Raw genomic sequence first — 55488 nt, forward strand, 5'->3', positions numbered from 1 at the left:
CCTCACCGTCAGCGACCTTGTCCGCTCACGCGCCTTCTATGAAGTCGTGCTCGGCTTTCTCGGCTACCGGCGCTCTGCCGATCATGACAATGGTAGCGACTGGGACCGCGTCGGGGAGCCTTTCCACTCGATCGGAATCCTGAAGGCCCGCGACGAGGGGGCGATGCGAACGCACGACCGCACTTCGCCCGGTCTCCATCACCTCGCCTGGACAAGCGACAGCCGCGAGGATGTCGACAGGCTGCACGCTTTGTTGATCGAGCTCGGGGCAACGATCCTTGACGCGCCTGCCGACTATCCGCGCTATGGCCCCGAATATTACGCCATATTCTTTGCTGATCCCGACGGGATGAAACTGGAATATGTCTGTGGCGCGACGGCGAACGCGCCATGAACGAGACGCTGCTCGATGCCCTGCAATATTATGGCGCGGCGGCGGCGACACTTGCTGCGCTGATGGTGTCGCTGAACCGCGGCGAGCGCTGGAATGGCTGGGCGTTCGTTATTTTCGTGACGAGCAGCCTTGCGCTGATTGCGTGGGGTTTCCTGCAGTCCGACAGCGAAGGCATCGGCTGGCAGAATGTCGCGTTGCTGGGGATCAATCTGGTTGGCGTCTATAGCCATCTGATCCGCAAGAAACCCGCGAGTTCCGCGGACGAAGGCGGGGCAAAATAATTGCCCCGCCCCGCCGTTTCATCATCCCCAGACGCGAACGCGCTTGTCGGGCGCGAGGTAGAGCTTGTCACCTTCCTTGACGTCGAACGCCTTGTACCAGGCGTCGAGGTTGCGGACAGTGAGCGCGCGGTAGTTTCCGGGCGCATGGCCATCGGTCGCGACGCGCTGGCGCAGCGCTTCGTCGCGCATCTTGGTCGCCCAGGTCTGCGCATAGGCGATGAAGAAGCGCTGGTCACCGGTGAAGCCGTCGATCACCGGGGCTTCCTTGCCCTTCAGCGAGGCGCGATAGGCATCATAAGAGGCCTGCAACCCCGCGACGTCGGCGATATTCTCACCCAGCGTCAGCTTGCCGTTCACGGCGAGGTCGGGGAACGGCTTGTACGTGTCGTACTGGGCCGCCAGCGCGGCGCCGGCTTCGTCGAACTTCTTCAGATCGGCGGCCGTCCACCAGTTGCGCAGCGCGCCAGTGGAATCGAACGCCGCGCCATTGTTGTCGAAGCTGTGGCTGATCTCGTGCCCGATGACCGCACCGATCGCACCGAAATTATAGGCGGGATCGGCCTTGGCGTTGAAGAAAGGCACCTGCAGGATCGCGGCGGGGAAGTTCAGCGCGTTCTGGACCGGCAGGTTGACGGCGTTGACCGTCTGCGGAACCATCCACCATTCCTTCTTGTCCATCGGCTTGCCGATCTTGGCGAGTTGATGAGCATATTCGGCTTGCTCGCCCGCGACGGTATTAGCGTAGGCGTTGGCAGCGCTGACCGTGTAGCTGCCATAGTCACGCCACGTGTCGGGATAGCCGACGCCGACGGCGATCGTCTCGACCTTCTTGATCGCTTCCTTCTTGGTTTCGGGGGCCATCCAGTCGATCGTCTCGACGCGCTTGGCGAAGGCCGCCTTGATGCCGGTGACCATGTCACCGACTTCGGCCTTGGCCGACGCCGGGAAATATTTGTCGGCGTAAACGCGGCCGACCGAGTCCCCGAGGTAGATATTCAGCGCGTCGAGCGCGCGCTTGTCGCGGCTGCGCTGCTGCGGTGTGCCCGAAAGCGTCGTGCCGTAAAACGCGAAATGCGCGTTATCGAGCGCGGTCGGCAGCACGTCGCTGTGGGTGTTGATCTGATGGAACGCCAGCCAGTCTTTCCACGCATCGAGCGGCTGCGACGCCACCAGCGCCGACAGGCCGGTGATCGCGCCCGCATGATAGGCGCCGAACTTCGCCGCACCATCGAGCTTCGCGGCGCCGAAGAAGGCGCTCCAGTCCATTCCGGGCGCCTTCTTCGCGAAGTCGTCCTTCGTCCACACGCCCGCCGACTGGGCGAAATCCTCGCTCTGTTCGCGGGTAAGATGCGCCTTGGCGATCTGGACTTCCAGATCATAGATGCGCTTCGCCTTGGTCGCGGCGTCGGCGATGCCCGCAGCGGTCAGCAGCTTGGCGATATAAGCCTGATAGGCGGTGCGAATGCTCGCCATCTTCGGATCGGCCGAAAGATAATATTCGCGCTCGGGAAGTCCGAGACCGCCCTGAAGCATATAGGGGATCACCTCGCCCGGCGTCGCCAGCCCTTGGGTCACGAAGATGCCGAACAGATTTTCGGTGTTATAGTCGGTCGCGTTCAGCGGATCGACGTCGGCGCGAACCTGCTCGCCCAAAACCTTCGACAGCGCCGTCTTGTCGGTGATCGCATCAAAGCGTGCGAGGTCGGCCGCGACGGGCTTGAGCCCCGCGGCATCGATAGCCTTGGTGTCGGTATAGGCCTTGTAGAAGGCGGCGATGCGGCCTTCGTCGGTGTCGGGCTTGGCGTCGCCCTTGACGATCGCATCGACCAGTTCGCGGGTGCGCTTCTCGGTTTCGAGGAACGCCGTGTAGAAGGCGCCGGTCGACGAGCGGTCGGCGGGAATTTCGGTGGCCTTCTGCCAGCTGCCGTTCGCATAGGCGTAGAAATCGTCGCCGGGCTTCACGGCCGTATCCATCGCGGCCTTGCTGATGCCCAGCTCGGTGCCGACAGTGTAGGTCGCTTCCTTGTCGGCGCTGGTGCAGGCGACGGGGCCAGCGACGATCGCGGCGGTGGACAGAAGGATCGCGTAGATAGGGTTCTTCATGGATCAAAGGCCTCGCTGACTTCGGGATGGCGAATGAATAGGCCCCTGCCCATCTGGTTTCAATGCCAACCAGTTTCTTCGTCGGGCGGCGCTTTCCCTTCGACGAACGACTCGTTAGTTCCGCGCATGAACAGAAGGAATTTCGTCATGCGTGCCCGTTTTCAAGCCTTTAACAACAACCCCATGCGCCGGGAGATTCGCGCATGAGCGGCGACACTCCCCGCCCCGACCGCCAGCGCGGTTTTCTGGGTTTCGTCGAGCGCGCGGGCAATCTGTTGCCCGACCCGACGATCATCTTCATCTATCTGATCGTCGTGCTGATGCTCGTCTCGGCGCTTGGCGAGGCGATGGGCTGGTCGGCGTCGCTATCTTATCCCGGCGAAAAAGCGCCCGAGCATGCCGAGCTTGCCAATGGCGTACTGACCTATCGCGCGTCGAACCTCTTTTCCGAAGAGAATATCGCACGGCTGTTCACCGAAATGCCGCGAACGTTCGCGAGCTTCGCGCCGCTTGGTCTGGTGCTGACGATCATGATGGGCGCCGCGGTCGCCGAACGGTCGGGGCTGTTCTCGGCACTGATCCGCGGTTCGCTGCGCAACGCGCGCAAGTCGCTGCTGACCCCGATCGTCGCGATCATCGGCATGGTGTCGCACCATGCGTCGGACGCGGCCTATGTCGTCTTCATCCCGCTCGCGGCGATCACCTTCGCGATCGTCGGGCGGCACCCGCTTGCGGGTCTCGCCGCCGCCTTCGCCGCAGTGTCGGGCGGTTATGCCGGCAATGTGATGCCGGGGCAGATCGACGTGCTGCTGTTCGGCTTTACGCAGGAAGCGGCGCGGATCGTCGAGCCGGGCTGGACGATGAACCCGCTGGGCAACTGGTATTTCATCCTCGGGATTGTGATCCTGTTCACCCCGATCATCTGGTTTGTCACCGACCGCATCGTCGAACCGCGGCTGGGCACCTGGAACGGCATCGTCGATGCCGAACTTCGCGCCGACCTCGACAAGGCCGAGCTGACTCCGGACGAACGCAAGGGGCTGCGCCGCGCGGGGCTGACCGCGCTGTTAATCGTCGCTGCCTTCGCCGCGCTGGCGCTGTGGCCAGGCTATACGCCTTTCATCAACGAAGAGGCCGAGGGGACGGCGCGACTGCAGCCGCTTTATGCGTCGCTGATTGCGGGCTTCTTCCTGCTCTTCCTCCTCACCGGCACCGCCTTTGGCCGTGCGGCAGGGACGATCAAATCGGCCGCCGACGTGATGGACATGATGCAGCATGGGGTGCGGACGATGGCGCCCTATCTGGTCTTCGTCTTCTTCGCCGCGCATTTCGTAGCGATGTTCAACTGGTCGCGGATCGGCCCGATCATCGCGATCAACGGCGCCGAGGCACTCGCCGAAATGGCGCTGCCGCCCGCGCTGCTGCTTGTCAGCGTGCTGTTGCTATCGTCCTTCCTCGATCTGTTCATCGGGTCGGCGTCGGCGAAGTGGAGCGCGCTCTCGCCCGTCGTTGTGCCGATGTTCATGCTGCTTGGCATCAGCCCCGAAATGACCACCGCCGCCTATCGCATGGGCGACAGCTACACCAATATCATGACCCCGCTGATGAGCTATTTCCCGCTGATCCTCGCGTTCAGTCAACGGTGGGATCGCTCGATGGGGGTCGGCTCGCTGCTTGCGCTCATGTTGCCCTATGCGCTCTGTTTCATGGCGATGGGGATCGCGATGACGGTCGCGTGGGTCGGTTTCGACCTGCCGCTCGGGCCTGGCGCTCAAGTTCACTATACCATCCCTGTGGAGACAAAATAATGTCCGCTCCGGTCCTGCCGACCCAGTATAATCCTGAAGATCCGGCGTCGCATGTGCGCGTCACGCATAATCGTGCGCTCAAAGACGCGCTGTGGGCGAAGGTCGCCGAAGCGGCGCTCGGCGGCAATGAAAAGTCGCGCGAGCGGCACACCAGCCGCGGCAAATTGCTCCCGCGCGAGCGCGTCGAGCGGCTGCTCGACCCCGGTTCGCCTTTCCTCGAGATCGGCCAGCTGGCCGCGAATGATCTCTATGGCGGTGAAATTCCGGGCGCGGGGCTGATCTGCGGGATCGGGCAGGTGTCGGGGCGCCAGTGCATGATCGTGTGCAACGATGCGACGGTGAAGGGCGGCACTTACTATCCGATGACGGTGAAGAAGCATCTTCGCGCGCAGGAGATTGCGCTGGAAAACCGCCTGCCGTGCATCTACCTCGTCGACAGCGGCGGCGCGAACCTGCCGCATCAGGATCAGGTGTTTCCCGACCGCGACCATTTCGGCCGCATCTTCTTCAATCAGGCGAATATGTCGGCGCGGCGCATTCCGCAGATCGCCTGCGTGATGGGAAGCTGCACCGCAGGCGGCGCCTATGTCCCCGCGATGAGCGACGAGACGGTGATCGTGCGCAGTCAGGGCACGATCTTCCTGGCCGGGCCGCCGCTGGTGAAGGCCGCGACGGGCGAGGAAATCAGCGCCGAGGATCTGGGCGGCGGCGACCTGCACGCGAAGAAGTCGGGCGTCGTCGATCACCTTGCGGAGAATGACGAGCATGCGCTGACGATCGTGCGCGATATCGTCAGCCATCTGGGTGCCGACACGGGGTTCGAGGTCGCGTTGAAAGACCCGCGCCCACCCAAATATGCTGGCGAGGAATTGTACGGCGTCATCCCCGACGACGTTCGCGCGCCCTACGACGTCCACGAAGTGATCGCGCGCATCGTCGACGGCAGCGAGTTTCACGAGTTCAAGGCCAACTACGGCAGCACGCTCGTCTGCGGCTTCGCGCATATCTGGGGCATCCCGGTCGCGATCCTCGCGAACAATGGCGTGTTGTTCAGCGAGAGTGCGGTCAAGGGCGCGCATTTCATCGAACTGGCGCAGCAGCGCCGTATCCCCCTGCTCTTCCTTCAGAATATCTCGGGCTTCATGGTTGGCGGAAAATATGAGGCCGAAGGCATCGCCAAGCATGGCGCGAAGCTGGTGACTGCAGTCGCGACCGCGACGGTGCCGAAAATCACGGTACTGATCGGCGGCAGCTTTGGCGCGGGCAACTACGGCATGTGCGGGCGGGCCTATAGCCCCCGCTTCCTCTTCACCTGGCCCAATGCGCGGATCAGCGTGATGGGCGGCGAACAGGCCGCATCGGTGCTCGCCACCGTCCACCGCGACGCCGACAAATGGACGCCCGAGGAGGCCGAAGCCTTCAAGGCGCCGATCCGCCAGAAATATGAGGATGAGGGCAATCCCTATCACGCCACCGCGCGCCTGTGGGACGATGGCATCATCGACCCCGCACAGACCCGCGACGTGTTGGGGCTCGCCTTTTCCGCAACGCTGAACGCCCCGATCGAAGATCGCGGCTTCGGCGTGTTCAGGATGTGATGACGATGTTTCGTTTCTGGAAATCGGTGCTTCCCGCCCTGCTGTCAGGATATCTGGGCGCTGTGCCGCTTGCGGCTCACGCCGCTCCGGCGCCCGCGTTCACGCCGGCCAAGCTAACCATCGTTACGACCGACGGGCTCAGTCGGGAAACTGACGTGCGCAGCGTGCAGCAGCTCAAAAAGGCCATTCGGCCCTGCTTGGGCAGGGTTCAGTGCGAAGAGATCAGCGTCGAAACCTGCGATCGATGCTTTATGACGGCCGAAGCCGTCCTTGGCGGATATCTCATCCAGTCGCGGTCGGGGCCACCCGGACCGCTCTATGATCTGATCGACGACAGGTCCGGGCGACAAAACACCGCGACGTTCAGCTTGAAAGATCTCACGACCATTTTTGTCGATTATCTGACCGACCGAAAAACTATTCCGCTGGCCTGGCGCGACACCGGACAGATTTGAAAGGCGCATTCCATGATCAACTCTCTCCTCATCGCCAATCGCGGCGAAATCGCCTGCCGTATCATCCGCACTGCGCGCGAGATGGGTATCCGTACCGTCGCGGTTTATTCGGACGCCGACGCCACGGCGCTGCACGTCCAGCAAGCCGACGAGGCGGTGCATATCGGCCCGTCGCCGGCGCGTGAATCCTATCTGATCGGTGACAAGATCATCGCCGCCGCCAAGGCGACCGGGGCAGAGGCGATCCATCCGGGTTACGGCTTCCTCTCCGAGAACGCCGAGTTCGCGCAGGCCGTGATTGATGCGGGCCTCGTGTGGGTCGGGCCCAAGCCCTCCTCGATCACCGCAATGGGGCTGAAGGATGCCGCGAAGAAGCTGATGACCGATGCGGGCGTTCCCGTGACGCCCGGCTATATGGGCGAAAATCAGGACCCCGCCTTCCTCGCCGAACGGGCGGGCGAAATCGGTTATCCGGTGCTGATCAAGGCGGTCGCTGGCGGCGGCGGCAAAGGGATGCGCAAGGTCGATGCAGCAGGCGATTTCATCGATGCGCTCGCGTCGTGCCAGCGTGAGGCCGCGGCGTCGTTCGGCAACGATCATGTGTTGATCGAAAAATATATCCTGACCCCGCGCCATATCGAGGTGCAGGTGTTCGGCGACACCCATGGCAATGTCGTGCATCTGTTCGAACGCGATTGCTCGCTGCAACGCCGCCACCAGAAGGTGATCGAGGAAGCCCCTGCCCCCGGCATGGACGAGGTGACGCGCGAGGCGCTTTGCGCCGCCGCAGTGCGCGCCGCACAGGCGGTCGACTATGTCGGCGCCGGCACGATCGAGTTTATCGCCGACGCCAGTGAGGGCCTGCGCGCCGATCGCATCTGGTTCATGGAGATGAACACGCGGCTTCAGGTCGAGCATCCGGTGACCGAGGAAATCACGGGGGTCGATCTGGTCGAATGGCAGCTGCGCGTCGCATCGGGTGAACCGTTGCCGCTGGCACAGGATGAGCTCGGCATCGACGGCTGGGCGATGGAAGCGCGGCTTTATGCCGAAGATCCCGCCAAGGGCTTCCTGCCGAGCATCGGCACGCTCGAACTGTTCCAGCTGTCCGAAGCCGACGGCGGGCGGATCGACACCGGCGTCTATGAAGGCGGCGCGGTTTCGCCCTTTTACGACCCGATGATCGCCAAGCTGATTGCCTATGGCACAGATCGCGAAGAGGCGCGGTTGACGCTGTCCGAAATGCTGGAAGATAGCGCTGTCTGGCCGGTGAAGACCAATTCGGCCTTCCTGATCAACGCGCTGGAGCATCCCGATTTCGTCGCGGGGACCGTCGACACCGGGCTGATCGGCCGCGATGGCGACGCGATGACCGCCGAACCGATGCCGTCGGCGCAGGCGCTGACCAATGCCGCGATGGCGCTGGTTCCGCGGTCGTTGCAGGCGGGTTTCCGCCTCAACGCCCCCGATGTTCGTAGCGCGCCCTTCCTGCTCGACGGCAAGCGCGTCGAGGTCGATTTGCACGGTCCCGGTGCGGAAGAGATCGCGCCCGCAATGCTCGTCGCCGAGAAGGGCGCGGTGTGGCAATTGTCGCCCTGGCGCGCCGAAGGTGGCGCTGGTGGAGCGGCCGGTGACGGCGCAATCCTTTCGCCGATGCCGGGCAAGGTCATCGCGGTCGAAGTTGCGGCGGGTGATATCGTGACCAAGGGGCAGAAATTGCTGACGCTTGAGGCGATGAAAATGGAGCATAGCCTGACCGCGCCGTTCGACGGGGTGGTGGCCGAGCTCAATGTCACGGCCGGGACGCAGGTGCAGGTCGAGGCGTTGCTGGTGCGGATCGAGAAGGAAGAAGGTTGATGGCTGGCAAATATTTCGACGAATGGACCATCGGCGACACGCTGGAGCATGACATCCGGCGCACGGTGACCGAGACCGACAATCTGTTGTTCACGGTGATGACGCATAATCCGCAGCCCCTGCACCTTGATGCCGAGGCGGCGAAGGCGTCGGAATTCGGCCAGATTCTCGTCAATGGCACCTTCACTTTCAGCCTGATGGTCGGGCTGTCGGTCGGCGATACGACGCTGGGGACGCTGGTCGCCAACCTCGGTTACGACAAGCTGGTGATGCCCAAACCGGTGTTCATCGGCGACACGCTTCGTGCCGAAACCGAGGTCGTCGGTCTCAAAGAATCGAAATCGCGGCCGAATGCGGGTATCGTGACCTTTCTTCACCGCTGCCTCAACCAGCGCGGCGAAATCGTCTGCCAGTGCGAACGGTCTGCACTGCTCAAAAAGAAAGCCGCCTGATGCGCCTTCGATCCCTGCTTTTCGTCCCCGGCGACCGGCCCGAGCGCTTTGCCAAGGCTGCCGCGTCGGGCGCCGACGCGATCATCCTCGACCTCGAAGACTCGGTGTCTCCTGCAAACAAGGACGCGGCCCGCCACGCGGTCGCCGACTATCTGGCGGGCGACCGCGAGGTCGTGACGCTGGTGCGGATCAACCCGCTCGACGGCCATATGGCGGCGGCCGATATTGCGGCGGTCATCGGCGGCCGACCCGACGCGATCATGCTGCCCAAGGCCGAGGGCGCGGCGAGCATCGCGCAGCTTGACCTCATCCTGCGCAGCGAGAGCGCCGCCGATGCTTCGCTGCCCGCGATCCTGCCGATCGCGACCGAAACGCCGTCGGCGATCTTCACCCTCGGCAGCTATCGCGAGACGAAGGATCGTTTGCTCGGGCTGACCTGGGGCGCCGAGGATTTGCCCGCCGCAATCGGCGCTTCGACCAGCCGCAATCCCGACGGCAGCTATACCCAGCCCTATGAGGTCGCGCGCTCGCTGACGCTGTTCGCGGCGCATGGCGCCGGGGTGGCCGCAATCGATACCGTGTTTCCGGCGATCAAGGACGAGGCGGGGCTTGTCGCCTATGCCGCTCGAGCGCGACGCGACGGCTTTACGGGCATGATGGCAATCCATCCGTCGCAGGTCGAACCGATCAATGCTGCCTTCACGCCTGCCGCCGAAGAGGTCGCGCGGGCGCAGGCGATCGTCGATGCCTTTGCCGCCAATCCCGGCGTCGGGGTACTGCAGGTCGATGGCAAGATGGTCGATGCCCCGCATCTGAAACAGGCGCAGCATTTGTTGTCGCTGGCGGATTAAGGCCCTACCCCGTCAGTTCGTGTCGAGCGAAGTCGAGACACCGGTAGGAATAGTGTTTGGCGGAGAGAGGCACCTCGACTTCGTTCGATGCGAACGGGAGTTCAGGTCGCCTTTCGGCCGAACGGCCTGTGCCGCCGCATCCAGTCGCGACCGCGATGCCAGCTCTTCTTCAATCCGCGCTCGGCAAAGCCCTCGAACATCGCGTCGGGACTTGTCGGGTCGAGCAGTTCGTTGTCGGCGATATATTCGTCGAGCGGCCCCGGGCTGACGAGATCGAGCAGTTCCAGCGAGCGTTCCTCGCCGCGCAGGGCCTCGATCGTCTCGATCAATGAGCCGGTGCGCACAAACTCGCGCGCGATATCACCAGGCTCGACGTCCAGATGTTCGGCCATCAAGGCTTCGCGCAGCTGTGTGATCGTCGGTTCGACGCCGCGATTGGCGGATAGCGCCGCGTCGATCGTCACGTCGCATTCGCTGTCGAGCCCCATCGAGCGGTTGTTCATGTTCGACGACCCGATGCGGATCATGCGGTCGTCAACGATCGCGGTCTTGGCATGGACATAGATGGCATCGCCGGCCTTGGTTCGCGGAAAATAGACGCGCAGCCGTTCGCCGTGCGGCGCCTTGGCGATTTCGCGCACCAGTTGCACGCGCGCCGCGTCCATGGCCATTTGCTCGAGCCAGCCGTCGGCAGTTTGCGGCATCACCATGACGAACTCGGGCGGGTCATCCTCGTTCAGCCGTTCCGCGATCGCCGCTGCGATCTTGCCGCAGGTGAAATACTGATTTTCGAAATAGATGAAGCGCTTCGCCGCAGCGATCATGTCGAGATAAAGTTGTTCGATCTCGCGGATTTCGCCGCTGTCCTGATATTTTGCGCGGGTGCGTGAGATGGCGACGTCAACGCCATGGAAATCGGGCTCCAGATCCTCCGGCCAATTTTCGCCATCGCCCTTCACGTCACGCAGCGGCTTTTTCGTCGCGCGTTTCCAGCGCTCGTTGCCAAGGTCAGCCAGCGCATTTCCAACGGGCCCCGCCAGGATCATCGTCGAATCATGCCACGGCATATAAGGCTTGCCGCTCGGCAGTTTCCGGCGTGGATCGTCGTCGCGGTGATTGCAGGTGTCCCAGCGCGCCGATCCGACGTCGATGCCGCCGCACACCGCCAGATGATCGTCGAATACCGCGACCTTTTGATGATGGCTGCACCCCAGCGGATGCGCACTGTCGAGCCGAAAGCTGATCGCGCGGGTCAGTTTCCAGCGCAGGATCATCGCGAGGATGCGCGGCACCGCAAAATGTTTGAGCCCGCCGAAGTTCCAGCGGAGAATATCGATGTCGCGCCCGGGCTGGCGATGCGCAAGGCGGAGTAGGAGATCTCCGAGCGGTTCGCCCTGCCCGCGGTCGTCGGGTTTCAAGGCGATACGCGGATCGAAATCCCAACCGATGAGGAGGATACGTTCCTTCGCGCCCTCCATCAACCGTTCGAGCAACGCATAATAGTCGGCGGCGTCGACGATCATCCGCGCCTTGTCGGCGCGCGCGATGCGCCAGCAATTGCGCCCTTCGACGACGATCGGGGTCAAGTTGCCCGGGTCTGTGCTGTCGGTCATCGCCGCCGACACGCTTGCCGGCGGCGATGGTTGCACGAAGGACGGTCAGCCGGCGTGGAACTGATCCGGCGTCAGCGCCATCATCGTCTCGCTGCCCGCTTCGATCTTGCGGCGCAGTGCCCCTGCGTCGGGCATGAAGCGTTCGGCGAAATGGCGCGCGGTGATCAGCTTAGCTTCGAGGAAGGCCTTGTCCCCGCGGCCTTCGTCGAGCGCCTTTTGCGCGGCCTCGATCATGCGCAGCCACATCAGGCCGAGCGCAACGATGCCCATGATGTGCATATAGTGATGCGCGCCAGCGCCGACATTATTGGGGTTCGTCATGCCATTCTGCATGAACCACATCGTTGCGGCCTTGAGCTCGCCATTCGCTTTTTCGAGGCTGACAGCGAAATCGGCGAAGCCCGGCTTGTCCTTGGCCGCGGCACATTCTTCGTCGATGATCGCGAACAGCGTCTGCACCGCGCGGCCGCCATTCTGGGCCAGCTTGCGGCCGACGAGATCCATCGCCTGGACGCCGTTCGCGCCCTCATAGATCATGGTGATGCGGGCATCGCGGACGTACTGCGACATGCCCTGCTCTTCGATGTAGCCGTGGCCGCCGAATACCTGCTGGGCATTGGTCGCGACGTCATAGCCCTTGTCGGTGCCATAGCCCTTGATCACCGGGGTGAGCAGGCTGACGAGGTCGTCGGCGTGCTGGCGCTCCTCCTCGGTTTCGGCGACATGCGCGAGATCGACCTGCAAGGCGCCCCAGACGCAGAGTGCCCGGAGCCCCTCGACCGTCGCCTTGCCGTCCATCAGCATGCGGCGCACGTCGGGGTGAACGAACAGCGGGTCTGCCTTTTCCTGCGGGTCCTGCGGACCGGTGAGCGCACGGCCCTGACGACGATCCTTCGCATAGGCGACAGCGTTCTGGAACGCGATATCGGCCTGCGCCAGCCCCTGAATGCCAACGCCGAGGCGCGCGGCGTTCATCATGATGAACATGGCGGCGAGGCCCTTGTTCTCGTCGCCGACCAGCCAGCCCTTCGCCCCGTCATAGTTCATGACGCAGGTCGAATTGGCGTGAATTCCCATTTTATGCTCGATCGAGCCGCACGACAGCGTGTTGCGATCGCCCAGCGAGCCGTCTTCGCCCACGAGAAACTTGGGGACAATGAACAGCGAGATGCCCTTGACGCTGTCGGGCGCGTCGGGGGTCTTGGCGAGGACGAGGTGGATGATATTGTCGGCAAGGTCATGCTCGCCCGACGAAATGAAGATCTTGGTGCCAGTAACTGCATAGCTGCCGTCGCCATTCGGAACGGCGCGCGTACGGATGAGCCCGAGATCGGTGCCGCAATGCGGTTCGGTCAGGTTCATCGTGCCGGTCCATTCGCCCGACACCATCTTGGGCACATAGATTGCCTTCAATTCGTCCGAGGCCTTGACCAGAATCGCGGCGGTCGCGCCCTGCGACAAGCCAGGATACATGGCGAAAGCCTGGTTGGCGGCGTTGCGAAACTCCTCGACGGGAAATCCGATCACATGCGGCAGACCCTGGCCGCCGAATTCCTCCGGCGAGGTCAGCAGGCCCCACCCGGCCTCGCAATAAGCTTTATAGGCCTCCTTGAAGCCCTTGGGCGTCGTGACCGAACCGTCGTCGTGGCGTGTGCAGCCTTCGAGGTCGCCCGACTGATTGATCGGAAAGAGGACTTCTTCGCAGAATTTTCCGGCTTCGGTCATCACCGCCTCGATCATGTCGGGGGTCGCGTTGGCGAAACCGGGAAGATTGGCGTAGCGCTCGATCCCCAGCACTTCGTTGAGTTGAAACAGCGTGTCTTGAACCGGAGCGCGATAAGCGGGCATGATGTATCTTTCTGGAAAGCAAGAGGTTGACGGTGTTGCTCGCCTGGGGAGGCTCAGCCGGCCTTGTGACCAGCGTCGACTTTCTTCACCATGTCGATGAAGCGTGACAGCTCATCTACAGCACTGTCAATATCGTCGCGCTGGCGACGCAGCAAGGCAATACGTTGCTGGCATTTTTCGACCGTCACTTGGCGCTGCAGCTTGCGGCCGTCGCCGACGTCGTAAAGGTCGATCATCTCGCGAATGTCGGCAAGGCTGAAACCCGTCCGCTTGGCGCGCAAGATCCACGCCAGCCGCGCGCGGTCGCGTTTAGAATAGATGCGCGACAATCCCTTGCGCGACGGACTGATCAGCCCTTCATCCTCATAGAAACGCAGCGCACGAGCGGTCACGCCGAACTCGGACGACAGGTCGGTTATGCTGAAATGCTCGCGGCCCAGATGATCGGGCGTGTCGATATGGGCGTGGCCGTAGTCGTCCGTCATGCCGGAAAGATTAGTTTCCGTTGACGTGAACGTCAAGGGCAACGAAAATGAAGGAGAACTATAGTTCAGGCCCCGCAAGGCCGGACGACATTGCCCTGCCCGTCGCCAATCTGCAAGCCCCTCGCGTCGGCTTCGGACCAGCTTATGCGCGGCAGGCGCAGCCCGGCAAGCGACGCGCGCTGGGGGCACACGCGCTGACATGCTGGCGGCAGACTGCCGGGTAGCTGCAACTCATCCTCTTCCTCATGCGCCCGCGTCTCGCAGCCTTCGGCTCCGGCGAAACGCAGTCGCCAGCCCTTGCCGTCGCGGGTCATCGCCCCGTGGGCGGTGCACGACAGGCCCGGGCCGAACGCCGCGGTCAGCGCAAAACGCCACTGCCCCGCTCCATCGGGAACGACGCACATCGCATCGCGGCCAAGATCATGCGCGCGTTCGAACACTCCGGTCGGAACCGGCGTCCCGGGCCGGACGATCCCGCGTTCGCGCGCGGCAATCTCCAACGGATTGGCGGTATCGACCCGCCTGTCTTCAGCTTCGGGTGCCGGACGTCCGCATCCGGCGAGCAGCAGCGCCGCAGCGAACAGCGCCGTGCTAGCCGTGCGCATCATCGTCCAGAAAGGTTAGTCGGCCATCAGCCTCGACCCGGCGATAAAAGCACGACCGGCGCCCTGTGTGGCAAGCAGGACCCGCGGGCGTCACACGCAGCAGCAGCGCATCCTGATCGCAGTCGACGCGCATCTCGACCAGGGTCAGGCCATTGCCCGAGGTTTCGCCCTTGCGCCACATTGCGGCACGCGAGCGCGACCAGAAATGCGCCTGCCCCGTTGACTGGGTCAGCGCGATCGCCTCGGCATTCATATGCGCGACCATCAGCAACACGCCGCTCGTCGCATCGGTTACGATCGCGGTCACCAGCCCTGAGGCATCGAATCGCGGGAGAAACTGGTCGGTGCGGTCGCGCTTATCATCCATAATCCGCGCTTTAGAGCAGGAAGAAAGCCCCTGTCACGCCATGGTTCATCGCCCTTCGAAAAGAAGGGGGAATATGGGGGGCGACATTTGCGATTACCGTCCCTATATGCGCCCCAGTCACTGCCCCCCCTAGCTGCTGGACTGACATGCTCACCACTCATCCTTTCGATGACGACAAACTCCGCGAAGAGTGTGGCGTCTTTGGTATTCATGGCGCCGATAGCGCCGCCGCCGTCGTGGCACTGGGGCTTCACGCCCTGCAACATCGTGGTCAGGAGGCCGCGGGCGTCACCGCCTTTGACGGCAAGGATTTCCACACCCACCGCGCGATGGGCCATGTTGCAGGCAATTTCGACCGCGACGATATCATGCGCCAGCTCGAGGGCGCCTCGTCGATCGGACATGTCCGCTATTCGACGACCGGCGAAACCGCGCTGCGCAACGTCCAGCCGCTATACGCCGATCTCGCCACGGGTGGCTTCGCGATTGCGCACAATGGCAATATCTCCAACGCGACGGCCCTGCGCAAGATTCTGGTCCGCCGCGGTTCTATCTTTCAGTCGACCAGCGATACCGAGGTGATCATCCACCTTGTCGCGACGTCGAAATATCGCACCCTTCTCGATCGCTTCATCGACGCACTGAAGCAGGTCGAGGGCGCTTATTCGCTCGTCTGCCTGACCGCGGAGGGCATGATTGGCTGCCGCGATCCGCTGGGTATCCGTCCGCTCGTTATCGGCAAGCTTGGCGATGCCTTTATCTTTGCGTCGGAAAGCGTCGCGCTCGACGTCGTTGGCGCCGAATTCCTTCGCTCGGTCGAACCAGGCGAACTCGTCATTGTCCGCGACGGCGAACTGACCTCGCACCGCCCGTTCGCCGAACGGCCCGCGCGCCCCTGCATCTTCGAATATGTCTATTTCTCGCGTCCCGATTCGATCGTCGACGGCACGAGCGTCTATTCGGTGCGCAAGGCGATCGGCGCAGAACTGGCGCGCGAAAATCCGGTCGATGCCGACCTGATCATCCCCGTCCCCGATTCGGGAACCCCCGCCGCGCTCGGCTATGCGCAGGAATCGGGCATTCCCTTTGAACTCGGTATCATCCGCTCGCACTATGTCGGGCGCACCTTCATCCAGCCGGGCGACAAGGTCCGCCATTTGGGCGTCAAGCTGAAGCACAATGCAAACAAGGCATTGATTGCCGGCAAGCGCGTCGTGCTGATCGACGATTCGATCGTGCGCGGGACGACCAGCCTGAAAATCGTGCAGATGATGCGTGATGCCGGCGCGACCGAGGTGCATATGCGCATCGCCAGCCCGCCGACCCAGCACAGCTGTTTTTATGGTGTCGATACACCCGAACGCGCCAAGCTGCTCGCAGCGCAGATGACGGTCGACCAGATGGCAAATTTCATCAATGCCGACAGCCTGGCGTTCGTGACGATCGACGGGCTCTATCGTGCATTGGGCGAGGTCAAGCGCAACGACGATGGCCCGCAATATTGCGACGCCTGCTTCACCGGCGACTATCCGACCACGCTGACCGATTTCGATGAGCATAGCCTCGAAGATCAATTTTCGATGCTTGCCGAACGGGTTGTCTGACACAATGACCAACGTGACTGAAGAATTGGCGGGCCAGGTTGCGCTCGTCACCGGGGCAAGCCGTGGCATCGGCGAAGCCATCGCCGAATCGCTTGCGGCACGCGGCGCGCACGTCGTCATCACCGCACGCACTGCGGGCGGCCTTGAGGCGCTGGAAGACCGCATCCACGAACGCGGCGGCAGCGCGACGATCGCTCCGCTCGACCTGACCGACGGCGACAGCATCGCCCGCCTCGCCAGCGCAATGGCCGAGCGTTGGCAAAAGCTCGACATGCTGGTGCTCAACGCCGCGATGCTGGGCACACTGACCCCCGTCGCCGCGATCGACGGCAAGGAATTCAACAAGCTGCTGACGCTCAACCTGATCGCGCAACAAGCGTTGATCGCCAATTTCGACCCGCTGCTCCGCCGCGCCGAGAATGGCCGCCTGCTTGCACTATCGAGCAGCCTCGCCCGCGAACCGCGTGCCTATTGGGGTGCTTATGCGGCGTCGAAGGCGGCGTTCGAGACGCTGGTGACGAGCTATGGTGCCGAAATGCGCAATATCTCGACCGTCCGCACAGCGATCCTCGACCCCGGCGGTACGCGTACGCAGATGCGCGCGCGCGCCTATCCCGGCGAAGACGCGCAGAGCATCAAGGAACCGGCAGCAGTCGGCGAATTTGTCGCCAGGCTGATGCTCGATGGCTTTGACAGCACCGCCTTTCACGTGCTGCCCAAGGTGATGGAACAAGCTTAACGCCATTTTTGCTTTCCCATGCTAGGCGGTCCGCCGAATATGGGTTGCAAAGGCTTTGAAATGATCAACAATATCGTGCGTCCGGCGCTTGCCGCCGTGGCCGGCATCTTCGTTGCCTTCGGGCTGATCTGGCTCGCCCAATATGCTGGCAGCGAGTTTGCGCCCGCCGAATATGACGTCGCAACGGGTGAGATACTGATCCCGCTCGGCTCGACCGTCGCACTGATCATTGGCTGGTTCATCGGTGCATTTGCAGGTGGGTGGCTGGCTATGCGCGCATCGGGCGGGACCGGCGCGGGCTGGGTCGTTGCAGGCTCCGTGATCGGGGCGGCAATTTACACCGCCACCGACTTTTCCGACGCCTGGTGGATCATGGCGCTCGGTACGCTTGTTCCGCTGGCTGCGGCCTGGCTGGCGCAGCGCGCGACGGCGACCGTCGCCGAGTGATATCCGTCGCCCCCGCGAAGACGGTGTGTCGTTGGCAACCTTGCGCCGAGCCCATGGCGGCCCCCGCTTTCGCGGGGGCGACGCCTCATTTGGCTTCCTTGTCCACCGCTGCCTGCACGGTCTTGTAAAAGGCCTCACGCGCGGCGCCGACACCTTCAGGATCGGTCGCGGTCGGCCAGTTGCCGTTCGACGCGATCACCAGCTTGCGCTTCGGATCAATGAAGATACCCTGGCCGAAAATGCCCTGCGCGGCGAAGCTGCCGTCGTCGTTGGTCCACCATTGGTAGCCGTAACCGCGTCCAGGAACATCGATTCCGGCCTGCTTGGTCGTCGCCGCGGCGAGCCAGCCGTCGGGCAAGACCTTTTTACCGCCTGCAACGCCGCCACCGAGGATGAACTGGCCGAAACGCGCATAATCCTTAAGGCTGGCCGATACGCAGCAACCGCTGATCTCGTGCCCCGTAGCGCCGAGCATCCACACCGCGTCCTGCTCCATCCCGAACGGTCCCCAGACCTTTTCGGACAGATAGTCGGACAGACTCTTTCCGGTCGCGCTCGACACGAGGACGCCGATCAAATTGGTCTCGCCAGTCTTGTAGACCCACTTCGATCCCGCGGGCGCCTCGCGCGGCAAGGTCTTCATATAGCTGACGGTTATGTCCTCACCTGCCACCGGTTTTTGCAGGTTGAACAGCGCGACGTCGGACTTGGGATCGGTATAGTCCTCGTTCCATTTGACCCCCGACGTCATGGTGAGCAGCTGCTCGACGCTGACATCGTCATAGGCCGAGCCCTTTAGGCCCGGAATATAGACGGTCACCTTGTCGTCGAGGCTCTTGATAAGGCCATCCTTCACCGCCGCGCCGACGAGGGTCGAAGTGAAGCTCTTGGCGACCGAGAAGCTGGTCCAGCGGTCGGCGGGCCCGAAACCAAGCGCATATTTCTCGAGCCGGACCTTACCGTCCTGGAGGATGATCAGGCCGGCATTGCGCTGTTTCGTCATATGGGCATCGACGTCGATACCAAGATCGATCGGCTTGCCTTCGGGAAGCGGGTAGACCGAATTGCCCGCGCGGATCGTATTGACGACGACCTTGGGGACTTTCTCCATCGTGCGGAAAGCGGCGTCGCGTTGGTCCTGGCTCCAAAACAGCACATTCTGATCCTTTGGCAGATTTTCGGTCGTCTGGGTCGGCGCGGGCGCACTGCATCCCGCCGTCGCTGCGCACAGCAGCGCCGCGGCCAAATATCTTCGCATTCGGTAATCTCCCATATTTATGCTGTTTTTTCCAAAGTGACCTGCGCAACGTCGATGCCGCCGCCGCGAAAGCCCCCCTCGCAATATTGCAAATAATAACGCCATAGCCGCACGAAACGGTCGTCAAAGCCGGCAGGAAGCCCATCGGCCGCGACCACCGCATCGAAGCGCTCGCGCCATTGCCGCAGCGTTTCGGCATAGTCGCCACCGAAGCGGCGCACGTCGCGCCATGCCAGCCCGCGCTCTTCGGCGAGGCTGCGGAAGCGGCTCTCGGAGATCAGGCAGCCGCCGGGGAAAATATAGGCCTGGATGAAGTCGCTGCTTGCCGCATAGCGTTCGAACAGCGCGTCGTTGATCATTATATACTGGATCGCCGCCTTGCCGCCGGGGCGTAACAACCGGGCGATCGCGTCGAGATAGGCAGGCCAATAGGCCTGCCCCACCGCCTCGACCATTTCGACGCTGGCAATGGCGTCATAGGGGCCCTGCGCGTCACGATAATCGCAGATTTCGATCCCCGAACGCCCCGACAGATCGATCGCATGCAATCGCGCGTCGGCGATTTCTGCCTGCGACGGCGACAGGGTGATGCCGGTGTAGATCACATCGTGGCGCTCGACCGCGCGCTCGGCGAGTGCTCCCCAGCCGCAACCGATTTCGAGCAGCCGTCCTCCCGACCGCAGGTCGAGCCGGTCGAGGATCGCGTCGACCTTTGCCGCTTGCGCCTCTTCCAGCGATTGGCCCGGATTGGTGAACAGCGCGCTCGAATAATTCATCGCCGTGTCGAGCCACAAGCGATAGAAATCATTACCTAAATCATAGTGGGCATGAATGTTTCGCCTCGCCCCACGCCGATCGTTGCGGCGCAGCGCATGGATCGCTTTGTAGATCCAGCGCGACGGCCCGTGCGCGCGGCCGACGTCGCCCAAGGCTTCGCCGTTGCGCATGAACAGGTCGAACAGCGGCACCGGGTCGGGCGAAGACCACTCGCCCTTTTCCCACGCGCGATACCAGCCGACCGATCCCGACACGGCGAGCCGCGCAAACGACGCCCAATGGTGGAGATGGACGACAGCGACCGGCCCTTTGCCGCGCCCACCGAGCAAACGGACGCTTTGGTCCGGAAGCGTCACCTCGATCGTGCCCTGGGCGAGCCCGGCATCGATCCGGTCGAGCATGCTATGAAAGACGCTCGCCGGTGCCAGCACGATCAGTCGCGCCAGCATGCCACCCGAGCGATAAGCCCGGTCTGCGCGCAACAATTGCCTGCCGCGGCTGGGGCTGACATGCGTGTTCATTGCCCCTTCCTGCCTTAAATGCAGCGTCCTGACAATCGCTTGTAGTGCGCCTTCACAACGTCATCGAAACCCGTTCATTCCGGGTGGCTCGCCGTATCCGGCGCGGTCAGCCGGACCTCGAACCGACTCTGCGCCAGCGGGTGCATATAGCGTTGGTCGCGGATCAGGATGGCTTCGCCGTCGGACCGTGCGACGGGCATCCGTGCCCAGAACAAAAAGGCGCGCGCCGCCGGATCGGCCTTCACCCACGTCGCGAGGCGCACATCGTCCATCCCGATGGGTTCGCCGGTGATACGGAGTTGCCCACCCACCCCGGGAACAAAGCTGCCGCTCCCGTAGCGATCGGCCGTGCGCCAGAAGATATCGCGCTTCCAGAAGGTCAGGGGCGGCGGGCTCGCGACGACCAGTGCATCGCCCTGCCCGCTGCCGCCCAGCGCCGACTTCGCCATTTTCTCGGCAGCCCCGGTGATCAGGCCGTTGGCAAAAATATAGGCGCAGACGACAGTGAAGCCGACCCACGCCGGTCGCTGCCAGTTCGGGCGCCCACGCCGTTCATGTCGCAGGGACAGCCAGACCGACAATGCGAGCGCGATCCATATCCACAGATCGATGATGAACAAGGTGTCGCCATAGAACCATTGCGACGAAAAGGGCTCGAGCAGGCGAACGCCATAGTTGTTGAGCCAGTCGAGCGCCGGATGGCTGAGGCAGCCGATATAGGCGAGCGCGAGCAGCCAGCTTTTGTCGATCGGGAGCCGTTCGGCGGGCCGCTTTTCGCGCCGCGTCTGCCAGCGGTCAAAGGCGATCATCGCGGCCCACAGCAGGATCGGCAGCACCAGCACCGCGATCGGGCCGTGGGTAATTCCGCGCCGCATCGACAGCGATTCAATGCCATAGATGGCACAGCTCGCATCGATATCCGGAAGGTTTGCCGCGATGATCAGCGTCGGCATCGCGAGGCCAGTCTTTTTCTTGAGTCCCATTTGCCCAAGAACGGCGCCAACAAGGCTGTGGGTCAGATTGTCCATCTAGACAGACAGCCGCTCTTTACCCGAGACGCATATGACAGGGCTCCCCTTGCGCCATTCGTCATCGTCAACCTTGGTGACGCGCTTTTTACCCTGCGCATAGAGCTGCTTCAACGGCTCCCAATCCTCTTTCCCGGCCGCTTCCTGTTCTACGCAGAATAGCCCCATTTCGTTTTCCCAATCCCAATGATTTGCAAAGTGGCCAGTCGCACCCTTGTCGTCAAACGGACTTGCCACAAGGAGGAAGCGGACGCCCCTTTGCCATACCGCATGAAAACTATGCGCGGTGAAACGGATCGTCAGGCGCCGTTCGGTTGGCGCACCACCGAGGTGCCGCAACACCTTGACCCGCGCTTCGTAGAGCTCGGCCATGCAGATGGACTCTGCCGGATCCTCCTCGGTGCTCGAACCCGGGCAAACCGCAGGAAAGCCAATGAACTTGGCGGGGCTCGTAACTTGAACAAGCAGCGTGGATGGCCCGGCCGTCTCTTCCGCCCGAACCGCCGGGGCCGCGATTGCAGCCACGATCAGGAGCGGGCCGATCGATCGAACGGCCCCGCCCATGATCAGAGTTCCGGGCCGCCTTCGGTGACGGTCCAGGTCTGCCCCTTTTTGAGCAGACTCTGCAGATCGGCTGTCTTGCCTTCGGCGGCCGCCTTGTTCTGGCGCCAGACGTCGGCTTCGAAGGTTGGGCGCGGGTCGTCATAGAGAACACCGAGCGCCATCGGGAATTCGCCGAAGCGCATCTCGACGAGCATGTGCGCGACGCTGCGGTTGGTGACGTCATGGACGATCACGCCCGCCGCCTGCCAGTCGCCATCGACGATATCGACGGTCTTGAGATGCAGCGCCTCGGCGTCGAGGGCAATGCCCTTGGTGCCCTTGGCATAGATCATCGGCTCGCCATTCTTGAGCCAGAGCTGGCGATCCTCGGCGCCCTTCGGCGCCGCGAAATCCTCGAACACGTCTTTGTTATAGACGATACAGTTCTGGAAAATCTCAATAAAGGCAGCACCCTTGTGGGCGTGTGCTGCTTTCAGCACGTTCGGCAGTTCCTTCGACACGTCAAAACCGCGAGCAACGAATCGCGCGCCGGCGCCGAGCGCGAAGGCGGCGGGCTGCGCCGGACGATCGACCGAACCATAGGGCGTCGACGGGCTTGTCGTGCCGACGCGGCTGGTCGGCGAATATTGCCCCTTTGTAAGGCCATAGATCTCGTTGTTGAACAGCATGATCTGGCAATCCAGATTGCGGCGGATCAGGTGCATCGTGTGGTTGCCACCGATCGACAGCCCGTCGCCGTCGCCAGTGACGATCCAGATGTCGAGGCCCGGGTTGGCGAGCTTCAACCCCGTCGCAAACGCGGGCGCGCGGCCGTGGATCGTGTGGAAGCCATAGGTTTCCATATAATAGGGGAAACGCGACGAGCAGCCGATGCCGCTGATGAACACGGTATTTTCGGGCGCAGTGCCGATTTCGGGCATGGTGCGCTGCACCGCCTTCAGGATCGCATAGTCGCCGCAACCGGGGCACCAACGCACTTCCTGGTCGGTTTCCCAGTCCTTGAGCGTCGTCGTCTTGGCGATGGTGGTCATCTCGTTCATCTGCGTTTCCTTTTGGGACAACAACGCTTGCGCGTCAGCCCAGCGCCCCATCAATGGCGGCTTCGATTTCCGCGATGGTGAAGGGCTGGCCCGACACCTTGTTCACCGGCCTGGCATCGACCAGATACTGGTCGCGCAGCACGGTCTTGAGCTGGCCCGTGTTCATTTCGGGTACGATCACCTTGTCGTAGCTCTTCAGCAGCTCGCCGAGATTGGCGGGCAGCGGCCAGATATGGCGAATATGGATATGGCTGACGTCGGCGCCTTCGGCGCGCTTGCGACGCACCGCCTGATGGATCGGGCCAAAGGTCGAGCCCCAGCCGACGACCGCGAGCTTGCCGCCCTCGGCGCCCAGTTCGACGATCTGGTCGGGGACCTTGATGCCGTCGATCTTGTTCTTGCGGATGTAGGTCATCGCCTGATGATTTTCGGGCGCATAGTTGATGTGCCCGGTGTCGAGTTCCTTCTCGATCCCGCCGATGCGATGGAGCAGCCCGGGCGTGCCGGGCTTCACCCACGGGCGCTTGAGATTTTCGTCGCGGCCATAGGGCTTGAACCCGCCCTCGGGCACTTCGGTCAAAAATTCGACCGGGAAATCGTCATAGGTGGTGAGGTCGGGCACTGCCCAAGGCTCGGCAGCATTGGCGATATAGCCGTCGGTGAGCAGCATCACCGGGGTCATATATTGCACCGCGATACGCACCGCCTCGATCGCGCATTCGAACGCGTCGCCCGGCGAGCGCGCCGAGACCACGGGCATCGGGGCGTCGCCGTTGCGGCCATAGACCGCCTGATAGAGGTCGGACTGCTCGGTCTTGGTCGGCAGGCCGGTCGAGGGACCGCCGCGCTGCGAATTGACGATGATCAGCGGAAGCTCGGTCATGATCGCGAGGCCCATCGCCTCGCCCTTCAGTGCGATGCCGGGCCCCGAAGAGCTGGTGACGCCGAGCGAACCGCCATAGCTGGCGCCGATCGCCGAGCAGATGGCGGCGATTTCGTCCTCGGCCTGAAAGGTCGTGACGTCATATTCCTTGAGCCGCGACAGATGATGCAAGATCGCCGACGCGGGCGTGATCGGATAGCCGCCAAAGAACATCGGCAGCTTGGCCAGCTGTGCGCCGGCGACGAGGCCGAGCGCGATGCCCTCGGCGCCCGTCAGCGTACGATAGAGACCGGGCGCCACCGGTGCCGGATCGACATGATGCTGCTTGAGCGGGCCCGCAAGCTCGGCGGTTTCGCCATAGGCATGGCCGGCGTTAAGCGCCGCGATATTGGCCGCAGCGAGATCGGGTGCCTTGGCGAATTTGCCATTGAGCCAGTCGACGAGCGGCGCGCGATCGCGGTCGAACATCCAGAGCGCCAGCCCCAGCGTCCACATGTTCTTGCAACGCAGCGCTTCCTTGTTGCCGAGCCCGAAAGGCTTCACGGCGTCCATCGTCAGCTGGCTGATGTTGAGCTTGAGCAGCTGCCATCTGGCGAGGCTGCCGTCCTCGAGCGGGTTCGACTCATACTTCGCCTTGGCGAGGTTGCGGTCGTTGAACTCGCCTTCGTCGGCGATGATCAGGCCGCCCTGCTTGAGCTGGGGCACGTTGGTCTTGAGCGCTGCGGGGTTCATCGCCACGAGCACGTCAGGCGCATCGCCCGCGGTGTCGATCGCCGACGATCCGAAATTGATCTGGAACGCCGAGACGCCGAACAATGTCCCCTGTGGCGCGCGGATTTCGGCGGGAAAATCGGGGAAGGTCGCAAAGTCATTGCCCGCCAGCGCCGACGAAAGGGTGAACTGACCACCGGTCAGCTGCATCCCGTCGCCGGAGTCTCCAGCAAATCGCACCACCACTGCATCGGAAAGGGGGGACGGGGACGTCGCTGCCCGGTCCTCTACCGCTGTCGCCATTGTCTTTTCTGCCTCAAATTTTGCCGACCTGTAACATGGGCCTAGGCCCGTCCGCGCCAAGCCGCAATTCAGAAAAAATTGTGCGCCGCAAAGCGGAAGAGCGCGGTCGGTTTCAATTCGCCATTGAATATTGCCCTGCGATGCCGAATAGCTGCGTCCGAACATAGAGTGAGGGATCAGCAGCATGACCGACGGCACGCCCCATTATACCCGCCCCGATGTGGCGGTTTTTCTGGCCTTCCTGAACGCACAGGCCGGCCCGAAGATGGAGGAACTGCCGCCCGAAGCGGCGCGCGAGATGTTCCGGGTAATGGGGCAGATGGCCGATGTTCCGCGCGGCGAGATCGCGCATGTCGAGGACCGGACAATCCCCGGCCCCGCGGGCGATATCCCAATCCGCATCTATGACAATCGCCCCGCCCGGGAAGCCGGACCGGTGATGGTTTTCTATCATGGCGGCGGCTGGGTAATCGGCGATCTGAACACCCATGATCCCTATTGCGCCGAGGCGGCGCGGATACTCGATATGCCTGTGATCGCGGTCGATTATCGCCTCGCCCCCGAACACCCCTTCCCCGCCGCGCCCGAGGATTGCGAAGCCGCGACGCGCTGGGTCGCCGACAATATCCCTTGCACCGGGCTGGTCCTGTCGGGCGAAAGCGCGGGCGGCAATCTGACCATCGCGACCGCGCTGACGCTGCGCGACAAGCCGGCGTCGAAACCGGTGATTGCAATCCACCCCATCTATCCCGCCGTCACGACGCACAATGACTGGCAAAGCTACCGCGATTTCGGTGAAGGCCATTTGCTGACCGAGGGCAGCATGATCTGGTTCGGCAACCAGTATGCCGCCGATCCCGCAGACTATCGCGCAGCGCCGCTGGACTTTCCCGCCGAGGGCCTGCCGCCGACGCTGCTGGTTACCGCCGGCCTCGACCCGTTGCGCGATCAAGGCCGCGCCTATGCTGCGAAATTGATCGAAGCGGGCGTGCCGACCACCTATCGCGAGGCGAAAGGCAGCATCCACGGCTATATCAATCTGGCGCAGGCCATTCCCAGCGCGCAGGATGATATCCGCGGCGCGCTGACCACGCTCAAGGCGATCGTCGCCGAAGCCAGCGCATGACGGACCATAGCGCCCTTCCCTATCGCCCCTGCGCCGGGGTGATGCTGGCGAACCGCGAGGGCCGCGTCTTCGTCGGCCAGCGGCTCGATACGTCGAGCGAGGCTTGGCAAATGCCGCAGGGCGGAATCGACCCCGGCGAAGATGCCGAAATGGCGGCGATTCGCGAGCTCGGCGAAGAAACCGGCGTCCATGGCGGGCTGGTGGAGATTATCGCGCGCAGCCGCGAGGAATATTTCTACGACCTCCCCGACGAACTGATCGGCAAGATGTGGGGCGGGAAATATCGCGGCCAGCGCCAATACTGGTTCCTGATGCGCTTCATGGGGCAGGACAGCGACATCAATATCCACACCAAACATCAGGAATTTCGTGCTTGGCGCTGGTCGGAGCTGGACGAGATCGAGAAATTGATCGTCCCGTTCAAGCGCGTGCTTTACCGCGGGTTGATCGAGGAATTCGGCCCGCTGGTTTGACCCTTCAGCGTCAGCGCAGTGCGAAAGACATCGGCGAACATCGCGGGCGTCAGCCGCCCGGTGTTCGTGTTGTAGCGCGAGCAATGATAGCTATCGATCAAGTGTCGCCCATCGGCCAGCGCATGCACCGCGCCGTGCGCGAAAGGATGCACGGCGAGTCGCTCGCCGGCGGCGCGTAGCGCCGCGTCGTGAGCGATGCGGCCAAGCGCTATGATCACCCGCACCTTCGGCAGCGCCGCGAGCTGCGCTTCGAAGAAAGGACGGCACGCCGCAATCTCCTGCGGCGTCGGCTTGTTCTGTGGCGGCAGGCATTTGACGCTGTTGACGATGATCGCACCATTGAGCGTCAGCCCATCGTCGATACGGGCGCCGTAGCGCCCTTCGCTGAGCCCGAATTCGGCGAGCGTCGCGAACAGCAGATCGCCGGCATAGTCACCGGTAAAAGGCCGCCCAGTGCGGTTGGCGCCATGCTTTCCGGGTGCAAGCCCTGCAAAAGTAAGCCACGCGCCCGGATCACCGAAAACATGCACCGGCGCGTTCCACCAATCGGGATGCTCCGCCCGGCACTCAGCGCGTAGCCGGACGAGTCGCGGGCAGCGCGGACAATCGCGCGGCGGCTCGGTGCCGGGCAAGGGGCTACCAATCTCCACCGTGCTGCGATAGGCGCTGCGGCATGCCCGATGCAACGGCCTCCCCCGCTATTCCTCTGCCGCTCTACGCGATTGGCCTCGGCTCCAATCGCCGCCATGTCCTTCATGGTGACCCGCGTCAGGTGCTGATGGCCGCGTTCGCTGCGCTCGAAAGCGAGGATATCGAACCGGTCGACGCCAGCCCGATCATCGCCAGCGCCCCGATTGGCCCGTCGCGGCGCCGATATGCGAATGCAGTGGCACTCGTCGCCTCGCCGCTCGGCCCGCCCGCAATGCTGGACCGGCTGCAGGCGATCGAATCGGCGTTCGGACGCCGGACCGGCCAGCGCTGGAGTGCCCGCACGCTCGACCTCGATATATTGCTGTGGTCGGGCGGCACCTGGTCCGATGCCAGGCTCACCATTCCGCACCCGGCCATGACCGAACGGCGCTTCGTCCTCGATCCGCTGGCCGTGATTGCGCCCGATTGGCGCCATCCGGTTGCGGCCCGCACCGTTCGCCAGCTGATGTCGCAACTTACGCGCGCCAAGCCGGTTGACCAGAGCGCATCATCGCTCTAGGGCGACCGCTCACTTCGCGCACTGACCCATGTCGGCGCCGCGTTGGGGCCCTTAGCTCAGTCGGTAGAGCAACTGACTTTTAATCAGTAGGTCGCTGGTTCGAACCCAGCAGGGCTCACCATATCTTTGGTCGATATCTCAAAACCGGTTCGCCTTGGCGGCTTCGAAACTTTGCACCCGAGGCGCCAACGCCATGCTGCTGGCCGCTGCGCTTCAGCGGCAAGATAGACGCCCGCCCCAAGCGCCCCTATGTCCGCACGAACGCACGCTCCGGGGAGAATATCGTGCAAACCAGGCTTGTGGAATATTTTCTCGCGCTTCACCGCGAACAGCATTTTGGCCGGGCGGCGGCGATCTGCCATGTGTCGCAGCCGACGCTCTCGGCGGGCATCGCGACTCTGGAGGCGCAGCTCGGCAAGCGACTGATCGCGCGCGACAGGAAATACGCCGGATTGACGCCGGAAGGGGAAGCAATCCTGCCATGGGCACGGCAGCTTGTGGCCGCGGCCGACGCGCTCGAACAGGTCGCGGGCACGGCGCATGGCCCGCTGAAGGGCGAGCTCCGGCTTGGCGCGATCCCGGCGTCGATGCCCGCGACGGGCTTTCTGGTCGAAGCGATCCGTGCGCGTTTCCCGGATCTCAATGTTCAGGTGCGGGCCCTCACGTCACGCCAGATCGAACGTGAGCTTGCGGCGTTCGAACTCGATGCCGGGATCACCTATCTCGATTTCGAGCCGCCCGCCCAGGCACTCGCGGTTCCGCTCTACAGCGAACGCAGCCGGCTGGTGAGCGCGAAGGACGGGATCGCGGTGCCCGAACGGCCCGACTGGCACGATCTGGCGGCACTGCCGCTGTGCCTGCTGCATCAGGGCATGCAGAACCGCCGGATCCTCGATGCGCGCCTCGCCGCGCTCGGGCTCGCGCTGCGGCCGATCGTCACCGCCGACAGCTATATCGCGCTGCTCGCGATCGTGCGGCAGGGGCATCTCTGTTCGATCATGCCCGACAATCATGCGCTGTTGTTGCAGGGGCTCGACTGGGCGAAGATCACCCCGCTCCCCGAGACAGGCGACGCGAACCGGGTCGGCGTCATCGTGTCCGACCGCACCCCGATGAGCCCGCTCGCGCAAAGCGTACTCGGTGTCGCACGTGACCTGCGCCTGCCCGAAGGCTATCATCTCGATTGATAGGCGATACCTATCAAACATCGAACAGATCGATTTGACCTGCGCAGGGTTGAACGCCACTGCCTTCCTGGAAAAAGGATCGCGTTCATGGGACTGGAAGAAGCAAAGGCGCTGATTGGAGACTGGGTGCGCCGCGAAGGCACCGGTCGCGATCGGCTGTTGCCGCTGCTGCACATGGTGCAGGACGCGATAGGATATGTCGATGACGCGTTCGTTCCGGCGATCGCGGCGGCGCTGAACCTCAGCCGCGCCGACGTCCACGGCGTGCTCACCTTCTATCATGACTATCGCCGTCAGCCCGCGGGGCGCCACATAGTGAAGCTCTGCCGCGCCGAAAGCTGTCAGGCTCGCGGCGGCGCGGCGATCGAGGCCGCGGCGGCCGAACGGCTCGGCGTCGCGATGGGAGAGACGCGCCGCGACGGGCAGGTGACGCTGGAGCCCGTCTATTGCCTCGGCCTGTGCGCGATCGGTCCCAATGCGCTGGTCGACGGGCGCCCGGTCGCGCGGATCGACGCGGCGACCCTCGACCGCATCGCCATTGAGGTCGCGGCATGACGCGCGTCTTTATCAGCCGCGACATGGCGTCGGTCGCACTGGGCGCCGACGAAATCGCGCGCGCCTTTGCCGAGGCGGGGTGCGAGGTCGTGCGGACCGGATCGCGCGGACTGTTTTCGATCGAGCCGCTGGTCGAGGTCGAAACCGAGGACGGCCGCATCGGCTATGGCCCCGTGGCGCCCGGTGATGTGGCACAGGTGCTGGATGGAACCCACGCGCACCGGCTCGGCGATGTCGCGACCCTGCCCTTCTTCGCCGCGCAGCAACGCTTCACCTTTGCCCGCTGCGGGATCGTCGATCCGCTGAGCCTCGCCGATTATGCCGCGCACGGCGGCTGGACCGGCCTCGATATCGCGCGTGCAGCCGAACCTCAGGCGGTCGTCGATGCGGTCAAGGCGAGCGGCCTGCGCGGGCGCGGCGGTGCGGGTTTTCCGACCGGGATCAAATGGCAGACGGTGCTCGATGCGCCCGGCATGACGAAATATATCGTGTGCAACGCCGATGAGGGCGACAGCGGCACCTTCGCCGACCGCATGCAGATGGAGGGCGATCCCTTTTGCCTGATCGAGGGCATGGCGATCGCCGCGCATGCAGTGGGGGCCGACCACGGCTATATCTATATCCGCAGCGAATATCCGTTCGCGATCCGGACGATGCGCGACGCGATCGCGCTGTCCGCCGACTGGGTCGCGCCCTTCACGCTCGAGGTCCGCGCCGGCGCGGGCGCCTATGTCTGCGGCGAGGAAACCGCGCTGCTCGACAGCATCGAGGGCAAGCGCGGACAGGTGCGCGCCAAGCCGCCGCTCCCCGCGCTCGCTGGGCTGTTCGGCAAACCGACGGTAATCAACAATGTGCTGAGCCTCGCCGCCGTGCCCTTCATCCTTGCCGAAGGGGCGGAGGCTTATGCGCAGGTCGGTTTCGGGCGCTCGCGCGGAACGATGCCGGTCCAGCTTGCGGGCAATGTGAAGCATGGCGGGTTGTTCGAGGTCGGCTTTGGCATCACGCTCGGCGAACTGGTGAACGACATTGGCGGCGGCACCGCGAGTGGCCGGCCGGTGCGCGCGGTGCAGGTTGGTGGGCCATTGGGCGCCTATTTCCCGCCGTCGATGTTCGACCTGCCCTTCGATTATGAGGCCTTCACGGCGGCGGGCGGGTTGATCGGCCATGCCGGGATCACCGTCTTCGACGATAGCGTCGACATGGCGCATATGGCGCGTTTCGCGATGGAATTTTGCGCTGTCGAAAGCTGCGGAAAGTGCACGCCTTGCCGGATCGGATCGACCCGCGGGGTCGAGATCGTTGACCGGATTATTGCGGCCAGAGATTCCCATTCGGCCGTTCGGGCTGAGCTTGTCGAAGCCCCGTCCTTCTCTGCCGAAGGAAAGAACAGCCCTTCGACAAGCTCAGGGCAAGCGGGGTATTTGGACGAAGCGCTTTATTCGCGTCGGCCCGACCGCATCAACGTCAGCGTACCAGCGCAAACCGCACTGCTGCGCGACCTCTGTGACACGATGAAATATGGATCGCTTTGCGCCCTCGGCGGTTTTACCCCCTATCCGGTACTGAGCGCGCTCGAGCATTTTCCTGAAGATTTTGGTGCGCCCGCGCCGATCACCGAAGCAGCGGAGTAAGGACATGGGCTTCACCCGCGAAACAGACCATGGCACCCCGCCCGCCATCGCAACGGGGCGCAACGTCACGCTGACGATCGACGGCGAAAGCGTCACCCTACCCGAAGGCACGTCGATCATGCGCGCCGCATCGCTGACCGGCACCGCGATTCCGAAGCTGTGCGCGAGCGACAATCTGGAGAGCTTCGGCTCGTGCCGCCTCTGCCTCGTCGAGGTCGAGGGCCGCGCGGGCTATCCCGCCAGCTGCACCACGCCGATTGCCGAGGGCATGACGGTGCGCACCCAGACCGAGCGCCTCAAGCAGCTGCGCCGCGGGGTGATGGAACTCTATATCTCCGACCATCCCCTCGACTGCCTGACCTGCGCGGCCAACGGCGACTGCGAATTGCAGGATCAGGCCGGCGCCGTCGGCCTGCGCGACGTCCGTTACGGCTACGACGGCGCGACCAACATGGGGCAGCCGAAGGATCAGTCGAACCCCTATTTCGATTTCGATCCGTCGAAGTGTATCGTCTGTTCGCGCTGCGTGCGCGCGTGTGACGAAGTGCAAGGCACGTTTGCGCTCACGATCGAGGGCATGGGCTTCGGATCGAAGGTCGCGGCGTCGCAGGACGACGCCTTCCTGTCGTCCGAATGCGTGTCGTGCGGTGCGTGCGTCCAGGCGTGCCCGACCGCGAGCCTGGTCGAGAAAAAGGTGGTCGAGACCGGCACCCCCGACCGCGCGGTCGTCACGACCTGCGCCTATTGCGGTGTCGGCTGTACCTTCCGCGCCGAGATGCGCGGCGAAGAACTGGTCCGCATGGTGCCGTGGAAGGACGGCAAGGCGAACCGCGGCCACAGCTGCGTCAAGGGTCGCTTTGCCTGGGGCTATGCCCAGCATCAGGACCGCATCCTGAACCCGATGATCCGCGCGAGCGTCGCCGAGCCGTGGCGCGAGGTTAGCTGGGACGAGGCGATTGCCTACACCGCAAGCGAGCTGCGCCGCATCCAGACGCAATACGGCCGCCATGCGGTCGGCGGCATCACCTCCAGCCGCTGCACCAATGAGGAGACCTTCCTCGTCCAGAAGATGATCCGTCAGGGCTTCGGCAACAACAATGTCGATACCTGCGCGCGCGTCTGCCACTCCCCGACCGGCTATGGGCTGAAGACCACCTTTGGGACCTCGGCGGGAACGCAGAATTTCGACAGCGCGATGCAGTCGGACGTCATCCTCGTCATCGGCGCCAACCCGACCGACGCCCACCCGGTGTTCGGCAGCCGGATGAAGAAGAGACTGCGGCAGGGGGCGAAGCTGATCGTGATCGATCCACGCCAGATTGATCTGGTGAAGTCTCCGCACGTCGAGGCCGAGCATCATCTGCCGCTGCGCCCCGGCACCAATGTCGCCTTGCTGACCGCGATGGCGCATGTCGTGGTGACCGAGAAGCTCTATGACGAGGCCTTCATCCGCGAGCGGTGCGACTGGGACGAATTTCAGGACTGGGCCGATTTCGTATCGGAAGCTGCGCGCTCGCCCGAGGCGATCGAGCCGCTGACCGGCGTCCGTCCGGCCGATGTCCGCGCCGCCGCGCGGCTTTATGCCACCGGCGGGAATGCCGCGATCTACTACGGCCTTGGCGTCACCGAACATAGTCAGGGTTCATCGACGGTGATGGCGATCGCCAATCTGGCGATGGCGACGGGCAATATCGGGCGCGAGGGCGTCGGGGTGAACCCGCTGCGCGGCCAGAATAATGTCCAGGGCGCGTGCGACATGGGCAGTTTCCCGCACGAATTTTCGGGCTATCGCCACGTGTCCGACGACAACGCGCGCGCAATGTTCGAAAGCGCGTGGGGCGTGAAGCTCGATCATGAGCCGGGGCTGCGCATCCCCAACATGCTCGACGCCGCAACCGACGGGACGTTCAAGGGGCTGTTCATTCAGGGCGAGGATATATTGCAGTCCGATCCCAACACCCGCCATGTCGCGGCGGGGCTCGCAGCGATGGAATGCGTTGTCGTGCAGGACCTGTTCCTCAACGAAACCGCCAATTACGCGCATGTCTTTCTGCCGGGGTCGACCTTCCTCGAAAAGGACGGGACATTCACCAACGCCGAACGCCGCATCCAGCGGGTGCGCAAGGTGATGGCGCCGCTCAATGGACATGCCGACTGGGAAATCGTCCAGCTCGTCGCCAATGCGCTGGGGCTCGATTGGGACTATGCCCATCCGTCGGAGATCATGGACGAGATTGCGGCGCTCACCCCCACTTTCGCTGGCGTCCATTACGACCGGCTCGATGCCGAAGGATCGTTGCAATGGCCCGCCAACGAAGCGGCGCCCGACGGCACCCCGACGATGCACATCGACGGCTTTGTGCGCGGCAAGGGCAAGTTCGTCGTCACCGACTATGTCCCGACCGACGAAAAGACCGGGCCGCGCTTCCCGCTGCTGCTCACCACCGGACGCATCCTCAGCCACTATAATGTCGGCGCGCAGACGCGGCGCACCGCGAACACCGCGTGGCACGCCGAGGACCGGCTGGAAATCCATCCGGTCGATGCCGAAAATCGCGGGGTCAAGGATGGCGACTGGGTGAGCCTGCGTAGCCGCGCCGGCGAAACGACGCTGCGCGCGCTGATCACCGAGCGCGTTGCGCCGGGGGTCGTCTATACGACCTTCCACCACCCCGACACACAGGCGAATGTCATCACCACCGACTATTCGGACTGGGCGACCAATTGCCCCGAATATAAGGTAACCGCAGTGCAGGTCGGCCTCTCGAACGGCCCGTCGGATTGGCAGGAAGGTTATTCCGATCACGCGCGAAAGAGCCGGCGCATCCTTCCCGTCGAAGCAGCCGAATAATGACGATGGCGCATGACGAAGATGGCGTGATGTCGACGGGCGACCGGCTCATCTACATGGCAAACCAGATCGCCCGCAATCTGGCCAGCGAAGGTCCCGAGCGGGCGGCGGCGATGGTCGCTGATCATATCCGCAGCTTCTGGGACCCCGCGATGCGCGCCCGGATCGTGCTCCTCGCGACCGAACGCCCCGATGCCCTGTCGCCGATCGCCGCCGCCGCCATCGCGCGGATCGGCCAGCCTTGACCGTAGCGCCGCACCCGCTGCAGCGCATCGCACGCGACGGCACCCGCGAAACCTTCGCGCGCGAACTCGCCGAGGAGGTGCCGATCGCGCTCGAATTCAACGGCATCGGCTATGCAGTGCTGATGGCAACGCCGGCCGATCTGGAGGATCTGGTCGCGGGATTCCTGCTCGCCGAGCGATTGCAGCAACGAAGCGACCCGACCGTCGCCGTCGCGCTCCACCCGGCGGAGGGCGGGATCGTCGCGCGCGCTAACCTGACGGCCGAACAGGCGCGCGGATTGTACGACCGCGTACGCCACCGCGCATCGGACTCCTCGTGCGGGCTGTGCGGAATCGAGAATATCGCGCAGGCGATGCGACCGCTGCCGCGCGTGACCACGGAAAGTGTGGCGAGCGACGCGGCGGTATTTGATTCGCTGGCCGCGCTGGGCGACCATCAGCAACTCAATAGGCGCACCGGAGCGGTCCATGCGGCGGCGCTGGTCGCGTCCGACGGAAACATCCGCCTCGTCCGCGAGGACGTCGGTCGTCACAATGCGTTCGACAAGCTGATCGGCGCGATGCGCCGCGCGGGGCTGGATTGGGGCGGCGGCTTTGCGCTGCTCACGTCGCGCTGTTCCTGTGAACTGGTCGAGAAGGCAGCGCTAGCCGATTGCCCGATGCTCGTCACGATTTCTGCGCCGACCGCGCTGGCGATCGACCGGGCGCGCGAGGCCCGGCTCCAGCTCCGCGTGCTGGCGCGCCCCGACGCGTTTCTTGCGGTGCAGTCGTGACCCGGCGAACGGCAGGCGTGGTGCTGGCGGGCGGGCAGGCGCGACGTTTCGGGGAAGACAAGGCCCTGGCGCTCTATCGCGGAAAAACTCTTGTCGACTGGTCGCTCGCCGCGCTGGAACCCCACGCAGAGTTGCTGCTCGTCTCGGGCCACGAACATCCGCAGCACCCGTTTGTCGCGGACCTGCCGAAGCCGGGTCTGGGGCCCCTCGGCGGGCTTGCCGGCGCCTTGTTCTTCGCCGCCGATTGCGGGTTTTCGCATCTCCTGTCGGCCCCCTGCGACACGCCGCATATCCCGCCCGCGCTACTCGCAGAACTCGCCCGCTCAGAAGGGGCCAGCCATGCCGAATCCTGTCCGGTTATCGGTTGCTGGCCGACCGGTCTCGCCCCTGCCCTGATCGACTATCTCAACAACGATATGCCGCGTGCGGTACGGCGATGGGCCGATTATGTCGGCGCGACGGCCGTCGGCGGATATCCTGAGATCGAGAATATCAATCATGTCGCCGACCTCGCCGCGCTGGCACGACGCGATGGCTGAAAAACTTTCAGTGGATGAGGCTCTGAACCGGATCCAAGCGACAGTCGCCCCCCTGCCCGTTCAGACAATATCGATCAACGCCAGCGCCTTTGGTTACGTCACCGCCGGTCCGGTTGCAGTGGCCGCCGACACGCCGCGTTTCGATTGCGCAGCAATGGACGGCTTCGCGGTACGAAGCGAAGAAACCGCATCCGCCGCGCCCGATGCACCAGCGATCTTTGCGATCGGCGATGATGCCGCGGCGCAGAGCGCACCCATGCCCATTGCTCCCGGCACCGCCATCCCGATCAGCACCGGCGCCGCGGTTCCGCCGGGCGCCGATGCGATCGCCGTTCGCGAGCGCTGCCGGACAATCGACGGGAGACTGCAAATCGTCGAGCCGGTCGGTGTCGGACGCAATATCCGTCGGCAGGGCGAGGATATGCGGAAAGGCGCGATCACACTGCCGGATGGCGTTCGCCTTTCGCCCGAAGCCATCGGCGCGCTTCGGGCCTATGGCGTGACCCGGATTTCCGCGCGCCGCCCACCAAGGATCGCGCTGATCCCAACCGGCTCGGAGTTGATATCGCCGGGTTTCGGGACGCACGATATGCGCTTCGATTCCAACGGGCCGATGATTGCATCGACCTGCCGCGCGCTGGGGCTGGACTATATCTGCCAACCACCCGTGCCCGACGACGAGACCTTGCTCCGAAAACGCCTTGCCGACGCGAGTACATCGGCCAGGCATGACCTGATCCTCTCAACCGGGGGTGTGTCGGCCGGACGCCACGACCTCGTCCGAAGCGTGATCGAAAGCCTGGGCGCGGAGGTCATCTTTCATGGTATCGCGATGCGACCGGGCAAGCCCATCCTGTTCGCGCGCCTCGCAAATGGGCGGCCCTTTTTCGGGCTCCCCGGTAATCCGGTCGCATGCCTCGCCGGATTCCGCTTTTTCGTCATGGCGGCCATTCGCCAGATGCTCGGCATGGCCCCGGAAGCAGGCCAAGTCGTCGACGCGGCGATTGCCACACGACCCGGGACCACCCTGTTCCTTCGCGCCCGGCAAGACGATTCTTGCGTCCTGCCGCTCGACGATCAGCGCTCGCACATCCTCGCGTCGCTGTTGCAAGCCAATTGCTGGCTGCGCGCGGATGAGTTGGCGGGGCGTCCGCATATCAGGCGTTTCCCGCTCCGCGACACGCTCGGTATTTGAAAAGCCAAGGGCGCGGAACCGGATCGAACGCCGACGCGCAGTGTCAGCGTTCGATCAACGGTCCGCAACGCGTGCGGGTGCTCGCGCTTAGGCGCGAAAGCCCGCGAGGCGCTGGTCGACGATCGCATCGGCTTCGGTGATGATCCGGTCGATCAGTTGCTGACAGGTCGGGATATCGTGGATCAGCCCCTGGATCATCCCGGCCCAGAAGACGCCCTTGGTCAGATCGCCCGTCTCGAGCAGTTCGCGGCCCGCTTTGCCATTCACCAGTTCGGCGACGTCGGCAAAGGTCGCGTCGGGCGCCGAAAGACGGCGCACGACTTCCTCGCTGACTTCGCTCTTGCCGACGCGGGCGGTGTTCTTGAGGCTGCGGAAGATCAGGAAGCTGCCGCGTTCGTCATTGTCGACATAGGCCTGTTTCACATTGTCGTGGATCGGCGCTTCGACCGTCGCGCAGAAGCGCGTGCCCATGTTGATGCCTTCGGCGCCAAGGCTGAGCGCGGCGACGAGACCGCGGCCGTCCCCGAAGCCGCCCGATGCCAGCATCGGAATCTTGACCTTGTCGGCGGCCGCGGGGATCAGGATCAGGCCCGGAATGTCATCCTCGCCCGGATGACCCGCACATTCGAAACCGTCGATCGAGATGATGTCGCAACCGGCGCGCTCGGCCGACAGCGCGTGGCGGACTGCGGTGCATTTGTGGAGAATAGTGACGCCGTGCGGCTTCAGCATTTCCCAGATTTCGCGCACCGCCGGGGTTCCTGCGGTTTCGACGATCTTGATCCCACCATCGATAATCGCCTGCGCATAGGCCTTGTAGTCGGGGGCGTTGATCGTAGGGAAGACGGTCATGTTCACGCCGAAAGGCTTGTCGGTCATCGACTGGCATTTTTCGATTTCCTCGCGCAGCGCTTCGGGGGTCGGCTGGGTCAGTGCGGTGATGATGCCAAGGCCTCCGGCGTTCGACACCGCGCTCGCGAGTTCGGCATAGCCGACGCTCTGCATCCCGCCCTGTACGATCGGATGCTCGATACCCAACATTTCGGTGATGCGCGTCTTGAAAGCCATGAAACGTCCTTCCCTGTCGATACTGACCCTACGGCATTAAAGCCTTTGGGCGCGATTTAACTTGACGCTTACGTCAACGTCCGGTTGATTGGCAAGACAAGTTCAACGAAAAAAGGAATCGTCCGTGATCTCAGGTCGCCGCAAAATCCCCTCCCCAACCCCACGTCAGAGCGGTGCGAGGACGGCAGCATGACGATTTCGGACCGTGCATTGGTCATCGCCGCCAAGGTCGAAACCTTCGTCCGCGAAACGATCGTCCCTTATGAAAAAGACCCGCGCCGCGACCATCATGGCGCGCCGACCGACGAGCTGGTCATGGAAATGCGCGAGCATGCCCGCGCCGCCGGGGTGCTGACGCCGCACATCCTGGGCGATGGCGACCATCTGAACCAGCGCGAGACCGCGGTGGTGCTGATCAAGAGCGGCCTGTCGCCGCTCGGCCCGCTCGCGTGCAACACGATGGCGCCCGACGAGGGCAATATGTATCTGCTCGGCAAGGAAGGCAGCCCCGAACTCAAGGAGCGCTTCCTGAAGCCGATGGTCGAAGGCCGCGTCCGTTCGGCCTTCTTCATGACCGAGCCCGCCGAAGAGGGCGGCGCCGGGTCCGACCCGTCGATGATGAAGACGACGTGCCACCTCGACGGCAATCATTGGGTGGTGAACGGCCGCAAGACCTTCATCACCGGCGCGCAGGGCGCGCGCGTCGGCATCGTAATGGCAAAAGCCGAACAGGGCGCGTGCATGTTCCTGATCGACCTGCCCGACCCCGCGATCCGCATCGACGATGTTCCCAACACGATCGACAGCTCCATGCCCGGCGGCCATGCGACGCTGACCATCGACAATCTGCGCATTCCCGCCGACCAGATGCTGGGCGAAGCGGGCGAAGGCTTTCGCTATGCGCAGGTTCGCCTGTCGCCTGCACGCCTGTCGCATTGCATGCGCTGGCTGGGCGCGTGCATCCGCGCGCACGAAATCGCGACCGACTATGCCAACCGCCGCGAGGCGTTCGGCAAGCCGCTGGTCGATCATGAAGGCGTCGGCTTTATGCTCGCCGAAAATATGATCGACCTGAAACAGGCCGAACTGATGATCGACTGGTGCGCGAGCGTGCTCGACACCGGATCGCTCGGCACCGTCGAAAGCTCGATGGCGAAGGTCGCGGTGTCCGAAGCGCTGATGCGCATCGCCGACCGCTGCGTCCAGGTGATGGGCGGCACCGGGGTCACCGACAAGACGATCGTCGAGCAGGTGTTCCGCGAAGTCCGCGCGTTCCGCATCTATGACGGCCCGACCGAGGTCCACAAATGGAGCCTCGCCAAGAAGATCAAGCGCGACTGGAAGGCCGGGCGCGCCTGACACGACCGCCAGTTGCCCGCCAGCCATCACGGCGTCAAAGAACTTGACGTTTACGTCAACGTCCGGTTCACTGGCGGGCGACAGTTTTGGGAGAGGAAAATGCCGCGATGAGCATCCTTTACGACGAGGGACAACAGGCGATCGCGACCGAATCGCGGCGCGCGCTCGAAGCGCGGATGCGCAAGGACGACTTGCTGCCGCTGCTGGAAGTCACCGGCCGCTATCATGAAGGCTTCTGGACGATGGCGAAGGAACAGGGCTGGACCGCCCTCGCCCTTCCCGAAGCCTATGGCGGGCTCGACCTTGGCCTGATCGAGATGGGGCTGATCGCGCATCAGGCCGGGCGGACGCTCAGCGGCGCGCCCTTCCTGACCTCGAGCTTCGGCGCCGCCAAGGCGATCGAGCTTTATGGCAGCGACGCGCAGAAAGCGCATTGGCTGCCGGGCCTTGCCAGCGGCGACACGATCGGGGCCGTGGCCTTTGCATCGGGCGCTGACGCATTGCCGGCGAAACCCGGTGTCACCTTTGCCGATGGCCGCCTCAACGGCACGCTGGCCGGGGTGTCGGCTGGCGCTTCCGCCGACATCGCCGTCGTTTTTGCTGACGGCGCGAACGGTCCGGTACTGGCGGTCGCGGATCTTGCAAATGCCGAACGGGCCATCGTCCCGAGCTTCGACAACAGCCGCTGCGTCGCCGACCTTGAATTCAAGGACGCGCCCGCCGAAGCGCTGGCAGTCGACGGATCGACGCGCGACGCCGCGCTGCACATTCTTGCATTACAGGCTGTCATCACCGCGCACGAGCAGACCGGCGGTGCCGAGGCGCTGATGGAGATTGCGCGCGATTATGCCATCACGCGGCGCGCCTTTGGACAGGTGATCGGCGCGTTCCAGTCGGTCAAACACCGGATCGCCGAACTTTACGGGCTGGTCGAACTCGCGCGCGCAAATTGCATCCATGCCGCGTCGCGCGAAGGCGCCGATGATTTCATCACCGCCGCGGCTGCCGCACGGCTTTCGGCGACCGAGGCCTATGACACCGCAGCACGCGATTGTGTCCAGATTCACGGCGGTATCGGGGTGACGTGGGAGATCGGACTTCATCTTCATATGCGCCGCGCGCGCAGCCTTGCGATCGAACAAGGCAACAGCCTGTTCTGGGAAGATGTTCTGGTCGACCGGCTGGCAGGAGAAGCCGCATGAGCGACCTCGAAACCTATCGCGCCAAGGCCGCTGCCTGGCTCGAAACGATGGTGCCCGACTTTGGCCGCGACGCGCGTCAGGGGCTGTCCGAAGCCGATGACCTCGCACTCGGCCGCCGCTATCAGAAGGCGAAGTTCGACGCGGGCTATGCCGGTATCAACTGGCCGGTCGAATATGGCGGTCAGGGCCTCGGCCATCTCGAAAAGATCAGCTTCGACGCCGAAGAGATGAAGCACGGTTTTCCGAACTTTTATTTCGGCATCTCGCTGGGCATGCCGGTGCCGATCCTGATGCAGTTCGGCGGCGACAAGGCGTTCGTCAAGGAACGCGTTCTGAAGGCCCTGAAGGGCGAGGAAATCTGGTGCCAGCTCTTCTCCGAACCCGCGGCGGGGTCGGACCTTGCGGGCCTGCGCACCAAGGCCGAAACCGACGGCAATGGCTGGAAGATCAACGGCCAGAAAGTATGGACGAGTTGGGCGCATTATAGCGACTATGGCGTCATCGTCGTCCGCACCGACCCCAATGTGCCCAAGCATAAGGGGCTCACTTACTTCTGGGTCGACATGAAGGCGCCCGGCGTCACCGTGCGCCAGATCAAGCTTGCGGGCGGCGACAGCCACGTCAACGAGGTGTTCTTCGACGATGTGAAGATCGGCGACGATCATCGCATGTCGCCGGTCGGCGGCGGCTTTGCGGTCGCCATCGCGACGTTGATGATCGAACGCTATGTCGCGACCGACAGCGCGGGGTTCGGCCCGCACCTCGACCTGTTCGTCGAACTCGCCAAAGAGATTGAGATCAACGGCAAGCCCGCGATCGAGGATGGCCGCATCCGCCAGCAGATCGCGCGCAACCATGCGATGCGCGCCGGGCTCGATTCGATCAACGTGCGCGCGCGGCTGATGATGGAAGCCGGCATGATCCCGGGCGCCGAAGGGTCGCTGAACAAGCTGGTCGCGGTGCGTTCGCGCCAGAAATTGTCAGAACTGGCGATCGATCTGCGCGGCAGCGACGGCTTCGCCTTCGACGAACATGCCTCGCAACGCGAGGATTGGACGTCGAGCTGGATCAACGCGCCGACGGGCCGCATCGCGGGCGGTTCGGACGAGACATTGCTCAACACCATCGCCGAAAAGGTTCTCGGGCTGCCGCAGGACCACCGCCCCGACAAGGGCGTGCCATTCAACGAAATCCCGGCCTGAGGAGGCAATATAGTGAAATTCGATTCATCGACCGCAGCCGTTGTGACCGGTGGGGCCTCGGGTCTGGGCCGGGCGACCGCCGAGGCGCTGGCCGCCACAGGCGTCAAGGTTGCGATCTTCGACATCAATGAAGCGCTGGGCGAAGAAGTCGCGGCATCGATCGGCGGCATTTTCTGCCGCGTCGACATCACCGACGAACAATCGGTGCTCGACGGCTATGCCAAGGCGCGGGCAGCGCACGGGCAGGAACGGATCTGCGTCCACTGCGCCATGACCTCGCGGCGCGGCAAGACGCTGGCCTATGACAAGGAAACACGAACCTTCCGCCGCACCCCGACCGAAGATTATGCCTTTGGCGTGGAGGGAATATTGACCTCCAGCTACCGCGTCGCGTCGATCTCGGCCGAAGGCATGGCGACGCTTCCCGAAATGGAAGACGGTGAGCGCGGGGCAATCATCCTGACCGCATCGGTTGCGGCGCAGGACGGACAAATCGGCCAGGTCATCTATGGTTCGGCCAAGGCGGGCGTGAACGGCCTTGTCCTGCCGATGGCGCGCGACCTGATGGACCTTGGCATCCGCGTCAACTCCATCATGCCCGGCGTATTCGGCACACCGCTGCTCAACAATATGAACCCGAAGGTGAAGGAAAGCCTCGAGGCGTCCGTCCCCTTCCCCAAGCGGCTCGGCAAGGCCGAGGAATATGCGAGCCTTGCGATGGAGATGGTTCGCAACACCTATTTCAACGGTCAAGCAGTCCGTTTGGACGGTGCGATCAGAATGGCCCCGCGTTAAAACCTGGGTGGCCGCGCGCCACCTCGTCAATCACTCCCCACTGAAAGGATTATCACCATGGCCGAAGCCTATATTATCGACGCCGTCCGCACCCCGCGCGGGATCGGCAAGCCCGGCAAGGGCGCACTGTCGCACCTCCACCCGCAGCATCTCGCCGCGACCGTCCTCGCCGCGATCCGCGACCGCAACAATCTCGACACCGCGACGGTCGACGACATCGTCTGGTCGACGTCGAGCCAGAATGGCAAGCAGGGCGGCGACCTCGGCCGCATGGCGGCGCTGTCGGCAGGTTATGACACCAAGGCCAGCGGCACGACGCTCGACCGTTTCTGCGGCGGCGGGATCAGCTCGGTCAACTTTGCCGCGGCATCGGTGATGTCAGGCATGGAAGATTGTGTCATCGCCGGCGGCACCGAGATGATGAGCTATACCGCGGCCTTCGCCGCCGAGCAGGCCAATGCCGGCCTGCCCCAGCGCCTGATGGGTTCGGGTCATGAAGCACTCGACGAACTGCACCCGCAGTCGCATCAGGGCGTATGCGGCGACGCGATCGCGACGATCGAAGGCATCAGCCGCGAAGCGCTCGACGCGCTGGCGCTGGTCAGCCAGCAGCGCGCCGACCGCGCGATCAAGGAAGGCCGTTTCGACAAGTCGATCGTGCCGGTCCTCAACACCGACGGTAGCGTCGCGCTCGACCGCGAGGAATTCCCGCGGCCCGAAACGACCGCGGAGGGTCTGGCAGCATTGAAGCCCAGCTTCACCGGTCTTGCCGATTTCGACCTTGGCGGCGGCTTCACCTTCCGCAAGCAGATCAACCGTCGTTATCCCGATCTGGAAATCCAGCATTTCCACCATGCCGGCAACTCGTCGGGCGTCGTCGACGGCGCCGCCGCGATCCTGCTGACGTCGAAGGAATATGCCGACAAGCATGGCCTGAAGCCGCGCGGCCGCGTCGTCGCCTATGCCAATATCGGTGACGATCCGACGCTGATGCTCAACGCCCCGGTTCCGGCGGCGAACAAGGTGCTCGAAAAAGCCGGGCTGACCAAGGACGACATCGACGTCTGGGAAATCAATGAGGCCTTTTCGGTCGTCGCCGAGAAGTTCATCCGCGACCTCGACCTCGACCGCGAGAAGGTGAACATCAATGGCGGCTCGATGGCGCTCGGCCACCCGATCGGTGCCACCGGTTCGATCCTGATCGGCACCGCGCTCGACGAACTCGAACGCTCGGGCGGCCGCTATGGTCTGGTCACTATGTGCGCTGCGGGCGGCATGGCACCCGCGATCATCATCGAACGGCTGTAAATATGTTCAGGCTGGTCCGGGATGTCCCGGACCAGCCACATTGCTATGGTGACTTTGCGCATCGGGCGGTGCCCGGGGCCGCATCTTTTTACGGGAGAGCCACATGTCCGGACCGCTCAAGGGTATCAGGATCATCGAATTTGCGGGCATTGGCCCGGGCCCCTTTTGCAGCATGATGCTCGCCGACCATGGCGCCGAAGTCATCCGCATCGACCGGCCCGGCAGCTTCATGGACCCGCGCGACCCGCTGTCGCGTAACCGCACCTCGATCTCGCTCGACATGAAAAACCCCGAGGCGGTGCAGATCGCTCGCGACCTTTGCAAGACCGCCGACGGGATCATCGAGGGCTATCGCCCCGGCGTGATGGAGCGGTTGGGTCTGGGTCCCGATGTGCTGCTCGGCGACAATCCGAAGCTTGTTTACGGGCGCATGACCGGTTGGGGTCAGTTCGGTCCCTATGCGCAGGCGGCGGGGCACGACATCAACTATATCTCGCTGTCGGGCGTCCTCCACGGCATCGGCGTGCGCGGCGGAAAGCCCGTTCCGCCGGTCAATTATGTCGGCGATTTCGGCGGCGGCGGTATGATGCTGGCGTTCGGCATGTCGAGCGCGCTGCTCCACGCGGCGAAGACCGGCGAAGGTCAGGTGATCGACTGCGCGATGACCGACGGTTCGGCGCTGCTCGCGGGCATGAGCTGGTGGTTCCACAGCGCAGGAGCGCTGAAGGACGAGGCGGGCGTCAACCGGCTCGATGGCGGCGCTCCTTACTATGACACTTACACCTGCAGCGACAGCAAGTTCATCTCGATCGGATCGATCGAGCCGCAATTTTACGCCCTGCTGCGCGCGAAGACCGGGCTCGATACCGATCCAGCATTCGACGTGCAGGACGACCAGGAAAACTGGCCGGCAAAGAAGGACAAGGTCGCCGCGCTGTTCGCAACGAAAACGCGCGACGAATGGTGCGAACTGATGGAAATGACCGACGTCTGCTTCGCGCCGGTGCTGTCGCTGAGCGAAGCGCCGAAGCATCCGCACAATGTCGAACGCGAAACCTTCCTGACGGTTGGCGGCGCGATTCAACCGGCACCAGCGCCGCGCTATTCGGCGACGGTGAACGACACTCCGAGGCCTGCGCCGCAGGTTGGCAGTGACAGCGAGGCTGTGTTGACTGGTCTGGGTTATGATGCGGCCAAGATTGCCGCGCTCAAATCGGGCGGTGCGGTGAAATAATTGGCTCGCAATAACGATGCTTCTCGGCCTCTAAACGGCGCGCGCGGTCAGTGTTTCCCAAAGACCGCGCCCGCCGAGGCCCGCAACCTGCCGGCCCAATATTCCGGCCCAATGCGCGTCGTTACCGTGCGCACCGCGCCAGCGCATCAGCGGGATCGTCACGCGGTTCAGATCATATTCCCTGGTAAAGCCGATAGCGCCGTGGACCTGATGCGCGATGGCAGTGACGATCCCGACCGCGCGGTTGGCGCGCAGCTTCGCCGCCGCAATCTCGAAATCGGCCGCATCGAAACCTGCCGCATCGAGCCGCGCCGCCATCGCCGCCGCAGCCGCATCGACCGCGCGCACTTCGCACGCCATGACCGCGAGCGATTGCTGCACCGCCTGAAACTTGCCGAGCGGGCGGCCGAATTGCTGGCGGGTGTTCACATGTTCGACCGACAGCGCCAATGCCTGCCCCATCGCGCCTGCCATCAGGCTGACCGTCGCGGCGGCGTGGAGCGCGTCGGGCACGTCGCCAAATCCTGACAATATATTTTCCGCCACTGGCAGGTCGGGCACCATGACACCCGCAATCTTCAGCACGGCATTGAGATCGCCCCAATCGCCACCGAAACCGCCGTCGGCCTCTGGAACCAGCAACAGGCCGAAACCCGCCGCCTCGACCGGCGCGATCCCGGCGGTCGAGGCTTCGGCGAAGGCCGCGCTGGCGGTATCGCACAGCATGTCGCGCGCCGCGCTCATCGCAGGCCCAATCCGCGGGCGATGATCCCCCGGATTACTTCGCGCGTTCCGCCGCGCAGCGAGAAGCTGGGCGAGGCGATGAGCAGTGCGCGGAGCAATCGCGCCAGATCGTCGGGGTCGTCCCATCCACATTCGACCACCGCCTGAATCCGGCGCGGCATATCCTGTTCGAAGCTGTTGCCCAGTTCCTTGACCACCGAGGCCTCGACCATCGGATCCTCCCCCGCCGCGAGCTTCGCCGCGGTCGACATCGACAATTGGCGCAGCGTCCACATTTCGGAGGCCAGTTCGCCGATCAGCCCCGCGACCGCCGGATCGGGATCCGGGCCCGCCGCGTCGATGAGCGCGACAAGCAGCGCGTGACTCGACAAATAGCGTTCGGGACCCGAGCGTTCGAGGCCGAGTTCGGCGGTAACCTGCTTCCACCCCTGCCCGCGTTCGCCGACCAGCGCGCCGTGCGGCACGAGGACATCGTCGAAGAAAACCTCGTTGAAATCATGGTTGCCCGCCATGTCGATGATCGGGCGGATGGTGATGCCGGGGGTGTCGAGATCGACGAGCAGCTGGCTCAGCCCCGCATTGCGCTCGCTCCCCTCCTCGGTCCGCACCAGCGCGAGCATGACGTGCGACAGATGCGCACCGGTGGTCCAGATTTTCTGGCCGTTGATGCGCCATCCCTCTGCCGTTTCGCGGGCACTTGTGCGCACCGCAGCAAGGTCCGACCCCGCGCCCGGTTCGGACAGACCGATGCAGGCGTAGAGTTCGCCGCGTGCGATGCCTGGCAGATAGCGCTGGCGCTGTTCTTCGCTGCCATAGCGCAGGATCAACGGGCCGGTCTGGCGGTCGGCGATCCAGTGCGCGCCAACGGGGGCGCCCGCCGCGAGCAATTCCTCGATCACCACATAACGTTCGAGCGGATGGCGATCGCCGCCGCCATAACGCGCCGGAAGCGTCATGCCGATGTAACCGGCGGCGCCGAGCTTGCGGCTGAAATCGGCGTCGAAGCTCGCCCAGCAATTGGCGCGCTCGACGATATCGCCTTGGGGCTGATGCACCGCGAGCCATGCCCGCAAATCGGTGCGCAGTGCGAGAATGTCGCCGGGCGGATCAAAAGGATAGAGTGCAAAGTCTTGCATGTCCCGACAGCCATGCAATAGCTTTTCGGGAGCAGCAAAGGGAATTTGAACATGGGTGAGTTTTTGAGTGTCGAGCGGCGGGGCAAAATCGCAATCCTGACGATGATCAAGCCCGACAGCATGAATGCGATCGGCACCCACGAGGATTGCGACGACATCATCGACACGATGCAGGAAGTAGGCCGCGACCGCAGCATCAGCGCGATCATCCTGACCGGCAGCGGCAAGGCGTTCAGCGCCGGCGGCAATCTGAAGGGCATGAAGGACCGCACCGGAATCGGCGTACTCGACCAGCCCGATTCGACGCGGTCGAACTATCGCCGCGGCGTGCAGGCGGTGATCCGCGCACTGATGGACTGCGAAATTCCGATGATCGCGGCAATCAACGGCCATGCCATCGGCCTTGGCGCCGACCTCGCCTGCACCTGCGACATTCGCATCGCCGCCGAGAGCGCCAAATTCGCGTGCAGCTTCGTCAAGGTCGGGATCGTGCCCGGCGACGGCGGCGCCTGGCTGCTCCAGAAAATCGTCGGTTATCCGCGCGCGGCCGAGCTGTTCCTGACCGGCGACCGGTTCGATGCGCAGCAGGCGAAGGAATATGGCCTCGTCACCGATGTCGTCCCCGACGAGGAGTTGCTGGACCGTGCGGTCGCGATTGCCGAACGCATTGTGTGCAACCCCCCACGTGCGCTAAGACTGACCAAGCGATTGCTGCGTGAAGCGCAGCACAGCCGGATGAGCGACATCCTCGAACTCAGTGCCGCCTATCAGGCAATCGTGCACGAAACCGCCGACAACCGTGAGGCTATCGACGCCTTCATCGAAAAGCGCGCGCCGGTGTTTACGGGAGAATGACGATGATTGCCGAACGTGTCCTGCCCCTGTCCGGCATCCACAATTTCCGCGACTATGGCGGCTATGGCGTCGAAGGCGGCGGGCGACTGCGCAGCGGTATCTTGTGGCGGTCGGCGCATCATCAGGAAGCGACCCCCGACGACCTGACTGCGGTCGACGGCCTTGGGATCGAAACCGTCGTCGACCTGCGCGGCGACGATGAGCGCGCGTTGCATCCGTGCAAGCGGTCAGAGAATTTTTCGGCGCGGGTGCTGTTCGCCGAGGGCAATACGGCAGGCCTCGCGCCGCATTTGCAGGCCGCTGGCGGCACGATCGACAATGACACGGCGCGGTCGCGGATGGTCGATGTCTATGCCGGCATGCCCTATCGCCCCGCGCTGGTGAACACGCTGCGCCTCTATCTTTCGGCGCTTGCCGAATATGATGCGCCGAGCCTGGTGCATTGCGTCGCGGGCAAGGATCGCACCGGCTTTGCCGTCGCGGTCGTCCACCGCCTCCTCGGCGTCCATGAAGATGATCTGATGCAGGATTATCTGCTGACCAACACGGCCGGAAAGATCGAGGAACGCATTGCGCAGGGTGGCAACGCCATCCGCGCGCGCTATGGCGCGGAAATTCACGACGATGCGATCCGCACGCTGATGTCGGTCAACCCGATATTCCTCGACGCCGCACTGGCGACGGTGCGCCGCGATCACGGCGATGTCGCGACTTATGCGGAAGCGGTCCTGAATTTCACGCCGGAGATGCGCGAGGCGCTGGTCGACAAGCTGGTGGTTTACTGATCCACGCCCATTCCCGTTTGCCCTGAGCCTGTCGAAGGGCCGTCCTTCTCTCCGTACGAACGGGTAGAACAGAACGGTGCTTCGACAAGCTCAGCACGAACGGAAAGAAATGGCAGTTGTCAGCCGCCCTTCACCAGCGCGCCGCCCTTGACCACCGCATCGATGCTTTCCAGCTGGCGCACATCGACTAGCGGATCGCCGTCGACCGCGACGATATCGGCATAGCGGCCAACCGCGATCGCCCCGACATCCTTTTCGCGGCCCAGCGCCTCGGCGGCGTTGCGCGTCGCGGCCTGAATTGCCTGCAATGGCGTCATCCCATATTCGACCATGACGCGGAACTGCTTGCCAACCTCCCCATGCGGCATCACTCCCGCGTCGGAGCCGAAGACCATCCGGACGCCGGCCTTGTGCGCCTTGCGGAAATTGTCGCGCTGGATCTGCGCGATCTCGCGATCCTTGCGCAGATTATCCTCGAGCACGCCATTTTTCGCGCCCTCCGCCTGCGTATATTCGGTGTTGTAGATATCCATCGAGAACCATACCGGCTGCTTGCGCGCGAGCGCCATCCGGATGCCCTCATCATCGACCAGACTGACATGCTCGATCGTGTCGATCCCTGCCGCAATCGCGGCGCGGATACCGGCTGCGCCATGGGCATGGGCGGCGACGCGCAGCCCCCATTGATGCGCCTCGTCGGCGATCGCGCGAAGCTCGGGTTCGGAAACCTGCAACTGTCCGGGTTCAGTGTTGCGCGAAAAGACCCCGCCGGTCGCGCAGACCTTAATCACCTCGGCGCCATATTTGCGCTGGCGGCGGACCTGATAGCGCAGTTCGTCGGTGGTATCGCCGATCCCTTCTTCCTTTCCGTCCTTCTTCTCAAGGCTGGGCGGCAGGAAAGTGCTGTCGCAATGCCCGCCGGTCGCGCCGAGCGCATAACCCGCGGGGACGATGCGCGGGCCTGTCGCATAGCCGGCGTCGATCGCCTGCTTGAGTCCGATGTCGTTGCGGTTGTCCGACCCCACGTTGCGGACGGTGGTGAAACCCGCGCCAAGCATGTCGTTCGCATTTTTGACCGCGGTCATGCCCCAGAAGCTGTCGGTGAATTCGAGCCCGCGATAACCACCGATGTCGGCGGGGCCGTCAAGGTGGACGTGCATGTCGATCAGGCCGGGAAGCAAAGTCTTGTCGCCCAGGTCGACATGCTTGACCCCGGCGCCCCAGCGTACGGTGCGCGCGTCAGCGATGCTCGTGATACGCCCGTCAGTGCCGACGAAGATGGCGGGATAATCGATCGTCTTGCCAGTCAGCACATCGACATAACGCGCGGCGGTAATAACGGTCTGGCCGCTGGCCTCCTGCGCGTGTGCGGATACCATCGAAACCGCGAAAAGAGCGGGCGCGCCAAAAGCGATTCCCCGCAGAAAACTGCCCAACTTCATTCTGGATTGCATGTTTGTCCCGCCTGTTATTGGTGCCCATCCCGTTGATGGCAAAACAGGAGTTGTTAGGACAGCGGAATCTTGTGCTGCGCCAGATGGTCATATTCGGGGCGGCAAGCATCGGCGACCGCCTGTTCGTCGGGAGTCAGTTCGGGCTGCGGCTTGTCGGGCGGGCCAAAGCCGGTGCTCGATACGACAGCGTCATACCAGTGCGATCCCCATATGCCGTCCGTCGGGTGCAACCCCGCTTTCCAATGCAGCATCGCGGGATCCCAAGCGATGGCCAGCGCCGTGCATAATTTTTGCAGCATTGCGGGCGGGTCGCGCAAGATGTCGGCGCTGTCGATCACCGGCGGCGCGTGGCCGAGGCGGTCGGCCTCGCGATTGAAAAATTCGACCTGCGCCTTCGTACCGAGATGATCGGGGCGGACGGTGACGCGCTTGGCGGCGTAGCTTGCAACAACCCGGGCGGGATCGCGGATCAGGAAAGCGTGACGCAGACCCTGCAAATCATCATGCGCAATCGGCCCGACCATATGATGCGCCATATGCTTTTGATACCAGACCGGCGCGCCGGCCGGGCAAGCGCCGGTCATCGTCCGGGCGACACCGTGCCAGTCGCAATCCATCGATCCTATCACCTGATCGGCCATCGGCTGCGGTTCACCCGTCTCTTTCAGATACGCACCGTAAAAGGGCTCGTCGGAAACGAAGCTGTCAGCGCGGCTGCCAAAGCTGCGCATCATCGCGGTCGAAAGGTTGCGCGGACCCGACCACATGGCGATGCGGATGCAGTCGCTCACGGCCGCGACCGTCCGGCGATGTCGCGTTCGATCAACGCCTTGTAGAGCCCCTGTAGCAGCTCGACCATCGGCCCCCGGCCCCCGGTCAGTACACGGCCGTCGATCGTGTGCGCGGGGACTACGCCGGCAAAGGTGCCGGTAACGAACGCTTCGTCGGCACCATAAACGTCGGTGAGCGAGAAATTCTTCTCGAACACCGGGATGCCATTTTCCCGGCACAGGCTGATCACGTTGCTGCGCGTGATGCCGGCGAGGCAATAATCGCCGCTCGACGTCCACACCTCGCCCTTCCTCACAATGAAGAAATGGGTCGAGTTGCACGTCGCGACAAAGCCGTGCGGATCGAGCATCAGCGCTTCGTCGGCGCCCGCCTGCGCGGCCTGAATGCATGCGGTGATGCAGTTGAGCTTTGAATGCGAATTGAGCTTGGGGTCCTGCACCGCCGGGTCGCCGCGGCGGACGTGGACGGTGAAGAGCGACAGCCCCTGCTCGACCGTCGCGGGTAACGGATCCTTATGCTCGGCAATGATCACGATCGTTGCGGGCGAGATGACGACGCGCGGGTCCTGATAGGGCGTCGAGCGGATACCGCGCGTCACCATCAGCCGGATGTGGCATGCATCCATATTATTGGCGTCGATCGTCGCATGGAGCCGCTGCTCCAGCTCGTTGCGCGTGATCCCGATATCCATCGCGATCGCCTTCGCGCCTTCCCGCAAACGATCGAGATGCTGGTCGAGAAAAGCCATGCGCCCCTTGTGGACGCGGATGCCTTCCCACACACCGTCGCCGAGCATGAAGCCGCTGTCGAACACCGAGACGCTCGCCTGCGCGCGCGGCACGAGGTCGCCATTGACGTTGATCAGGATCGCGTCGTTGCGCGGATCGGGGACGAAATCATGCGTACCTTGTGCCATGAACCCAAGACTAGCCGCTGATGCTCGACTGTCGAGAGGAAAGCCCGACCCACCACACGCCGAGCAGCGCAAAGGCGGTGCCGAGCATCGTCCCGCCCACGATATCGCTTGCCCAATGGACGCCGAGCATGATGCGCGAAAAGCCGTTGAGGATGATCATCGCCCCCGCGAGCGCCCATGCTGCGGCGCGCCAGCGCGGCGGGGCGAGCCAAGCGAGGAGCAGATAGACGACCGCAGCGCTCGTCGCATGCCCGCTGGGATAGGAAGCACTCGATACATGGTCGAGGTGGGGGATGATGTCGGGGCGGGCGCGACCGAAGCCAATCTTCATCAGGCTGGAGGCGAGGTTCGAAAGCAGCGAAGCCCCGCCCAGCGCGACCGCACAGCGCGGGCCGCACCAGTGCCAGACGAGACCGCACAGCAGGATGACGATAATCCAGCGCGGCACGCCGCCGCCGATCCAGCTTGCGCCCTGCATGAAGACGATGAGGCCCGCATTGCTCTGGCCCGCGCGGAGCGAGAGCGCGTTCGCGATATGCAGGTCCGCCGACACAAGCCACCCGGCGTTGATCGCGAACCCGAAGGCCAGCACCGCGACGAACAGCACCGCCGCCACCTGTGGCGCAGAAAATCGCATCAGGCGGGGCAATCGGCGTCGGGCACGGGAACGAAATCCTCGCGCGGCTGTCCGCCGACCGAGAAAAGTCTCTCGGCCGGGAATTTGACGCGCAGGCCGCTCGACGGCAGGTCGAAGTCGTAGACGGCGCCGAGCAGCCCCGCCATGCGGTCGCCGCACACCGGTACGCCCATCGCGGCAAAGCCGATCGCCATCCCCTCGCCCATGCTGCCCGTCCACCGTCCGACACGCACCGCCACCGGCTTCGCGCGATACTTGCCCGCGCGCGGCAGGGCCAGTTCGACCCATTGCCTCGCGATCCCCGTGCTACGCTCTTCGGCCGGCAGATTGTGCATCTGATAAGGCGTCGGGGCGTCGACGAACCAGCTCATCGCGCCACGCGCAACGGTGCTGTTGCCGCCGCTCGGCGTATCGCGCAGGTCGACGACGACCCGCGCATCGGCGGGCAAGGTCGCCAACGCGGTATCGAATGCCGCGATCGCAGCATTGTCGCCCAGCGAATTATTGTAGCGGATCGTCACGACGCCGCCCGCGTCGGTCGTCACCGACACTGGCGGCCGGTCGGGCCTCCGGAGCGCGTAGAGGCTGGGCAGCGTTACTTCGCGCGACTTTCCGTCGCGGACGATCGTCAGCTTCCGCTCGCGGTCGCGGCGCCCGGCGGCAAGTACGCGCGCGGCATAACCGGCACGGTCGGTGCCCGCCGTCTCGAGGCCAAGCTCGGTCCAGAAGGCCGCGACCGCCGCGTCGGCTTTGACCCCGGCGACCGCTGCCAGCCGGTCGCCGGCGAGAATGCCTGCCCGTTCGGCCGGGCTGTCCGCACGCACCGCATCGATCCGGAACCCCTTGCCGTCCGCAACGATCCACAGATCAGTGTAGCTCGGCACGAGCGCCCAGCTGACCGGAAAGGAGCCGCCGGTGATCGCATGATGATCGGCCAGCGTCGCGATACGATGTTCGGCATAGGCGAGCAGCGATTTCGAATCGTGCACCGCCGCACGCTCGGTCGCGAGAACCGGCGAATCGGGAAGCGCGTCGCCGGGCAGACGGTCAGCATAGGCATAATTCTCGACGATCAGCGCATCGAGTGCCCGTGCGTCGGCGGCATAGTCCGGCGCCGCGGCCGGATCGGCCGCCAGCACCGGCGACACGAGCAGCGCCGCGGCGATCAGCGAGAATGCCCGGCGCATCAGATATGCAGCGGACGCCCGAATGCCGCAAGCACGCCTTCGTGCATCGTTTCGCTGAGCGTCGGATGCGGGAAGACGGTGCCGATGAAATCATCCTCGACCAGTTCGGCGGTCTTGCCGATCGTATAGCCCTGGATCAGTTCGGTGACTTCGGCGCCGATCATGTGCGCGCCGAGCAACTCGCCGGTCTTGGCGTCGAACACGGTCTTGGTGAAACCCTCGGCCTCGCCCAGCGCGATCGCCTTGCCGTTGCCGATGAAGGGAAAGGTCCCCGCCTTCACCTCATAGCCCAGTTCCTTCGCCTTCGCCTCGGTCAGGCCGACGCTCGCGATTTGCGGGCGGCAATAGGTGCAGCCGGGAATGTTGCGGACGTCCATCGCGTGCGGATGATTGCCCGCGATCGCCTCCACCGCGATCACCGATTCATGCATCGCCTTGTGCGCGAGCCACGGCGGCGCGGTGACGTCGCCGATCGCCCACAGGCCAGGAACGTTGGTGCGGCACATCGCGTCGGTGTCGATATGGCCCTTGGTCGTTTTCACGCCGAGGGTTTCGAGGCCGATATTCTCGGTGTTGGGGACAATGCCGATCGCAACGATCGCATGGCTGAACTCGGACGTTTCGGTCTTGCCGTCCCTGGTCTTGATTTTCGCCGAGACACCGGTTGCGGTCGCCTTCAGCTCTTCCACCCCGGCGCCGGTCAGGATCGTCATGCCCTGCTTCTTGAGCGATTTTTCGAGGAAGGCCGAGATATCGGCATCCTCGACCGGAACGACGCGGTCGAGCATTTCGACCACGGTCACTTCGGCGCCCATATCCCTGTAGAAGCTCGCAAATTCGATCCCGATCGCGCCCGATCCGATGACCAGCAATTTCTTCGGCATCTCGGGGGGCACGAGTGCGTGGCGATAGGTCCAGATCCGCTTGCCGTCGGCGGGGGCGAACGGCAGGTCGCGGGCGCGGGCGCCGGTCGCGACGATGATATTTTTCGCGGTCAGGGTCTCGGTGCCCTTCTCGCCCGCCACTTCCAGCTTGCCCGGCGCGGTGAGCTTGCCGGTGCCCATATGGACGGTGATCTTGTGCTTCTTCATCAGATGCGTGACGCCCTGATTGAGCTGCTTCGCGACGCCGCGGCTGCGCTTGACCACCGCATCGATGTCGGCGCTGATCTCGGCCGCTTTCAGGCCATAAGCGCCGGCGTTCTGCATATAATGATAGACTTCGGCCGAACGCAGCAGCGCCTTCGTCGGGATGCAGCCCCAGTTGAGGCAGATGCCGCCGAGCAGCTCGCGCTCGACGATCGCGGTCTTGAGGCCGAGCTGCGCCGCGCGGATTGCCGCAACATAGCCGCCGGGGCCCGAGCCAAGGACGATGAGGTCATAGTTGGTGTCAGCCACAATTATCTCCTTATTCGCCGGGCTTCTTACGCAGCAGCACAGCCAACTCGCGCAACGCAAGAATGGCCATGACCGCGTAGGCGGCGATCCAAATCCAATAGGACGCGGCGGGCCAGGCCCAGCTGGCCGCGGCCGCGACAAATGCCGCGGCGAGCAGTCCGATCAACAAATGCAGAAATTGTCGAACGAACTGCATCGCAGCCTCCGGTCAGGCCACCAGGCCGAGCGGGTTCTCGACGATCTGCTTGAACACCTGCATCAGCTGGGCGCCATCAGCCCCGTCGATCGCGCGGTGATCAAAACTACCGGTTGCCGACATCACGGTCGCGATCGCGAGCGCGTCATCGACGATCCACGGGCGTTTCGCGCCCGCGCCGATTGCCATGATCATGCCCTGCGGTGGGTTGATCACGGCGTCGAACTGGGTGATTCCGAACATGCCCATGTTGCTGATGCTCGCCGTGCCGCCTTGATATTCGTGCGGCTGGAGCTTGCCTTCCTTGGCGCGGCCGGCGAGTTCTTTCATCTCGGTCGATATCGCGCTGACCGACTTGGTGTCCGCGCCGGTGATGATCGGGGTGATCAGGCCCGCGGGGACCGAAACGGCGACGCTGATGTCGGCGCGGGTATAGCTGATGAGCTGATCGCCGGCATAGCTGACGTTGCATTTGGGCACCTGGACCAGCGCCTTGGCGAGCGCCTTGATAAGCAGGTCGTTGACGCTGAGCTTGACGCCCGAGCTTTCGAGCGCGGTGTTGAGTTCGCCGCGCAGCTTCAGCAACGCGTCGAGCTGAATATCTACGGTCAGATAGATGTGCGGGATCGTCTGCTTCGCCTCGGTCAGACGGCGCGCAATCGTCTTGCGCATGTTGCTGAGCTTGTCGGCGGTGTGCGGGATGTCGGTTTCGAACGGCGCCGCTGGCGCCGATGCGGCGGCGGGTGCAGCCGACGGTGTCGCGGCAGCCGCAGCAGCGGGAGCGGCGACGCCCGCGGGCGCGCCTTCAAGGTCTGCCTTGACGATGCGGCCACCGGGGCCGGTT

General features: G+C 63.9%; 54 protein-coding genes and 1 tRNA gene (2 of these 55 only partly in view). 31 read left to right on the plus strand and 24 right to left on the minus strand.

The window, feature by feature from the left end:
* Window positions 1–394: the 3' portion of a VOC family protein gene (locus AC1RRJ_RS07635; RefSeq protein ID WP_493121148.1), read on the plus strand. The gene continues 32 nt to the left of window position 1, outside the view; 394 of the gene's 426 nt are visible here — the last part of the coding sequence; its start codon lies beyond the left edge, outside the window; it ends in the stop codon at window positions 392–394.
* Window positions 391–675 carry a hypothetical protein gene (locus AC1RRJ_RS07640; protein ID WP_493121149.1) on the plus strand — a complete coding sequence of 95 codons (285 nt, stop codon included), beginning with the start codon at window positions 391–393 and terminating at the stop codon, window positions 673–675. The genes AC1RRJ_RS07635 and AC1RRJ_RS07640 overlap by 4 nt, the downstream gene beginning before the upstream one ends.
* Before the next feature lie 21 nt (window positions 676–696).
* Here the strand turns inward: AC1RRJ_RS07640 and AC1RRJ_RS07645 are convergent, their stop codons facing one another.
* On the minus strand, window positions 697–2778 hold the full coding sequence (locus tag AC1RRJ_RS07645; protein WP_493121150.1) for a M13 family metallopeptidase: 2082 nt from the start codon (window positions 2776–2778) through the stop codon (window positions 697–699).
* Window positions 2779–2981: 203 nt separating this feature from the next.
* On the opposite strand from AC1RRJ_RS07645, the gene AC1RRJ_RS07650 reads away from it, so the two are divergent.
* From AC1RRJ_RS07650 to AC1RRJ_RS07675, 6 genes are read left to right on the plus strand one after another with little or no spacing between them, the layout of a single operon-like run.
* The gene (locus AC1RRJ_RS07650; protein WP_493121151.1) at window positions 2982–4586 is read left to right on the plus strand and encodes an AbgT family transporter; all 1605 of its coding nucleotides are present in this window, start codon (window positions 2982–2984) and stop codon (window positions 4584–4586) included.
* Window positions 4586–6184 (plus strand): carboxyl transferase domain-containing protein, encoded by a 1599-nt coding sequence (locus tag AC1RRJ_RS07655; RefSeq protein WP_493121152.1) that lies wholly within the window; start codon window positions 4586–4588, stop codon window positions 6182–6184. Before AC1RRJ_RS07650 ends, AC1RRJ_RS07655 begins: the two co-directional genes overlap by 1 nt.
* A 26-nt stretch (window positions 6185–6210) precedes the next feature.
* Window positions 6211–6639 carry a hypothetical protein gene (locus AC1RRJ_RS07660; RefSeq protein WP_493121153.1) on the plus strand — a complete coding sequence of 143 codons (429 nt, stop codon included), beginning with the start codon at window positions 6211–6213 and terminating at the stop codon, window positions 6637–6639.
* 12 nt (window positions 6640–6651) lie between these two features.
* Entirely contained in the window at window positions 6652–8496 is a 1845-nt protein-coding gene (locus AC1RRJ_RS07665; protein ID WP_493121154.1) for an acetyl/propionyl/methylcrotonyl-CoA carboxylase subunit alpha, read from the plus strand.
* Window positions 8496–8948 (plus strand): MaoC family dehydratase, encoded by a 453-nt coding sequence (locus tag AC1RRJ_RS07670; RefSeq protein WP_493121155.1) that lies wholly within the window; start codon window positions 8496–8498, stop codon window positions 8946–8948. The genes AC1RRJ_RS07665 and AC1RRJ_RS07670 overlap by 1 nt, the downstream gene beginning before the upstream one ends.
* Entirely contained in the window at window positions 8948–9799 is an 852-nt protein-coding gene (locus tag AC1RRJ_RS07675; protein ID WP_493121156.1) for an HpcH/HpaI aldolase/citrate lyase family protein, read from the plus strand. The genes AC1RRJ_RS07670 and AC1RRJ_RS07675 overlap by 1 nt, the downstream gene beginning before the upstream one ends.
* 101 nt (window positions 9800–9900) lie before the next feature.
* Here the strand turns inward: AC1RRJ_RS07675 and AC1RRJ_RS07680 are convergent, their stop codons facing one another.
* From AC1RRJ_RS07680 to hisI, 5 genes are all read right to left on the minus strand, one after another.
* A complete protein-coding gene (locus AC1RRJ_RS07680; RefSeq protein ID WP_493121157.1) occupies window positions 9901–11412 on the minus strand; it encodes a phospholipase D-like domain-containing protein in 1512 nt (503 codons plus the stop codon).
* A gap of 45 nt (window positions 11413–11457) precedes the next feature.
* Window positions 11458–13260, minus strand: coding sequence for an acyl-CoA dehydrogenase C-terminal domain-containing protein (locus AC1RRJ_RS07685; protein WP_493121158.1), 1803 nt, complete (start codon window positions 13258–13260; stop codon window positions 11458–11460).
* A 53-nt stretch (window positions 13261–13313) separates the two neighbouring features.
* Complete coding sequence (locus AC1RRJ_RS07690) at window positions 13314–13745, minus strand: MerR family transcriptional regulator (RefSeq protein ID WP_493121159.1); 432 nt, start codon at window positions 13743–13745, stop codon at window positions 13314–13316.
* Between the two features lie 65 nt (window positions 13746–13810).
* The gene (locus AC1RRJ_RS07695) at window positions 13811–14353 is read right to left on the minus strand and encodes a hypothetical protein (protein ID WP_493121160.1); all 543 of its coding nucleotides are present in this window, start codon (window positions 14351–14353) and stop codon (window positions 13811–13813) included.
* Window positions 14337–14717: a phosphoribosyl-AMP cyclohydrolase gene (hisI, locus tag AC1RRJ_RS07700; protein WP_493121161.1), complete on the minus strand. Its 381-nt coding sequence runs from the start codon at window positions 14715–14717 to the stop codon at window positions 14337–14339. Before hisI ends, AC1RRJ_RS07695 begins: the two co-directional genes overlap by 17 nt.
* A gap of 146 nt (window positions 14718–14863) precedes the next feature.
* Here hisI and purF point away from each other — a divergent pair, with 146 nt between their 5' ends.
* From purF to AC1RRJ_RS07715, 3 genes are read left to right on the plus strand one after another with little or no spacing between them, the layout of a single operon-like run.
* Complete coding sequence (gene purF / locus AC1RRJ_RS07705) at window positions 14864–16321, plus strand: amidophosphoribosyltransferase (protein WP_493121162.1); 1458 nt, start codon at window positions 14864–14866, stop codon at window positions 16319–16321.
* 4 nt (window positions 16322–16325) lie between these two features.
* Window positions 16326–17060 carry an SDR family NAD(P)-dependent oxidoreductase gene (locus AC1RRJ_RS07710; RefSeq protein ID WP_493121163.1) on the plus strand — a complete coding sequence of 245 codons (735 nt, stop codon included), beginning with the start codon at window positions 16326–16328 and terminating at the stop codon, window positions 17058–17060.
* A 60-nt stretch (window positions 17061–17120) separates the two neighbouring features.
* Window positions 17121–17507, plus strand: a complete 387-nt coding sequence (locus AC1RRJ_RS07715) for a hypothetical protein (RefSeq protein WP_493121164.1) — start codon at window positions 17121–17123, stop codon at window positions 17505–17507.
* An 85-nt stretch (window positions 17508–17592) separates the two neighbouring features.
* On the opposite strand, the gene AC1RRJ_RS07720 is transcribed toward AC1RRJ_RS07715, so the two are convergent.
* The 6 genes from AC1RRJ_RS07720 to AC1RRJ_RS07745 form a co-directional block, all read right to left on the minus strand.
* The gene (locus AC1RRJ_RS07720) at window positions 17593–18765 is read right to left on the minus strand and encodes a serine hydrolase domain-containing protein (RefSeq protein ID WP_493121165.1); all 1173 of its coding nucleotides are present in this window, start codon (window positions 18763–18765) and stop codon (window positions 17593–17595) included.
* A 17-nt stretch (window positions 18766–18782) separates the two neighbouring features.
* Complete coding sequence (locus AC1RRJ_RS07725; protein WP_493121166.1) at window positions 18783–20063, minus strand: class I SAM-dependent methyltransferase; 1281 nt, start codon at window positions 20061–20063, stop codon at window positions 18783–18785.
* A gap of 74 nt (window positions 20064–20137) precedes the next feature.
* Complete coding sequence (locus AC1RRJ_RS07730; RefSeq protein WP_493121167.1) at window positions 20138–21091, minus strand: metal-dependent hydrolase; 954 nt, start codon at window positions 21089–21091, stop codon at window positions 20138–20140.
* Window positions 21092–21655 (minus strand): hypothetical protein, encoded by a 564-nt coding sequence (locus AC1RRJ_RS07735; RefSeq protein WP_493121168.1) that lies wholly within the window; start codon window positions 21653–21655, stop codon window positions 21092–21094.
* A 2-nt stretch (window positions 21656–21657) separates the two neighbouring features.
* Entirely contained in the window at window positions 21658–22695 is a 1038-nt protein-coding gene (locus AC1RRJ_RS07740; protein ID WP_493121169.1) for a 2-oxoacid:ferredoxin oxidoreductase subunit beta, read from the minus strand.
* 34 nt (window positions 22696–22729) lie between these two features.
* Window positions 22730–24592, minus strand: a complete 1863-nt coding sequence (locus AC1RRJ_RS07745) for a 2-oxoacid:acceptor oxidoreductase subunit alpha (protein WP_493121170.1) — start codon at window positions 24590–24592, stop codon at window positions 22730–22732.
* Between the two features lie 184 nt (window positions 24593–24776).
* Here AC1RRJ_RS07745 and AC1RRJ_RS07750 point away from each other — a divergent pair, with 184 nt between their 5' ends.
* Together AC1RRJ_RS07750 and AC1RRJ_RS07755 are read left to right on the plus strand one after the other, a co-directional pair.
* Entirely contained in the window at window positions 24777–25718 is a 942-nt protein-coding gene (locus AC1RRJ_RS07750) for an alpha/beta hydrolase (protein ID WP_493121171.1), read from the plus strand.
* Window positions 25715–26191 (plus strand): RNA pyrophosphohydrolase, encoded by a 477-nt coding sequence (locus tag AC1RRJ_RS07755; RefSeq protein ID WP_493121172.1) that lies wholly within the window; start codon window positions 25715–25717, stop codon window positions 26189–26191. The genes AC1RRJ_RS07750 and AC1RRJ_RS07755 overlap by 4 nt, the downstream gene beginning before the upstream one ends.
* Here AC1RRJ_RS07755 and AC1RRJ_RS07760 read toward each other — a convergent pair.
* Entirely contained in the window at window positions 26152–26841 is a 690-nt protein-coding gene (locus AC1RRJ_RS07760; protein ID WP_493121809.1) for a uracil-DNA glycosylase, read from the minus strand. The two genes, AC1RRJ_RS07755 and AC1RRJ_RS07760, sit on opposite strands and share 40 nt — an antisense overlap.
* A gap of 23 nt (window positions 26842–26864) precedes the next feature.
* Between AC1RRJ_RS07760 and folK the strand changes: the two genes are divergently transcribed.
* The 10 genes from folK to AC1RRJ_RS07810 all read left to right on the plus strand — a co-directional run bounded on the left by folK (window position 26865) and on the right by AC1RRJ_RS07810 (window position 36377).
* On the plus strand, window positions 26865–27401 hold the full coding sequence (folK, locus tag AC1RRJ_RS07765; protein ID WP_493121173.1) for a 2-amino-4-hydroxy-6-hydroxymethyldihydropteridine diphosphokinase: 537 nt from the start codon (window positions 26865–26867) through the stop codon (window positions 27399–27401).
* 45 nt (window positions 27402–27446) lie between these two features.
* Window positions 27447–27522 (plus strand) — tRNA-Lys (locus AC1RRJ_RS07770).
* A 163-nt stretch (window positions 27523–27685) separates the two neighbouring features.
* Entirely contained in the window at window positions 27686–28588 is a 903-nt protein-coding gene (locus AC1RRJ_RS07775; RefSeq protein ID WP_493121174.1) for a LysR family transcriptional regulator, read from the plus strand.
* Between the two features lie 87 nt (window positions 28589–28675).
* Window positions 28676–29143 (plus strand): formate dehydrogenase subunit gamma, encoded by a 468-nt coding sequence (locus AC1RRJ_RS07780; protein ID WP_493121175.1) that lies wholly within the window; start codon window positions 28676–28678, stop codon window positions 29141–29143.
* Window positions 29140–30774: an NADH-ubiquinone oxidoreductase-F iron-sulfur binding region domain-containing protein gene (locus AC1RRJ_RS07785; RefSeq protein ID WP_493121176.1), complete on the plus strand. Its 1635-nt coding sequence runs from the start codon at window positions 29140–29142 to the stop codon at window positions 30772–30774. The genes AC1RRJ_RS07780 and AC1RRJ_RS07785 overlap by 4 nt, the downstream gene beginning before the upstream one ends.
* 4 nt (window positions 30775–30778) lie before the next feature.
* Window positions 30779–33625, plus strand: a complete 2847-nt coding sequence (gene fdhF, locus AC1RRJ_RS07790; protein WP_493121177.1) for a formate dehydrogenase subunit alpha — start codon at window positions 30779–30781, stop codon at window positions 33623–33625.
* A complete protein-coding gene (locus tag AC1RRJ_RS07795) occupies window positions 33625–33870 on the plus strand; it encodes a formate dehydrogenase subunit delta (RefSeq protein WP_493121178.1) in 246 nt (81 codons plus the stop codon). Before fdhF ends, AC1RRJ_RS07795 begins: the two co-directional genes overlap by 1 nt.
* Entirely contained in the window at window positions 33867–34643 is a 777-nt protein-coding gene (locus AC1RRJ_RS07800; RefSeq protein WP_493121179.1) for a formate dehydrogenase accessory sulfurtransferase FdhD, read from the plus strand. The genes AC1RRJ_RS07795 and AC1RRJ_RS07800 overlap by 4 nt, the downstream gene beginning before the upstream one ends.
* Complete coding sequence (gene mobA / locus AC1RRJ_RS07805) at window positions 34640–35182, plus strand: molybdenum cofactor guanylyltransferase (RefSeq protein ID WP_493121180.1); 543 nt, start codon at window positions 34640–34642, stop codon at window positions 35180–35182. The genes AC1RRJ_RS07800 and mobA overlap by 4 nt, the downstream gene beginning before the upstream one ends.
* Window positions 35183–35192: 10 nt before the next feature.
* Entirely contained in the window at window positions 35193–36377 is a 1185-nt protein-coding gene (locus tag AC1RRJ_RS07810; RefSeq protein WP_493121181.1) for a molybdopterin molybdotransferase MoeA, read from the plus strand.
* A gap of 87 nt (window positions 36378–36464) precedes the next feature.
* Here AC1RRJ_RS07810 and AC1RRJ_RS07815 read toward each other — a convergent pair whose 3' ends face one another.
* Window positions 36465–37445 (minus strand): NAD(P)H-dependent flavin oxidoreductase, encoded by a 981-nt coding sequence (locus AC1RRJ_RS07815; RefSeq protein ID WP_493121182.1) that lies wholly within the window; start codon window positions 37443–37445, stop codon window positions 36465–36467.
* 189 nt (window positions 37446–37634) lie between these two features.
* On the opposite strand from AC1RRJ_RS07815, the gene AC1RRJ_RS07820 reads away from it, so the two are divergent.
* The 6 genes from AC1RRJ_RS07820 (at window position 37635) to AC1RRJ_RS07845 (ending at window position 44545) form a co-directional block, all read left to right on the plus strand.
* Window positions 37635–38804 (plus strand): acyl-CoA dehydrogenase family protein, encoded by a 1170-nt coding sequence (locus AC1RRJ_RS07820; RefSeq protein ID WP_493121183.1) that lies wholly within the window; start codon window positions 37635–37637, stop codon window positions 38802–38804.
* 107 nt (window positions 38805–38911) lie between these two features.
* Window positions 38912–40006, plus strand: a complete 1095-nt coding sequence (locus AC1RRJ_RS07825; RefSeq protein ID WP_493121184.1) for an acyl-CoA dehydrogenase family protein — start codon at window positions 38912–38914, stop codon at window positions 40004–40006.
* Entirely contained in the window at window positions 40003–41208 is a 1206-nt protein-coding gene (locus tag AC1RRJ_RS07830; RefSeq protein ID WP_493121185.1) for an acyl-CoA dehydrogenase family protein, read from the plus strand. Before AC1RRJ_RS07825 ends, AC1RRJ_RS07830 begins: the two co-directional genes overlap by 4 nt.
* Before the next feature lie 12 nt (window positions 41209–41220).
* Complete coding sequence (locus AC1RRJ_RS07835; RefSeq protein ID WP_493121186.1) at window positions 41221–42003, plus strand: SDR family NAD(P)-dependent oxidoreductase; 783 nt, start codon at window positions 41221–41223, stop codon at window positions 42001–42003.
* Window positions 42004–42060: 57 nt separating this feature from the next.
* Window positions 42061–43311, plus strand: coding sequence for an acetyl-CoA C-acetyltransferase (locus AC1RRJ_RS07840; RefSeq protein WP_493121187.1), 1251 nt, complete (start codon window positions 42061–42063; stop codon window positions 43309–43311).
* A gap of 103 nt (window positions 43312–43414) precedes the next feature.
* On the plus strand, window positions 43415–44545 hold the full coding sequence (locus AC1RRJ_RS07845) for a CaiB/BaiF CoA transferase family protein (protein ID WP_493121188.1): 1131 nt from the start codon (window positions 43415–43417) through the stop codon (window positions 44543–44545).
* 30 nt (window positions 44546–44575) lie between these two features.
* Here AC1RRJ_RS07845 and AC1RRJ_RS07850 read toward each other — a convergent pair whose 3' ends face one another.
* Together AC1RRJ_RS07850 and AC1RRJ_RS07855 are read right to left on the minus strand one after the other, a co-directional pair.
* Entirely contained in the window at window positions 44576–45289 is a 714-nt protein-coding gene (locus AC1RRJ_RS07850) for an acyl-CoA dehydrogenase family protein (RefSeq protein ID WP_493121189.1), read from the minus strand.
* Window positions 45286–46425: an acyl-CoA dehydrogenase family protein gene (locus AC1RRJ_RS07855; RefSeq protein ID WP_493121190.1), complete on the minus strand. Its 1140-nt coding sequence runs from the start codon at window positions 46423–46425 to the stop codon at window positions 45286–45288. Before AC1RRJ_RS07855 ends, AC1RRJ_RS07850 begins: the two co-directional genes overlap by 4 nt.
* A gap of 51 nt (window positions 46426–46476) precedes the next feature.
* On the opposite strand from AC1RRJ_RS07855, the gene AC1RRJ_RS07860 reads away from it, so the two are divergent.
* A complete protein-coding gene (locus tag AC1RRJ_RS07860; RefSeq protein ID WP_493121191.1) occupies window positions 46477–47280 on the plus strand; it encodes a crotonase/enoyl-CoA hydratase family protein in 804 nt (267 codons plus the stop codon).
* A 2-nt stretch (window positions 47281–47282) separates the two neighbouring features.
* Complete coding sequence (locus AC1RRJ_RS07865; RefSeq protein WP_493121192.1) at window positions 47283–48065, plus strand: tyrosine-protein phosphatase; 783 nt, start codon at window positions 47283–47285, stop codon at window positions 48063–48065.
* A 119-nt stretch (window positions 48066–48184) separates the two neighbouring features.
* Here the strand turns inward: AC1RRJ_RS07865 and AC1RRJ_RS07870 are convergent, their stop codons facing one another.
* The 8 genes in view from AC1RRJ_RS07870 to AC1RRJ_RS07905 are tightly spaced (at most 53 nt apart) and all read right to left on the minus strand, a layout consistent with a single transcriptional unit that may run on beyond the window.
* Window positions 48185–49519 (minus strand): Xaa-Pro dipeptidase, encoded by a 1335-nt coding sequence (locus AC1RRJ_RS07870; protein WP_493121193.1) that lies wholly within the window; start codon window positions 49517–49519, stop codon window positions 48185–48187.
* Window positions 49520–49572: 53 nt separating this feature from the next.
* A complete protein-coding gene (locus AC1RRJ_RS07875; protein WP_493121194.1) occupies window positions 49573–50310 on the minus strand; it encodes a sulfotransferase-like domain-containing protein in 738 nt (245 codons plus the stop codon).
* Entirely contained in the window at window positions 50307–51227 is a 921-nt protein-coding gene (locus AC1RRJ_RS07880; protein WP_493121195.1) for an aminotransferase class IV, read from the minus strand. The genes AC1RRJ_RS07875 and AC1RRJ_RS07880 overlap by 4 nt, the downstream gene beginning before the upstream one ends.
* 10 nt (window positions 51228–51237) lie before the next feature.
* The gene (locus AC1RRJ_RS07885; protein ID WP_493121196.1) at window positions 51238–51864 is read right to left on the minus strand and encodes a phosphatase PAP2 family protein; all 627 of its coding nucleotides are present in this window, start codon (window positions 51862–51864) and stop codon (window positions 51238–51240) included.
* Window positions 51864–53051 (minus strand): S41 family peptidase, encoded by a 1188-nt coding sequence (locus tag AC1RRJ_RS07890; RefSeq protein ID WP_493121197.1) that lies wholly within the window; start codon window positions 53049–53051, stop codon window positions 51864–51866. The genes AC1RRJ_RS07885 and AC1RRJ_RS07890 overlap by 1 nt, the downstream gene beginning before the upstream one ends.
* Window positions 53051–54448, minus strand: coding sequence for a dihydrolipoyl dehydrogenase (gene lpdA, locus AC1RRJ_RS07895; RefSeq protein WP_493121198.1), 1398 nt, complete (start codon window positions 54446–54448; stop codon window positions 53051–53053). The genes AC1RRJ_RS07890 and lpdA overlap by 1 nt, the downstream gene beginning before the upstream one ends.
* Before the next feature lie 10 nt (window positions 54449–54458).
* A complete protein-coding gene (locus AC1RRJ_RS07900; protein WP_493121199.1) occupies window positions 54459–54644 on the minus strand; it encodes a hypothetical protein in 186 nt (61 codons plus the stop codon).
* A gap of 12 nt (window positions 54645–54656) precedes the next feature.
* A protein-coding gene (locus AC1RRJ_RS07905) for a pyruvate dehydrogenase complex dihydrolipoamide acetyltransferase (protein WP_493121200.1) crosses the window boundary here: on the minus strand, window positions 54657–55488 show its 3' portion. It continues 467 nt past the right edge of the window; only the last 832 of its 1299 coding nucleotides appear in the window; its start codon lies off the right edge, out of view; the stop codon is at window positions 54657–54659.

Source organism: Sphingopyxis sp. GW821-FHT12C06, assembly GCF_058807415.1.

Excerpts from the sequence above, each read along its gene's own strand:
- AC1RRJ_RS07815 (WP_493121182.1), bottom strand. The coding sequence starts at position 37,445 with ATGGCTTTCAAGACGCGCATCACCGAAATGTTGGGTATCGAGCATCCG.
- AC1RRJ_RS07755 (WP_493121172.1), top strand. The coding sequence starts at position 25,715 with ATGACGGACCATAGCGCCCTTCCCTATCGCCCCTGCGCCGGGGTGATG.
- AC1RRJ_RS07695 (WP_493121160.1), bottom strand. The coding sequence starts at position 14,353 with ATGATGCGCACGGCTAGCACGGCGCTGTTCGCTGCGGCGCTGCTGCTC.
- AC1RRJ_RS07725 (WP_493121166.1), bottom strand. The coding sequence starts at position 20,063 with ATGAACACGCATGTCAGCCCCAGCCGCGGCAGGCAATTGTTGCGCGCA.
- AC1RRJ_RS07715 (WP_493121164.1), top strand. The coding sequence starts at position 17,121 with ATGATCAACAATATCGTGCGTCCGGCGCTTGCCGCCGTGGCCGGCATC.
- AC1RRJ_RS07820 (WP_493121183.1), top strand. The coding sequence starts at position 37,635 with ATGACGATTTCGGACCGTGCATTGGTCATCGCCGCCAAGGTCGAAACC.
- AC1RRJ_RS07730 (WP_493121167.1), bottom strand. The coding sequence starts at position 21,091 with ATGGACAATCTGACCCACAGCCTTGTTGGCGCCGTTCTTGGGCAAATG.
- AC1RRJ_RS07855 (WP_493121190.1), bottom strand. The coding sequence starts at position 46,425 with ATGCAAGACTTTGCACTCTATCCTTTTGATCCGCCCGGCGACATTCTC.
- AC1RRJ_RS07720 (WP_493121165.1), bottom strand. The coding sequence starts at position 18,765 with ATGCGAAGATATTTGGCCGCGGCGCTGCTGTGCGCAGCGACGGCGGGA.
- AC1RRJ_RS07710 (WP_493121163.1), top strand. The coding sequence starts at position 16,326 with ATGACCAACGTGACTGAAGAATTGGCGGGCCAGGTTGCGCTCGTCACC.
- AC1RRJ_RS07885 (WP_493121196.1), bottom strand. The coding sequence starts at position 51,864 with ATGCGATTTTCTGCGCCACAGGTGGCGGCGGTGCTGTTCGTCGCGGTG.
- AC1RRJ_RS07735 (WP_493121168.1), bottom strand. The coding sequence starts at position 21,655 with ATGGGCGGGGCCGTTCGATCGATCGGCCCGCTCCTGATCGTGGCTGCA.
- AC1RRJ_RS07780 (WP_493121175.1), top strand. The coding sequence starts at position 28,676 with ATGGGACTGGAAGAAGCAAAGGCGCTGATTGGAGACTGGGTGCGCCGC.
- AC1RRJ_RS07850 (WP_493121189.1), bottom strand. The coding sequence starts at position 45,289 with ATGAGCGCGGCGCGCGACATGCTGTGCGATACCGCCAGCGCGGCCTTC.
- AC1RRJ_RS07640 (WP_493121149.1), top strand. The coding sequence starts at position 391 with ATGAACGAGACGCTGCTCGATGCCCTGCAATATTATGGCGCGGCGGCG.
- AC1RRJ_RS07740 (WP_493121169.1), bottom strand. The coding sequence starts at position 22,695 with ATGAACGAGATGACCACCATCGCCAAGACGACGACGCTCAAGGACTGG.
- AC1RRJ_RS07795 (WP_493121178.1), top strand. The coding sequence starts at position 33,625 with ATGACGATGGCGCATGACGAAGATGGCGTGATGTCGACGGGCGACCGG.
- AC1RRJ_RS07860 (WP_493121191.1), top strand. The coding sequence starts at position 46,477 with ATGGGTGAGTTTTTGAGTGTCGAGCGGCGGGGCAAAATCGCAATCCTG.
- AC1RRJ_RS07840 (WP_493121187.1), top strand. The coding sequence starts at position 42,061 with ATGGCCGAAGCCTATATTATCGACGCCGTCCGCACCCCGCGCGGGATC.
- AC1RRJ_RS07685 (WP_493121158.1), bottom strand. The coding sequence starts at position 13,260 with ATGCCCGCTTATCGCGCTCCGGTTCAAGACACGCTGTTTCAACTCAAC.
- AC1RRJ_RS07870 (WP_493121193.1), bottom strand. The coding sequence starts at position 49,519 with ATGCAATCCAGAATGAAGTTGGGCAGTTTTCTGCGGGGAATCGCTTTT.
- AC1RRJ_RS07650 (WP_493121151.1), top strand. The coding sequence starts at position 2,982 with ATGAGCGGCGACACTCCCCGCCCCGACCGCCAGCGCGGTTTTCTGGGT.
- AC1RRJ_RS07665 (WP_493121154.1), top strand. The coding sequence starts at position 6,652 with ATGATCAACTCTCTCCTCATCGCCAATCGCGGCGAAATCGCCTGCCGT.
- fdhF (WP_493121177.1), top strand. The coding sequence starts at position 30,779 with ATGGGCTTCACCCGCGAAACAGACCATGGCACCCCGCCCGCCATCGCA.
- AC1RRJ_RS07680 (WP_493121157.1), bottom strand. The coding sequence starts at position 11,412 with ATGACCGACAGCACAGACCCGGGCAACTTGACCCCGATCGTCGTCGAA.
- purF (WP_493121162.1), top strand. The coding sequence starts at position 14,864 with ATGCTCACCACTCATCCTTTCGATGACGACAAACTCCGCGAAGAGTGT.
- AC1RRJ_RS07865 (WP_493121192.1), top strand. The coding sequence starts at position 47,283 with ATGATTGCCGAACGTGTCCTGCCCCTGTCCGGCATCCACAATTTCCGC.
- AC1RRJ_RS07670 (WP_493121155.1), top strand. The coding sequence starts at position 8,496 with ATGGCTGGCAAATATTTCGACGAATGGACCATCGGCGACACGCTGGAG.
- AC1RRJ_RS07675 (WP_493121156.1), top strand. The coding sequence starts at position 8,948 with ATGCGCCTTCGATCCCTGCTTTTCGTCCCCGGCGACCGGCCCGAGCGC.
- folK (WP_493121173.1), top strand. The coding sequence starts at position 26,865 with ATGCCCGATGCAACGGCCTCCCCCGCTATTCCTCTGCCGCTCTACGCG.
- AC1RRJ_RS07690 (WP_493121159.1), bottom strand. The coding sequence starts at position 13,745 with ATGACGGACGACTACGGCCACGCCCATATCGACACGCCCGATCATCTG.
- AC1RRJ_RS07655 (WP_493121152.1), top strand. The coding sequence starts at position 4,586 with ATGTCCGCTCCGGTCCTGCCGACCCAGTATAATCCTGAAGATCCGGCG.
- AC1RRJ_RS07745 (WP_493121170.1), bottom strand. The coding sequence starts at position 24,592 with ATGGCGACAGCGGTAGAGGACCGGGCAGCGACGTCCCCGTCCCCCCTT.
- AC1RRJ_RS07830 (WP_493121185.1), top strand. The coding sequence starts at position 40,003 with ATGAGCGACCTCGAAACCTATCGCGCCAAGGCCGCTGCCTGGCTCGAA.
- AC1RRJ_RS07890 (WP_493121197.1), bottom strand. The coding sequence starts at position 53,051 with ATGCGCCGGGCATTCTCGCTGATCGCCGCGGCGCTGCTCGTGTCGCCG.
- AC1RRJ_RS07880 (WP_493121195.1), bottom strand. The coding sequence starts at position 51,227 with ATGGCACAAGGTACGCATGATTTCGTCCCCGATCCGCGCAACGACGCG.
- AC1RRJ_RS07825 (WP_493121184.1), top strand. The coding sequence starts at position 38,912 with ATGAGCATCCTTTACGACGAGGGACAACAGGCGATCGCGACCGAATCG.
- hisI (WP_493121161.1), bottom strand. The coding sequence starts at position 14,717 with ATGGATGATAAGCGCGACCGCACCGACCAGTTTCTCCCGCGATTCGAT.
- AC1RRJ_RS07845 (WP_493121188.1), top strand. The coding sequence starts at position 43,415 with ATGTCCGGACCGCTCAAGGGTATCAGGATCATCGAATTTGCGGGCATT.
- AC1RRJ_RS07900 (WP_493121199.1), bottom strand. The coding sequence starts at position 54,644 with ATGCAGTTCGTTCGACAATTTCTGCATTTGTTGATCGGACTGCTCGCC.
- AC1RRJ_RS07750 (WP_493121171.1), top strand. The coding sequence starts at position 24,777 with ATGACCGACGGCACGCCCCATTATACCCGCCCCGATGTGGCGGTTTTT.
- AC1RRJ_RS07645 (WP_493121150.1), bottom strand. The coding sequence starts at position 2,778 with ATGAAGAACCCTATCTACGCGATCCTTCTGTCCACCGCCGCGATCGTC.
- AC1RRJ_RS07785 (WP_493121176.1), top strand. The coding sequence starts at position 29,140 with ATGACGCGCGTCTTTATCAGCCGCGACATGGCGTCGGTCGCACTGGGC.